Consider the following 57,033-nt stretch of genomic DNA (forward strand, 5'->3'; position numbering starts at 1 on the left):
AAAACATTATAACGACTTGCGAAGGCCCGCTAATCAGTTACAATGTTTTCGCGGAAACATTATAACTGGACAACATCATGCTCAAAGAGATCGATCTGGTCTATCGGACGATGTTTGCAGAACTTGGTCAGCGAACACTCGATGCGAACTTCAAGGCAGACTTTGCGATCACGGGACGGTTTGTAACCGTAACCGTCAAGGGCAATGAGTACTGGTATTTTGACACGCCAACGGACAGTGGCGACAAGCGGACTTATGTTGGCCCCAAGAGCGACGCGGAAATCTCAAAGCGCGTTGCTGCGTTCAAGGAAATCAAAGACGATTTGCGGGCGCGGCGGAAGCTGGTTTCGACGCTGACACGCGACGCCGGTATGACGTCACCGGAACGGTTCACCGGAGACATTGTGGAAATCTTGGCCAATGCCGGACTTTTCAGGCTGAGGTCAGTCCTTGTAGGAACCGTCGCTTTCCAGACCTACTCTGGCGTACTTGGCATCAAACTGCCTTCAGCAGCCATGCAGACGGGCGATGCGGATTTTGCCCAGTTTCATTCGATTTCCACGGCTGTCGGTGACACTATTCCGCCAGTTCTCGACGTCTTGCGTCAGATCGATCCGTCATTTCGCAAAGTCCCGCATCAAAGCGGCAATCTCACGACGCAATTTGAGAACGCAAAAAAGTACAAAGTGGAGTTTCTCACGCCAAACACCGGAAGCGATGACTTTGCCAGCAAACCCGCCAGTATGCCGGCACTCGGCGGAGCGGCAGCAGAACCCCTGCGCTTTCTCGACTATCTGATCCATGAACCCGTGCGCACCGTATTGTTGCACAAGAGCGGCGTATCGGTGAATGTACCTGCGCCGGAACGCTATGCGGTTCACAAGCTTATCGTCGCGTCGCGCCGCCGGAGCGATGACAACGGCATCAGCAAGCGCGATAAGGATGCGCAACAGGCCGCCCTGTTGTGTGAAGCATTGATAAACACCCGTCGCCAGTCTGATCTGGCCATTGCCTATGCGGAAGCTTGGGAAAGAGGCCAAGCATGGCAGGAAGGCATCACACGCGGCTGGAGCTTTATCGCAGAACGGCAAAGGACAAGCTTGATCACCGGACTGGCGAAAGGCATGGGCGATATAGGATTGGTCCCTGCCAGCTATGGGCTCAATATCAATTAGACCACATGCTATGATAAAGAATGATCAATATTCAACGCCCGGGAGTACCGGTCATGCTGTTGTCGAACTATCTTTTCTTTACAACGTCTTGCGAACAGGCCCTCGCCTTCTACACTCACTGTGGACTGGGCCGGATCACCGAAGAACTACGGTATGGGGCAAACGGCATGCCTGTGCGCACCGAAGCCATGCGTGGTAAGATTATGCATTCACGCTTCGAAGGTCCCGGTGTTCTCTTCTACGCCTCGGACAATGACGATGCCGAACCCATGCGCGGCTCCGCCCATATGCTTGTCATAGAAGACCGCGATGAAGCGGAAAGACTGTTCACACGTCTCGCCGCTGGCGGAACGATCAGCACGCCATTCGGGTTTCAGGTATGGGGCGACTTCTTTGGCAAGCTGACAGACCAGTTTGGCGTGCAATGGATGATCAACGTCCCGACACAGGCCAAAGCGGGCTAACCAGCCTCAAATGCCCTCGCCGTGCGTATGCTGTCCCTCATGGGTCAATGTCGCAATAAAACGCTTTGTGCGCTCCTGCTTCGGCTGCGTGAAGATGTCGTGCGACGTGCCGGTTTCAACGATAACGCCGCCATCGAGCACGATCGCCTGATTGGCAATGCGCGATGCCAGACGCAAATCATGCGTTGCCATAACCATGGTGGTGCCCTCCCGTGCCAGTTGCGCCAACACGTCAACAACCTCGCCTGATAGTTCCGGATCAAGTGCTGATGTCGGCTCATCACAAAGCAGGATTTTCGGCGATGGTGCCAATGCGCGGGCAATCGCCACACGCTGTTGCTGCCCACCCGATAGCGTTGATGGCCAGACGTCAGCCTTATGCGCAAGACCGACTTTCTCAAGCAGCATCAGAGCCCGCTCGCGCGCTTTCTCCTTTGGCCATTTCAAAACGGTCGTCAGGCCTTCCGTGACATTCTCGATAACAGTGCGATGCGGAAAAAGCTGGAAGTTCTGGAACACCATGCCCGAATGCCGACGCACCGACTGAACAGCCTTGGTCGTGACTTTGACACCCGGCTGAAATTCCAGCCTGTCACCGTCGATTTCCACGGAACCGGATGTTGGAATTTCCAGAAGGTTCATGCAGCGCAGCAGCGTGCTCTTGCCGCCGCCTGAAGGCCCGACGAGCGCCATAACAGAGCCCTCAGCAATGCTGAGTGAAACGTTCTTGAGGACCGTGAGATCACCAAAGCGTTTCTCGATATTCTTCAGTTCAATCATCATGACCGTGCCTCCAGAAATCCGCCATAACGATTGAGACGGGTTTCAAGCCGTGCCTGCAACGACGACAGGACCGAACTCAGGATGAGATAGATAATCGCCGCCTCCACATAGAGGATCAGCGGCTCATAGGTGGTGGCAACAATGCGTTGTGCCGCCTGAAACATCTCTGGAACCGTGATGGCCGCCGCCAGCGACGTATCCTTGACGAGCGAAATAAACGTGTTCGACAATGGCGGCACAGCAACGCGCGCCGCCTGTGGCAGGATCGTGCGGCGCATGGCCTGTGACCACGTCATGCCGATGGAATAGGCGGCTTCCCACTGTCCACGCGGTACGGACGAAATCACAGCACGCAGGATTTCCGACGTATAGGCACCGATGTTGAGGGTGAAACCGATCAATGCGGCGGTAAAGGCATCAAGCACAATGCCGACACTGGGCAGTCCGTAGAAAATCAGAAACAGCTGCACCAGCAGCGGCGTGCCACGGATGATCCAAACGTAAAACTTGACGATGGCGGCAAAGGGCCAGGCAGCAAACAGCCGGATAAGTGCTGCAATCAAACCCACAGCCAATCCCAGTACAAACGACAGAAGTGTCAGCGGAATGGTGAAAATCAACCCGGCCCATAGCAACGGTCCAAGCGATTCAAGCATCAGTGTCAGCCAATGGGACAAGGCCGCGTCTCCCTCAAAAGGCAAAGGCAGGGAGTATCATCCCCCTGCCCTCTTAGAGCGTACTTTTTTCGAAGCGTAAACAGTCTTACTTCGAAACGTCCGCGCCGAAATACTTGTCGGCGATCTGCTTGTACGTGCCGTCAGCCTTGATGGTTTCAAGCGCTTTGTTGATGGCTGCCAGCAGGTCCGGCTCACCCTTGCGGATGATGATGCCGGAGAAATCAGCATTCTCCTGCGTTGCCGCGATCTTCACGTTGGCGTCGGGCTTGTGCTTCTTGAAATCGAGGAAGGACAGGCTGTCATTAATCGTGGCATCGGCGCGGCCACTGAGCAGCAGCTGGATCGACTGGTCAAAACCATCAGTGCCAACAAGGTCTGCGCCATTGGCCTGCGCGATCTTGCCGAAATTGCTCGACAGAGACTGGGCAGATTTTTTGCCCTTGAGGTCGGCAAAGGTCTTGATATCGGTATTGTCGCCCTTGGTAATCAACACGGCCTTGGAGGCAATATAGGGCTCGGAGAAATCATACTTCGCCTTGCGTGCGTCCGTGATACCAACCTGATTGATCACGGTGTCATAACGCTTGGCATCGAGGCCAGCGATCAGACCATCCCACTTGCCTTCGAGGAACTCTGCTTTCACGCCAAGGTTCTTGGCAACGGCCTCACCGATTTCCACATCGAAGCCGACAAGCTTGCCCGCAGCATCGTGATAGGTGAACGGCGCATAGGTGCCTTCCGTGCCGATCTTCAGCACGCCGGCTGTCTTGATCTGCTCAAGGTTCGATTGCGCCTGCGCCTGAGTCTGCATCGGCACGATGGCCAGAGCCTGCATTGCACCAACAACGAGTAGGGATTTGAGCCAATTCATTTTTTGTTTCCATCCAGAGTTTTCGAGCCTTTCGGCGATGATTGGAAAATGTCACTTTGCCTTGAGGATGCATAGGCACTATTCGCTGTCACAAGACGCGAATTTGTGAATTTAATACCACAAACAGCCAATACAAGGAAAAATAATTCCTCGCATAGAATGAGGTGAGAACAGTGATTCAACCTCAGGCGGCAGGATCAATCCTCTGCCCGGTAGCGGGATTGAAAACATGCACATCCCCGGCCTTGATCCCGATGTTCATTGTGTCACCCGGCTTCCGGTCGGYGCGGCCCATGGCATAGATACAAACCTGCAAATCAGCCAGAGTTGTGTAGAACTGGGTTGAGAGGCCCAGAGGCTCGATAACCTGGATTTTGGCCTTCAAAGCATCCGCGCTTCCGACTTCAATATTCTCCGGGCGGATGCCGATTGTTACCCGTTCGCCGTCTTCGACAGGCAATCGCGGATCAATGGCAATTGTCTGGCCATCGCTAAGCTGCGCTTCGACTTCAGTATTGGTGCGACTGACGACGGCGGGCAGAAAATTCATGCCCGGAGACCCGATAAAGCCCGCCACAAAAAGATTGGCGGGATGATCGTAAAGATCAAGCGGTGTGCCCACCTGCTGGATCACACCATCATGCATTACCACAATGCGGTCGGCCATGGTCATGGCTTCAACCTGATCATGGGTGACATAGACGGAGGTGGTTTTCAGCTGCTGGTGTAGCGCCTTGATCTCGGTACGCATGTGAACACGCAGTTTCGCGTCGAGATTGGACAGCGGTTCATCAAAGAGAAACACTTGCGGATCACGCACAATGGCGCGGCCCATGGCAACGCGCTGACGTTGACCGCCTGAAAGCTGGCGTGGCAGACGCTGCAGGAAGACATCCAGCCCCAGCCGTTTGGCTGCGGCGCCAACCCGGTTGAACACCAGCTCCTTGGCGGTTTTGCGCAACATCAGGCTGAAGCCCATATTGGATGCCACATCCATATGCGGATAAAGCGCATAGGACTGGAACACCATGGCGATATCGCGATCCTTTGGAGCCACATCATTAACGACGCGCTCGCCGATACGGATTTCACCGGCCGAAATTTCTTCAAGCCCCGCAATCATGCGCAGCAGTGTAGACTTGCCGCATCCGGACGGCCCGACAAGCACCACAAACTCGCCATCGGCAATGGAAAGGTCCACTGCCGACAGCACGTTCATCGCGCCATAATTTTTCTGAACATTGGTAATGGTGACGGAAGCCATGAGCTTATCTCTTTCGATTATCCCTTGACGGCACCGGCGGTGAGGCCAGTCACGAGGTAGCGTTGCAAGAAGCCGAAGAACAGGCAGGCCGGGATCAGCGCAAGCACTGAAGCCGCCATCATCTGTCCCCAGTCGACAGCGAATTTTCCAATGAAAGTCAGAAGGCCGACGGCGAATGTCTTCTGGCTGTCACTGCTGATCAGCATCAGCGCGAACAGCAGCTCGCTCCAAGCGGCGGTGAAGACGAACCCAAGCGTTGCGCCCATACCCGGTAGGGTGAGCGGAATGATGACGCGGCGTAGCGCCTGACTGCGGCTGCATCCATCAATCATCGCCGCCTCTTCCAGATCTTTCGGAATGCCATCAAAGAATGACTGCATCAGGAAGGTGGCAAAGGCGATATTGAACGCCGTATAGATGATGATCAGGCCCGTCAGGCTGTTGGTAAGGCCAAGCTCGCCCATGATGCGGTAGATCGGTGGAATGACCATCACAAGCGGGAACGTCTGGGTCAGCAGTAAAATCACCGCTACGGTGGTTTTCCCGCGAAACGAAAACCGCGACAGGGCATATCCGGCAGCTGAAGCAATAATGGTGACGAGCACTGCAGTCACCACAGAAACAATCACGCTGTTGAGGAAATAGCGCGGAAAGTCTGTTGCCCTCAGAACGGTCTTGTAATTCTCCCATGTGGCGGATGAAGGCCACATCGTAATGCCCTCCGAATAGAGCAGCGATTGCGGTGTCACCGAAATCTTCAGCGTCCAGAACAGCGGAAACAGCGCGAAGATGACATAGGCGGCAACGGCGCTGTAAAGGCCGATGCCTCCAAGAATACGGGCTTTGCGGGAACGACCAGCAATCATCACGAATACCTCACGAGCGAGCGGCGGATACGGATCAGCACGACCGCATAAAGGATGAGAAGCGCCAGAAGCAGGACGGCAACTGCCGAAGCATAGCCCTTGTCCAGGGTCTTGAAGGCGCTGACATAGATGTAGGTCGCAACCGTATTGGTTGAACCAGCCGGACCACCCTCGGTCATGACATAGATGAGGTCGGCAAAGGTGGCGATCCAGATCGTCCGCAGCATCACTGTGATCGCGATGGTTGGCGCAAGGAAAGGCAGTGTCACCTTGATGAAACGCTGCCATGGATTGGCACCATCAATGGCGGCGGCTTCATGCAGTTCGGAAGGAATGGATTTCAGCGCAGCCAGCAATGTGATCGCAAAGAACGGCACACCGAACCAGACATTGGCGACAATTGGACCCCACATCGCCGTGGCCGGATCGGAAAGAATATTGGTGGGTTCGGACTTCAGGCCAAGCGCGAAAAGCCAATGCGGCAACGGCCCAACAATTGGGTTGAACAACCATGCCCATGTAAGACCCGAAAGGAACGACGGCACGGCCCACGGCAGAAACACAATGGCCTGCACCACCTTCTTGCCGAAGAATGGACGGTCCAGCAGCAAAGCAAGGCCCAAACCCAGAAAGAACTGGAGAAACAGGCTCGCGACGGTCCACCACAAGGTGTTCATCAGCGCCTGACCGAGAACCGGATCAGACAGCAAAGCCTTATATTGGGCCAGCCCAACATATTCAGACTTGAAGGCAGAGAATTTACGGAAGGAATAGCTGACACCGAAGATCAGCGGAACCACCAGAACCACGAGCAGCAGGACAAGCGCAGGGCTGAGATAAAGCCACGGCTCGAAAGCAGCGCTGAAGCGACGCTTGCTGCTGGCCTTTCTCTCTTGTTGCGGCGTCATTGCCGCTGTTGATTGCATTGCCATGTGTACGGCCCTTCTTTTGCCAATGGTCCCCCACCCCTCGCCTCCGATTTCACGGATTGGCGAAAGTCATGGGAAAATGCCCCGGCATTTGAGCGCCGGGGCATCGCATTTCACTACTTCTTGTTCTTGGCCATCCAGGCCTGCTGCTGTTCCGTGAGGAACGCAGACCATTCGTCAGCAACCTGCTTGGCGGTTTTCTGGCCGAGCAATACTTCCTGGAAGTTCTTCACCGATACGGAGTCGTAGAAGTTACCGAGATTTTCCAGATGGGTCGGCGGCGTCACGAACTCGAACGTCTTTGGATCGCTCAATTCCTGGAACCAGCCCTTGAAGCTTTCTGAACCGAAATACGGGTCCTTGTCCGCACCGTTGTGAATGGGCAGAACGCCAACATTCTTGGCAAATTCGAGATTATCAGCTGGGGCCAGCAAAGTGCCCATCAGCTTCCACGCATCATCCTTGACCTTGGAATTGGCAAACATGGCCCAGCCCGCATAGCCAAGCGTGGGATAGGACTTGCCATTTGGTCCTGTTGGCATCGGCGCAACGCCAAAATCTTCAGGCTTCATCTTCTCGGCAATACCAATCAGCGCATCGGGGTCCTGATCGAGCATCGCGCAGGTGCCGGAATAGAAACCGGTGACGATTTCGTTGAAGCCCCAGCTGACACTGTCCTTCGGCGCGTAGCCCTTTTTGTAGATATCGGCGAGCATTTCGAGGCCCTTGACCGAACCCGGTTCGTTCAGGGTGGCCGTACCGTCGGCGTTGAAATAAGCACCCTTGCCATTGGCGATGTTCATGAACATCTGGACGCCATTGAAGCCGCCGGGACCGCCGCGCAGGCAATAGCCATACTTGCCCTTGATCGCGGAAATCTTCTTGTTGGCTTCCATGAACTCGTCAAGCGTCTTTGGTGCTTCCTTGAGCCCTGCTTCGGCAAACAGTTTCTTGTTCCAGAACATCGCCCGGACATAGTAGCCATAGGGGATCATGTACTGCTTATTGTCGACGACGGAGCCGAACTGCTTGGCGCGCTCACCGAGCGTGCCACCATCTTTCCATTTGGCAACATAAGGCCCGAGATCTTCAAGCTGGCCATTATTCGCATAAAGCCCCATCCAACGCTCAGGCATTTCGACCACATCAGGCGTGTCGCCGGCCTGAACCATCGTCAGGAATTTTTCAAAAGCCTGCCCCCAAGGCAGCGAGACCAGCTCGACCTTGATACCGGGATTGGCCTGCTCAAAGCCCGCAATCTGCTTCTTCAAAAGCTCGGTACGCGGCGGGCTTGTAATCACCTCAACCATCTTGATGGTCGTATCAGCAAAGGCTGACGATACGGTCATCGCCAGTGCGGCCATCGCACCGGCAAGAAATGTTCCCATTCTTTTTTGCATTTTATGCTCCCACTTCAGTTTTCTGTTTAGCGTTTGGCTTTATCAAGGGCATTCACAAGGTCGGCCCAGAGCTCCTCTACATTTTCAAGTCCCACATGCAGACGGATGGTTCGCGGGCTCACACCGAAGCGCCCGATTGAGTTGGCATCCGGCGTCTGCTGCAACGAGGCCATTGCCGGAACGACGAGGCTTTCATGCCCGCCCCAGCTCACACCGATGCGGAACAGCTTGAGCGCATCGACGAATGTCGGCACGTCGATCTCATCAGTGACTTCGAAGGAGAAAAGCCCGGTATAACCGGTAAGTGTCGCCTTACCCGGATGATTGGAATAGGCAGGGTGAATGACACGCTCCACATCGCCGCGCCCTTTCAGACGTTCAGCAATCGTCAGACCACTCTTCATATGGTGCGGCAGGCGCAGGGTCAGCGTGCGCAGGCCGCGCAGCAAAAGCCATGCTTCAAAGGGTGAAAGCTTTGCGCCGAGATAGGAATAGGTGCGGCCGTTGATCCGGTCGATCATTTCGCGCGATCCCGCGACCACACCGGCTACGGTATCACTGTGCCCGCCAAGATATTTCGAGGCGGAATGCAGAACCAGATCAATGCCATGGCTGATCGGCTTCTGGAACAGCGGTGTCGCATAGGAATTATCAATGGTTGTGATAACGCCATGCTGCTTGGCCAGTTGTGCGCAATGCGCAATGTCCTGCAGCTCGAACATCATCGAGCTTGGACTTTCCAGATAAAGCAGCTTGGCACCGGGAAGCGCCTCAGCAACAGCGTCAGGATCAGAACCGTCGACATAATCGACCTTGATACCGAGATGCGGCAGAAGCCGTTCGAACAGACGATACGCATCGCCATAGCAATTGCGCACGGCGACGATCCGGTCCCCTGCCCCGACAAAGGCGAGCACCGTGGCGCTGATCGCGCCCATGCCACTGGAGAAAGCGCGGGCAGCTTCAGCTCCCTCAAGTGCTGCGATTTTGCCTTCAAATTCCATCACCGTCGGATTGTCACCGCGCGAATAGATCGGCTGGCGTTTGCGACCGGCAAAAGTGTCGGCCATGTCAGCATAATTTTCGAAGGTGAAGAGCGATGTCTGATAGATCGGCGGAACGACCGATCCGCCGGGAAACGGGTCATCATGAGCGAGCAAAGTTGCGGCCTGCGCCATCATATCCTGATCATAGAAAAAGGGATTGTCGTTCATGTCTTGCTCTGCTTTTTGAGATTTGCGGCGCCGCGCCGAAGGTCATTTTCAACGGTGGCAATAAGTTTCAATGCCTCGGCGCGTGCTCCAACAGGATCACGCGCTGCAATGCAATTGAACAGGGTACGGTGATAGGGAAAGCTGGCGTGGCCAAAGTCACGCACACCAAGCGGATGCTCCCAGAACCGGTGAAACATTTCATACATGGCGGCGATGATCTGCTCGAACAGCGGATTTCCTGATGTGCGGAAGACGGCTAGGTGGAAATCCCAGTCCTCCTCGGCTGACATGCCTTCGCGGGCGTGAAACGCCTCTTCCATAACAATCAGCTTCTGCTCGATAAAGGCGATGTCTTCATCACTCGCCCGTTCCGCACACAGAACCGCTGCTTCCGCCTCAAGCCCGCGTCGAATTTCCAATGTGTGCATCAAGCTCTTGAAATCATTGCCCGATGGCAATGTCAGCGGCATATGCAACATGTTCCGCGTCACCGCTGAACGCAGATAGGTACCACTACCCTGCCGCCGCTCGACAAGTCCGAGTTCCTGCCAGCGTGTGAGCGCTTCCCGTACTGTGGTCCGGCTGACTTTCAAATATTCCGCAAGTACCCGTTCGGTCGGCAAACGGTCGCCGGGTTTCAGCCCTTCGCTGGCAACGAAATCCACCAATGCATTCAACACCGCGTCATCGCGCGATGATGTGTGAACGGGTGAAAGGATCGGATTGATCACGAAACGCCTTGCATAATTGGTTGGACCATTGTGCCAATTCAGCATGGAAGTTCTGTCATGTCAAATGGCCCGCTGCGATTTTTTGCACGGGGACATCAAGGCACCGCTCGTTGAAAGGTGATCGCAGCCCCGCTATTTGGAGCTGCGATCATTCTCTTGGCCATTAAAGCAGGCCGCGACTGTCGATATCGACCGGTTCCCGGAAGGAAGCGTCTGTCACTTCATCCGGCAGGAACATCTCATTATGTCCCCGGCCGGGCCGGATCATCGGGAAACAATTGGCGAGTTTGGCCACCCTGCAATCAAACAGCACAGGCCGCTTCACCTCGATCATTTCGCCAATAGCATCGTCAAGTTCATCAGGCCTGTCACACCTGATGCCCACCGCTCCAAAAGCCTCGGCGATCCTGACAAAGTCGGGCATGGCCTCCGAATAGGAGTGAGCAAGACGGTTTCCGTGCAGCATCTGCTGCGATTGCCGAACCAATCCCATGTGCTCATTGTTCAATATGAACACCTTGATGGGTGCATCATATTGGATTGCCGTCGATAATTCTTTCATGGTCATCTGTACGGAAGCATCACCGGCAATATCGATCACGAGGCTCGTCGGATGGGCGATCTGCACCCCGATTGCAGCGGGCAAGCCATATCCCATGGTGCCAAGACCGCCCGATGTCATCCAACGATTGGGGCTTTCAATGCCATAATACTGGGCAGCCCACATCTGGTGTTGCCCTACCTCCGTGGTCACATAGGTATCGCGATCCTTGGTCAGTTCATAAAGGCGCTCAAGTGCGTATTGCGGCATGATAATCGCGCTGCTCTTCTCATAAGAGAATGAGTTGCGCGCCCGCCACTGGTTGATCTTTTCCCACCACTTCTGCAACCGCCCGCGATCTGGCTTTATGGGCAGAGCTCGCCAAAGACTGACCATCTTCCCCAAAACCTGTGCCACATCGCCTTGAATGGAAATATCGGCGGCAATAATCTTGTTCAGGGAGGAAGGATCAATATCGATATGGATTTTCTTGGAATTCGGCGAGAACCCATCAATGCGTGCCGTCACCCGATCATCGAACCGCGCGCCGATACACACCATGACATCGCATTCATGCATCGCCATATTCGCTTCATATGATCCATGCAGACCGAGCATTTTCAACCAGTTTGCCCCAGACGCCGGATATGCGCCCAGTCCCATAAGAGTCGAGGTGATGGGAAACCCTGTCAGTTCGACAAACTCACGCAATAATCTTGACGCATCGGGTCCAGAGCCGATCACGCCGCCACCCGTGTAGATGATGGGTTTGCGCGCACCCGACAGAAGGCCCAACGCTGCTTCTATCTGGTTGTCATTGCCAATGACATTCGGCTGATAACTCTTTCTTTCGTCAATATTGGAAGGAGCAGCATAATAGCCGTGCGCGAGCAAAATATCCTTTGGCATGTCAACCAGAACGGGCCCGGGACGTCCTGACCGTGCAATGCGAAAAGCTTCATGTATCGTTGCGGCAAGATCGTTCACATCAGCGACGAGCCAGTTGTGCTTTGTGCATGGCCGCGTGATGCCAACCGTATCGCACTCCTGAAAAGCATCCGTGCCTATAAGCGATGTGGCCACCTGACCCGACAGGCACACGATGGGTATTGAATCCATCAAGGCATCCTGCAGCGGTGTCACAGAATTGGTAACGCCCGGCCCTGACGTTACGAGCATAACGCCAACCTTGCCCGTGGACCGGGCATAGCCTTCAGCGGCGTGGCCTGCGCCCTGTTCATGACGAACCAGAATGTGCCTGATATCGCTCTGTTGGAAAATCTCGTCGTAGATCGGCAGCACCGCCGCCCCCGGATAGCCAAAGATGTGCTCAACGCCGTTGTCGCGCAATGCCTGAAGCACAATCTCTGCCCCGGTCATGGGAATGCGTAGTGATGTAGTCGTGTCATTGCCTCTCATGGCAGTTCCTTATTGCAATGGTTGAAGAGGGAAGGTTTTGACGGGCCAGCACCAAAATCTGGGCGTAAAAAAAGGCCCCGTCAGGAGCCTGTTTGCCGCGCATGGGTGCTAACGCCGGATGGTTAAACCATCCTGCCCATGCGCGTTCCCACTACGATCAAAACCATTGCAATTTTCATGGCTATTTTTGTAACCGCGAACGCGCGGGGCGTCAATGCCGCCTAACGCGAGGTCGGCGCTACGCCAATCAAATGAAACCCCTGACCGCCGAGAGACCTGTTTGCAACCGAACATGCGAACAGACCTTCTGCCCGGCCTTCCTTGCTGAGCCTGCGCTAAATACAGGCTTCGGCGCGCGTCTTTACTGAATATCCCTTCTCTCCTGCCAATGTTTTCCGGGTGCCGCGCCTCTCCTGTGCAAAACCAAATCGAAGTCGCTTGTCAAAACTGAAATATTAGAATATTTATATTTCACTCGCTATCGTGACTTGCGAAAAGCTGTGAGAAACCGCTCAATACGGGTGGAACAGAATTGCCAGAATGCGGTGCACAACCACCGCAGAACCAAAGGACGACCGGCATGCTCACCGATGACGAGAAAACCAATGATACCGACAGGAAGCGCGACCGGACGCATCCCCTTTCCTCATCTCAAACAGCCTATGTGCAGCAACGCGCCGCGACACCGCGCGCAGCGACGCATATTTATAAAGAACTGCTGGAAGAGATTATCTCGCTGCGGCGCAAGCCGATGGAGCCCATATCGGAGAAAGAGATTGCGGCACATTTTGGTGTCAGTCGCACGCCCGTTCATCAGGCAGTGTTGCGTCTTGCCGATGATGGACTGATCGACATTTTTCCGCAGTCTGGCACCTTCGTCTCCCGCATCCCGCGGCGCGCGCTTTACGAAGCCATCCTCATCCGCAAATCGCTTGAAGAAACAACTGTGAAGCTGGCGGCCGAACAGGCAAATGCTGCTGATATCAAGCGCCTTGAAGCCAGCATCACCGATCTGGCTCTGGCCGAGGCTGTAACTGATAATGAATTGTTTCATCAGGCCGATACAAGTTTTCATCTTCAAATCAATGCGATAGCGGGATTTCCTGGCATCTGGAATGTCATTCAGCAGGTAAAGATGCAGATCGACCGCTATCGGCGATTGACTCTGCCGCAGCGCGGACGCTTGACCCGCGTGATTGACGAACATGAGGCCATTCTCGACGGCATCCGCCGGCACGACACCGCCCACGCTATTGAGGCGATGGGCTTCCATCTCGGCCAAATGCTCAACGAAGTGAAGGAAATGCGGAACATCAATCCGAGCTACTTCATCGACGATGTATAGCCCGTTCACGGGCGCAATCTACAGAACAGAACAAGGGTAAGACATGAAAATCGAAGTCAGACAGGTTTCCCACCCCGACGCGGTCCGCGCCTATGGCACAGACGATTTGCGCCGCCACTTTCTGATTGAAAGCATTTTCGAAGCGGATGAAATCGTCCTTACCTATAGCCATATCGATCGCCTTGTCATCGGCGGCGCGCTGCCCGCAACCAAGCCTTTGACTTTGAGCGCGCCAACGCCAATCGGACAGGAGTTCTTTCTTGCGCAGCGCGAACTAGGCGTTATTAACATCGGTGGCGCAGGTCGCATTTCCTTGGACGGCACTGTGCATGAACTCGCATCCAGAGATTGTCTCTATATCGGCAAGGGTGTGGTCGACGTCATATTCGAGAGCATCGATACAGCAAACCCGGCAAAGTTCTATCTTCTGTCGACACCTGCCCACGCTGCCCATCCAAGCACGCTCATCAAGCCTGATCGAGCCAAGCAGGTGAAGCTGGGCGACCAGCTAACGTCCAACAAGCGCACCATATTCCAGTATATTCACCCTGACGTATGCGACAGCTGCCAGCTTGTCATGGGCCTGACCCAGCTTGACCCTGGCAACATGTGGAACACCATGCCTTCCCACACGCATGACCGGCGTTCCGAAGCCTATCTTTATTTCGACGTGCCAAGCGATCAGCGCATTTTCCACATGATGGGCGATCCTTCCGAGACGCGCCATCTGGTCGTTGCCAATGAACAGGCGATCATTTCCCCCGGCTGGTCCATTCATTCGGGCGTCGGCACCGCGAACTATGCCTTCATTTGGGCCATGGGCGGCGACAACAAAAGCTTTACGGATATGGACCATATCCCGATCAGTTCCCTACGGTGAACAAAGTGCCACAACTATTTGATTTAACAGATAAAATTGCTATCGTCACCGGTGCTAATACGGGCATCGGACAGGGCATTGCGCTGGCACTTGCGCAAGCCGGCGCGTCCATTGCCGCCGTCGGCCGGTCCTCAATGGATGAGACCCGCGCTCTAGTGGAAGCGACAGGTGCGCAATTCCACGAAATAAGAGCTGATCTCGCAACCATTGTCCCCACCGCATCCATCGTTGAGGAAACGCTGAAAACCTTTGGCGGCCTCGACATCCTTGTCAATAATGCCGGTATTATCAGGCGCAATGATGCGGTTGATTTCACCGAGGAAGATTGGGACGCGGTTATCGACACCAATCTCAAATCGGCGTTCTTTCTGTCTCAGGCAGCCGGAAAACATATGATTGCATCGGGACAGGGCAAGATCATCAACATTGCCTCGCTGCTGTCCTTTCAGGGCGGCATCCGCATCCCTTCCTATACGGCTTCAAAGAGCGGGCTTGCCGGAATTACCAGACTTCTGGCATGCGAATGGGCTGCGAAAGGCGTCAACGTCAATGCCATAGCCCCCGGCTATTTCGTCACCAACAATACGACCGCTCTGAGGGAAGATCAGGACCGAAGCGCCCAGATTCTGGCTCGCATTCCAGCTGGTCGCTGGGGTGATCCCTCGGATATTGGTGGCGCCGCGGTTTTTCTGGCATCCCGAGCCTCCGACTATGTGCATGGGACAGTTCTGCCCGTCGATGGCGGCTGGCTGGCACGATAGAGTGGGAAAAGCGCCATGAATTACCAGTTTGATTTTGAGGCGCTCCTGCCCTACTGGCAAAGCTTTCTTCAGGGCGCGATTACAACAATCCAGATGACCATCGTCGCGGTGGCCATCGGGCTCGTCATCGGCGTTCTTTGTGCAATTGCCCGGCGCAGCGCCTATCCATGGCTGCGCTTCCTTGTCGGCATTTACATCGAAACCGTGCGTAATACGCCGTTTATCGTGCAGATATTCTTCATATTCTTCGGATTGTCCTCCATGGGTCTGACCATGCCGGTGTTTTTCGCCTCGGTCTTCGCCATGGTCATCAATGTGGGGGCCTATACGGCAGAAATCGTCCGCGCGGGCATGGAAGCAGTCCATCCAAGCCAGATTGAAGCGGCGGAAGCACTCGGCCTCTCCCGTTTTCAGATTTACCGCGACATCATCCTCATGCCATCAATCGAGCGGGTCTATCCGGCTTTGACCAGCCAATTCATCCTGATGATGCTGTCAACATCGATCACATCGCAGATTTCTGCGGAGGAGCTGACCGGCGTCGCCAATAATATCCAGTCTTACACCTTCCGCTCGTTTGAAACCTATATCGTCATCGCCGTGATCTATCTGATGATCACCTATCTCCTCCGCTTCGGGTTTTACGCGATAGCGCTCGCCATTTTCCCACGCCGCCGCAAGCTCGGTACACCATTGTGAGGAGCCAGCCATGACCGACGGTTTCACCACAAATCACCTCATTTATCTGCTGAACGGGCTTGTCTGGACGGTCGTCCTTTCCGCCCTCGCCTTCGCGTTGGGTGGCATTGCGGGATTCTTTGTCATGCTCGCCCGCACCTCGACTATGCGCTGGCTGCGGCGCTTATCGCTTGTTTATGTTCAGATTATTCAGGGAACACCTCTCTTGATCCTGATGTTTGTCATCTACTTCGGCCTCGGCGTCATCGGCATCGAACTGCCGCCACTGATGGCTGCTGGTGTTGGCATGATGATCTATTCCAGCGCTTATCTTGGTGAAATTTGGCGCGGTTGCGTTGAATCCGTGCCGCGAACCCAGTTTGAAGCTGCCGAATGCCTCGCCCTGACGCGCTGGCAGGTACTGACAGACGTGATTTTGCCGCAAGCCCTGCGCATCGCCACCCCGCCAACGGTCGGGTTCATGGTGCAGCTGGTTAAAAACACTTCACTTGCGTCAGTTGTCGGCTTTGTTGAGCTTACCCGCGCCGCGCAGGTCATCAATAATTCGCTGTTCCAGCCATTTCTGATCTTTGGCATCGCTGCCGCTTTCTATTTTTGCGTCTGCTATCCGCTTTCGGTCTGGAGCCGTTCTCTTGAGAGGAAACTGAATGTCGGCCGCCGTTAAACTCCACGAAGTCATCAAGCGTTTCGGCACCGTCGAGGTCCTCAAAGGTGTGTCCTTTGACGTCGCGCCGGGGGAAGTGGTGGCGCTGATCGGCCAATCCGGTTCCGGCAAGAGCACTGCGCTACGCTGTATCAACCGGCTTGAGACAATTCAGGGCGGGTCGATTGAAGTCTGCGGTCATCGCGTGGAGTCGCCTGATCTGAGCATTCGTGCCCTGCGTCAGGATGTTGGGATGGTATTTCAGAGCTACAATCTGTTTCCGCATATGAATGTGGCTGAGAACATCATGCTGGCGCTGCGCCGCGTCAAGAATATCGGCCGCGCCGGGGCCATGGAAACGGCAAAGTCGGTTCTCGCAAAAGTCGGCCTGCTCCAGAAAATCGACGCCTACCCCGAACAGCTGTCCGGCGGCCAGCAGCAGCGCGTCGCCATTGCCCGTTCGCTCGCCATGCAACCAAAGGTGATGTTGTTCGACGAGGTGACTTCGGCGCTGGACCCGCAACTAACCGGCGAAGTTCTGCGCGTGATGGAAGATCTCGCCAAGGGCGGAATGACCATGATCGTCGTGACCCACGAAATGGCTTTCGCGCGCAAGGTTGCAAACCGCGTCATCTACATGAACACCGGCCGGGTCTGGGAGACCGGGACCGGTGACATGCTCGTACGGCCAGAAACCCAGGAACTGAAGGACTTTCTGGCGAACGGCCTCTGACATCAATCCGGCCTCGCCGGTGAGACTGAAATCAACTGGGAGAGAGAGAACATGAAAACCATAATGAAAGTTGCCGTCGCTGCTACAGCGGCACTGATGATAGTCGCAACCGCGGCGCAGGCGGATATCCTTGAAAACATTAAGAAATCCGGCAAAGTCCGCATTGCTGTCGCCATGGGCAGCCCTGAATATTCCTATGTCGACGGCGATCTGAAGGCTACGGGCTCCGATGTCGAGACCGCGCGCCTCATTGCCAAAGACCTTGGCGTGAAACTGGAACTGATCGAGATCACCAATGCCGCCCGTGTTCCAACTGTTCAGACCGGAAAAGCAGATCTGCTCGTCTCCGCCCTCGGTATTACGGACGAGCGCAAGAAAGCCATCGATTACTCCGTGCCCTATGCAACACTCAGCCTCATTGTTGCGGCGCCCAAAACCGTCGAGATCAAAAACTATGCCGATCTTGCCGGTAAGCGCATTGGCGTTACCCGCGCAACCACCAACGACATGGACATCACCCAGAACGCGCCCGGCGCGCAAATCGTGCGCTTCGAAGACGACGCAACGCTTATCACTGCCGCCGTATCCGGCCAGGTCGACATTATCTCCAGCCAGTCGGCTGTTCTTGGCGGCCTCAACAAAAAACGCACCAGCAACCCGCTTGAACTGAAGTTCACCCAGAAGGAAACCAATCTCGGCATCGCCCTCCCGAAGGGTGAAAAGCCTCTACAGGATTGGCTGAACAATTGGGTAAAGACCAACTTTGCCAATGGCACACTGCGGACTGTGTTCAAAGAGTTCCACAATCGCGACCTGCCGGATGATCTGACTTCGCGCTGATGTGAAAGCAGCAAAAACAATGGATTAGGGGTGATCACGCGCCCCTAATCCTATGTAGTTCTACGCTTACGAAACGTTACTCGCCACTTTTTAGCGTGCGGGTGAAAGCCTCAACGATGACCCGACCCAACTCAGCGTGAATATCAGCCCGCGACCTGCCACCGCCATCGTCGCAAAGAGCATCCGTCTCGCCGATCGACTTCAGCAATTCGGTTCCGCCGTTCCTGCATTCAGCGAGAAAACTGAAATGCACCGCGTCATTGATATGAACCAAATTACCTTTGGGTGTTAGTTCGGACAGCTTTTGCGCAGTAACAGCAACCGGGACGCTCTCAATCCTGCCCAAATTGATGAAATACATAGGTATGGCGATTTTCTTCAAGCTTTCTGCATCATAGGCCTGCGCCATCGCAGGATCGACGAGCACGGCTGATTTGATGCGCGGGTCAAGGTTGGATTGCTCAAAGCGCGCTCTATCGATTTCTCGCAGATTGACAGTATCGGAATGAACTTCCTCACCATCAACATAGCCCTTGCCTCCTACATACCAGGCACAATCCGACATTGTTTTATTAACGTCACAATACTGCGCGTAAGTTTCAAGATTGGCCCGCGCACCCGAAAGTTCCATAGCCGCCGCACCACCAAGCGAAAAACCAAGCACTCCGATGCGCTCCTTAACTATAGAACCGCTCCATTGTCCTGTTGATGTTAATGTGTTGACAACATTGGATAGATCATTTGTACGTTCCCAAAGTTTGGGAGTATCGGCCGGTGTCGAATCCCGGCTCGTGGTACCCGGATGATTTGGCCCCGCCACAATAAATCCGGCATCGACAAGACGGGACGCGATCCATCCCATATCCTGAATACGTCCACCCGATCCATGGGAGACGATAATAAGGGGGTATCGCCCAGCTGCGGTTGGCGCGTCGCGAAAAGCTTTGGTTCCTTCAAACAATTTGCTTTCAGCCAATAATATTTCTTGGCCACCTTCAGCCGCAGGATACCAGATTGTGACGGAAAGATTCCTTCCACGCTCCGGTGATGCAACGGTTATCTCCGTCACACCAATATGGTCGCCTGCTAAAACTGTTGTGGTAACGCTTACGCCCCAAAACAGACCAAGTATAAGAGAAAAAAGCTTCATCAATATCTCCAAAGTTGAACAGTGTTCGAAACACGGTCACTTTGGCGCTATATTCTTCCCCCTGCGTCCTCGATCATGTTCAAGGTCATAATTAAACGCTGAGAACCATCCTCTTTGAACTACTCGGTACTGGTTTCGCAGCCTTCAAACACGCCCCTCGCCATTCAATGCCTTGATCACAGGGACAACTGAATACTGGCCAATTTCGGCCCTGTCGGTCAGCGCCCGCAAATACCCGCCCGGCGAGCGGATTTCCCCTGCGCGCTCCAGTATGGCGGCGATGGTGATCGAGGCGTTTATGTCGCCCATGGTGTCACGCGCCCTTTCCCATGCATCCGGCGAAATACCCAGCATCGAGCGGACCAAAGCCGCCGTTTGCATCAGATCGCGCCAATCTGCGATGTCATTGCGAGCATAATCGCGAATTTGCGGGCAGGCTTCCAGCACCGCGCCCAAAGGCAATGAGGCCGTTTTTATCTGTCCCGCCGACAACTCACCCGGCGTTGCATCCCGGTGCTGTCCGCGTTTCAGTTTGGCATCCAGCAATCTCTGGCGCATTTTCAACATTGCCTGGCTGCGCCCGGCTTCCGTCTTGTTCTTTCCGGGTTCGGCATTCCCCATATCTTCAGTTTCAGGCGCTGCCGTTCGTTTCTGGCTTTTTTCGGAAGCCCTTTCAAAATGGGAGTCTATATTTGAATTCTGTATATGGTGCTCAAAAGAAGAGTCAGTGCCGCTCATTTCTTCGTTTGAAAGAGTGTCGAGATAGGCTTTTTCAACCTTGCTGCGCAGGATGGCAAGCGCGTCACGCCTTACCTTCATCGTCTCAAGTGGCAGGTGCCTGCTCACACGCCCCGAAAGGTGCGCCAGTTCATCAGCATAGGCTTCCCAATCACCGGAGCGTTCTTCGCTGAGACCTGCATCAATGGTCTTGGAAACGTCGCGCAAATGAATGGTGATTTCGCTGCGAACACGATGAATAGCCCGCTCCATATCGCGCGCCGCGGCTGCATGTTCACTGATTTCATCAACGCGCAGCGCCAACGGTGACAGATCAAAACCGAATGCATGTTCGATTTCTCCACCCTCGCCGCGCCTGGCATAGCGTTTGCCATTCGGGCTATCGCGCCGGATGATTAATCCCGCTTCCACAAGCGCCGCAAGATGCCTGCGAATAGTCGCAGACGACATGCCGCGCGTGCGCATGGACAGTTCCGCATTGGATGGGAACACCACCACAGGCGTACTTCCGTCCAGCAGGGTCTCGGGATAGAAGCTCAGAAGGGCTTCCAGCACGGCAATCGTGCGATCCGAAAGGAAGAAAGCCGCGCGCGCCTGCGTTAATTCACGCAAAAGCGCCCATTTTTCCGGGTGATTGGCGTCAGTACCCGCCAGTTTTTCACGGGCACGCGCTGTCTTTTCCTGCACTGCGAACATGGCATGCGACAGCGATCGCCCGCCAAATGGCGTCGTTGCAAAACGATCAGTCATTTTCTCTACCTCAAATTGAGGCAAGGGAAAGGTGTTGCCGGAACGCGTCCGACTCTTGACAAGTCAGGTAGGAAGTGATTCTCTAAAATTGCTACATTGAAGAGGGCTTCCGGGGCGGTAACGTTCTGGGGGCCTTTTTTCTTGCCGTTGTTCCTTCTCTCTGTTCTTTCCGTTCAACGCTTACACAAAACCAGATTACGCGTAGTTCAGGCTTTTCGCTCGCTTCTGTAGCGCTGCAAAAGCCCGTTTAACTCGCCAGCCACGAAGTCCACGAAGCCTTCGGGAACGGTGTCTGCAAAATCGATTGATCGCTCCTTTTTATTGTTCAGAAGCTGCGCAATGACATCACCATTGCCGTCGCGTATGTCCCTTGCGGCCACAGGATCAGTCTTTCCTGCCTTTATTGCAGCCGGCTTGTTGAGATCCAGCAACCGCTCGAACACCGCATCGAAGCGACCATCACTGCCATGCAGTTTGAAATGATCCTGCTGAACCACTTTTTGAGCGGCATCGCGCCCTTCGGGTTTTCTCAGCATATCAGCCAATTTAACCCAGCGCGGCCGGCCAACCTTGGGTGCGGGCCCGATTGCCTGCAGGATCGGCTTCGGAATGGCGTCCACAACCTGCAGATAACGGGTCATCTCTGCCTTGTGCAGAGCCAGGGCATCCTGCACGACCGAACGGCTAAAGCCCCGGTCAATCAGATTGCGGGCAAAGAACGCACGCTCAATGAACGAGAGATCGCGGCGCTCGGCGTTCTCCTTGCCCTGCGCAACCACAAGTTGGGCGTCGCTCAGTTCACGGATAATCGCCTGCACGGGCAGCTTAAGCTCGGCTGCAGCCCGCAAACGGCGATGGCCATAGGCGGTCTGATAGTAGCCGCGCCGCTCGGGATGCGGACGGACAAGGATCGGCACCTGCTGACCGTTCAGCTTGATGCTTTCGACCAGCTCCCGGAAGGTCTCATCGAGGCCGAAATTGTGGCTCAGCCGATCTTCGACAAAAGAATACTCAATAAGCTGGGGATCAATCTCAATGACCCGTTCCGAACCTTCAAGACTTTCTCTAATCTTACGGGCATCCTCAAGCTCACGCGAGATACCCCCGAGCGAAAGGCCCATAGCTTTGATAGCGCCAGAAGCAGTTCGCTGCTTTGGTTGCTCTGATAAATTGTCTTCTACCGGAGCCGGATTAACCGGTTTGGGCTCCGGCTGGGGAGCCGTGTCCACCGTTCCAAAAAGTGCCTTGAGTTGATCCCTGCGGTTCTTGTCAGTCATCGCTCACCTCACACAGGCCGGTTCCAGGCCTTGAAGATCAGGCTCTGGATTTCAGCGTTGACGGAGGACAGCGATTCAATCGCCCGGTCATAGGTTGCCCGGGTGAAACTGTCGCGCGAGACTTCGTAAAGAGTCTGCTTGGTCAGGCCCGCATCAGAAAAGGCGGTAGATTTGACAACGGCCGATGTGAGGACCCGATCACCGAACAGCGAGCGCAGGAAGCCGGCAATCTGCTGCTGTGGCGCATCATTCGGCTCGAAGCGGGTAATCAGATAGCGCATAAAGTCGAAATTGAGTTCACCGCCAGCTTCCCGCACCACAGCCAGAAGATCGGCTGTCATGAAGAGGAACTGGCTCATGGACGCCACATCCAGCATCTGCGGATGCACGGTGACGAGAACCGATGTCGCGGCGCAAAGTGCAGAAAGCGTCAAAAAGCCCAACTGCGGCGGGCAATCAATGACCACCACATCATAATCATCCGATATTGTATCGAGCGCTGCCTGAACGCGGGCAAAGAAAAGCTGCTGTTCAATGCTCTGCTGCGCGCCATGCTGGCGGTCAGCAAGCATTTGCGGCGTGGTATGCTCGAATTCCTGCAATTCCAGATTGCCCGGAATAAGATCAAGCCCATCAAAATAGGTCTTGCGGATGATATCGCGCATCAACCGCCGTTCACCATCATAGCGAATGGCACCGTAGAGCGTGTCATTGCCGGTCAGATCGAGTTCCGGCTGATAGCCAAATAAGGCTGACATGGAAGCCTGTGGATCAAGATCAACCGCAAGCACGCGAAAACCTGCCATGGCCAGATGCTGGGCGAGGTGCGCACTCGTGGTGGTCTTGCCGGAGCCGCCTTTAAAGTTGGTGACGGCAATCACCTGCATATGTTCATTGGCAGAGGGATCGCGATGCGGCAGATAGGTTTTCGCCTTTGGTCCGCCAGCATCAGCAAGATGATGGCGCAGCGCATTGATTTCCGCTAGCGAATAGAGTCGGCGGCCATTTGCCCCGGTTTCAGGCTGCGGTCCCTCTCCTGCAATGGAAAGCTGGCGCAAATAACCGTCTGAAACACCAATGAGCTTGGCAGCCTCGCCACTAGTGAACTTGCGCAGTGTCTTTTGCGCGGTCGGTGGAAACAACCGGTTACGCATTGCCTGCAGCTGTGCCGACAGCATCTCTGCGTCAGCAGCAATAGCCCGATCAGCGGTCAAGGCAGCGGATGGCTGTGGTACAGCCGCAATTTGCGCACCATCCGTTTGTGTTGTCTGTACCGCGTTCATCATAGTCACGTATTGATCCTGTGCGCCTGTTCAAAAGAATCGCATCAGCGCAAGGTAAGATGCGCCGATTCGATAGAAAAACCAAAAGGGTAACGCTGGTTGGTAGTTTAACGCCGTAAAAGGGCACTAACATTCAGATTTACGTGTAACGCTTATATCGCAGGATACCCCTTAAAACCGTAAGTAAACTGCGCAAAGAACCGAGTCGCGTCAAGCACTTTATAGTTAACGCAAATTAACCATTAAGGCAGGTCGTAGCCGTTCCAGCAGGCGACAGCGTCATTGCATGAGTATGATCGAGTTAATATGAATGCAGGTCATTTTTTGGCGAATTGCCGAACAGCTTGCGATATTCCCGGCTGAATTGGGATTGGTTCTCATATCCCACAGCGTATGCGACCGTCCCGATTTTTACGCCACCAAGTTGGAGTTGGCGCCGTGCCTCATGCAGCCTCAGGCGCGTTCGAAATTGCAGCGGACTCATCGCTGTCGCAGACTTGAAGGCACGATAATATGATGTCTGGCTCATACCTGCCATCTCGGCCAAAGTGGCAATAGAGAGCGCTTTGTCAAAATTGGATTTGATCCAGACAGTGGTGCGTGCAATGCGCGCAAGGCCAGAGGTGGCAATCGTGCTTTGAATGATCATATGACCAAGACCGCCTCGAACAAGCCGGTAAATAAGCTCACGGTAGATGAGAGGTGCCATTGTTTTTATATCCTCGGGCCGATCCAGAAGCCGCGTCAACCGCTCGAGCGGCTCGAGAATATCGCGGGTCACGGCAGACGTCGCAGCACCTGCCGTTTTCGCGATCGGCGATGATTGACCGCTGTCACCGGCGGCAATCTCAGCAATGATTTGCGGATCAAGATCAAGGGTCACCGCATAGTGCAATGATCCCGGGCCTGCCTGCGACACCCGGGCACTCACCGGAAGATCGAGAACGACTACGAGATATTCCTCCGGGCTGATCTCAATAAGGTTACGATCGATTATGATTTCTTTTTTGCCCTGCAAAACAACGCAGAGGCGAGGATTGTAAAGGCTGCGGACCGGCGCGGTTGGGCGTTCACTGCGAAACAGCGTCAGACCAGGGACCACGGTCGTCTGCTTGTCCGAGTTACAATGAAAACTCACCAACTCGATCAATTGCCGCCGCACTGCATCCATCTTTCCGAACCCCTGTTCCCGAACAGGCAAAGTAACAAGAATGGTAGGATTGTGCAAAACTCTGGAATGATAGGTCTAAGCGGATCGGTGCTTCTACCTTATCTCCCTGTCAGTGGGATCGTCGATATCCCGGAAGACGCAAAGGAGAAAACCATGTCAGCAGAAACGTCAGTTTGGCTTATCACGGGAGCATCATCAGGTTTGGGACGCGCACTTGCCGAGGCAGTCCTTGAAACGGGAAACACTGTCGTGGTCACGGCAAGAAATATCGGGGCACTCGACGATCTTGTTGCGAAATTTCCTAAAAATGCCGTTGCAGCAAGGCTTGATGTGACCGACCCGGAAACGATCAAGCAGGTCGTTGATCAAACCGAAGAGCGCTTTGGTCGAATAGATGTACTGGTGAACGCGGCGGGATACGGTTATCTCGCTGCGATCGAGGAAGGCGAGGACGATGGAGTACGAGCCCAGTTCGAGACAAATGTCTTTGGATTGCTCGCTGTTACCAAGTCGGTGCTTCCTGGCATGCGCGCTCGGCGGAGCGGATGTATCGTCAACTTCTCGTCGCTCGGTGGATTGGTCGCATTTCCGGCAACGGGATATTATCACGCCACCAAATTCGCCGTGGAAGCCCTCTCGGAATCATTGTTCAAGGAAGTTTCGCCGCTTGGCATCAAGGTGCTTATCGTAGAGCCGGGTGCTTTCCGGACCGATTGGGCAGGCCGATCTATGCTTGAATCAACGACCGTCATTGAAGACTACGCGGAAACGGCAGGCAAAAGGCGGGCCGCAACGCGTGCCGTCTCCGGTTTGCAGCCCGGAGATCCAAGAAAGGCTGCAGAAGCCATCATCAAAACTGTCAACGCTGAGCAAACGCCGCTTCGGCTGCTCCTTGGAGCCTCTGCTCTCAAAATCGCCATCGAACGGCTGGACGCGCTCAAGGCACAGTTCGAGGCTTGGGCCGAAGTGACGACGAGCGTCGACTTTGAAAGCTGACGGGTTTCCATAGGCAGATTTCACCACCGCCATGTGTGTTGGTGCGCGCATTGTGACGCGCGCGCCACTACACCGAACGAATTGACAAATGTCCCTTCGCTGATCCAATCAAGCATCGAAACGCTCTTTAAGCCCCCATACAACTTCATCAACGATTTCGTGAAGTTCCTCCACAGTCGCACCATCGCGGGCTTGTATGGAAATCCCCTGCATGACAGACAGGACATGCCGGGCAATGCGCCTCGTCTTCTCGCCGCATGCAAAACGGGCCAGCACATCGGCGAGCTGCTGCAATGATTTCTCACGTCGCATGGCGAGGTCACGCGCCAGTTCGTCATTATCGGGATGACAGGTAATGAGGCCCGTGGAAACCATGCATCCACGTTCATTTTCACGTCTTGTTGCGATCGCTACAGCTGCCTCCAACAGTAGTTTCACCGCGTCGGGCAAGCCGCCTGCCGAATTGGTAATCTCGACATCAAGATAGCCTGCCCCTGCCTCATATCTGTCCAGTACAGACTTGTAGAGACCAGCCTTGCTTCCGAACGCGGCATAAAGGCTTGGCGGCGCAACACCAATCGCCTTTGTCAAATCGGCAAGAGAAACGCCTTCATAGCCATGACGCCAGAAGAGAGTCATCGCCATATGCAGCGCTTTGTCGCGATCAAAACTCCAGGGCCTGCCGCCGCGCGGCTTATCGTCAAGTGTATGTTTCATATCGATCACTAAACAACATATTGACAGCATCGGTCAAGGTATGTTGTTTAGTGATCAATAATCAACATAGGAAGTGCTATGAAAAGTTCTCTCAGATCAGCGCTCGTCGCTGCCGCTATCCTGATCTCACCGATTCTGACCTCGCCACATGTCGTGGCAGCGGAAGCAGTGAACCCAACCAATGTTTCCGCGGGACAGGTCAGCACTGTGGAAAGATTCTCGGTAAGATCATCCGATGGCACCATGCTTGCGGTGGAAGCGAAAGGGAATCCAGCCGCGCCGGAAATTCTCTTCATTCATGGCCTGAGACAAAGTGGGCTCAGCTGGGACAAACAATTTGACGATCCGACGTTGTCAGGTTTTCGGCTCGTGCGTTTTGATCTTCGGGGACACGGGGATTCGGGGAAACCGGAAGATCCCGAAAGCTACTCGGACCCCAAGCTTTGGGCCGATGATATCAAGGCTGTGATTGATGGCGCGAAATTACACCGTCCGGTTCTGGTCGGCTGGTCCCTCGGTGGTTACGTCGCCGGCGCATATCTTAATAGATATGGCGGTTCGCATATTGCGGGCATCAACCTTGTCGATGCGGTGGTGAAGCTGTCCCCGGACCTTCTAACACCTCTGGCGGGTCAGTTCTCCGAAACGGCGACGTCGCGTGACCTTGCTGTTCGCAGCAAAGCGACCGCCGAATTTCTGGCAAGCTGCTTTAACATACAGCCTACGCCAGAAGAGTTTGATAGGATGCTTGTCATCAATGGCATGACGGCACGAGCCGTCAATGAAGGTTTTATTCAAACATCACTCACCGATCTTCTGCCGGTCTTTCAGACTTATAGCGGTCCCATTCTTCTTACTCACGGCGTGCATGACAGGCTCGTTCGCGTTGCCACCTCGGAACGTGTTCGCGATCTTCACGCTGACAGTAAATTGCAACTCTATGAGAATAGCGGTCATAGCCCCTTTTTCGAAGAGCCGGAGCGTTACGGACGTGATCTGAAAGCGTTCGTTCTGAGTGCGAACAACTAGATATTTGGCGCAAGCCACAGGTCTGGCATCAGTGGGTTGCTTACGATTGGTCCACCGTACCGTGCGGGCTGGAGATATTTTTGTCAGGATTTTCAGTTGAAAACAAAATCTCGGCAATCCAGGCAATCGCAGCTCCGACTGCATAGGCCAGAACATCCCACCAATCGGGCGTGGCTCCAAAAACAATCCTCAATAATCGATTGGAAATAGAGATGTTAAAATAAACGGTGAGGTATTGTGCCAGTTCGACGCCCAACCCAAATCCAAGCGCCAGAAGAACAAGATAGGCTGGCCGCGCTTCGATCACGGATTTGAAGACAAAATACAGCCAGATGGTCGCCAGAACGTCCCCTGCCCAGCTCCTTATCCATCCTAACTGTGCTCCGAATGTTGCCAGAAGTACCAGCACAAAAAGCAGGAAGACGGCCACAGTAAATGAGGTGCGATCAAAGCGAAGTATCATGAGAGGTGTCTAACGGGTGATAGTCCCCCTGTCCATCTGCCAGACAGGGCACGACATCCAAATGTTATCGACTGCGCCAATGACCAACAGTTTCTTTTGCTTTCTGGTTATTGTCATCGGGCGCCATAGCGGAGTTTCATCGCGATTTATGGTTAAGATTGGGATTCAGCTTTTCCTAGTAATTTACTGATAGCAATTGAGATTGCTGAATCCAACCGGGTTCATTTGGGTCATTGATCATTATTTCGAGTACGGGTGCTTATGCGTGTTCCATGTGTGCTAACAGTCATGCTTACGTGCCTGGTCCTGGCGAGTTGCGGATCAAGCTCCAGCCTTGATGACCTTGCGATACAACGCCCCTCGCGGGAAACAACCAGTTCGGTTGTCAGGCCACGCGATCCTGTGCCTCAAGTCGACGTGAGAACCGTCACCTCCCCGCCTGTGCATCGGCAGGAGATGCTGGCATGGGCAGGACCCGTTCCGGAACAAACGGCATTTATACCGCCCGCGAAGATAATCGCTGTCCCGGCTCCACCGGAAAAAACAGTCGCACAGCTTATCCCGGCAGACCCCACAATGCGCCCGGCCCGGGAAGGCCGTATGCAGATTTACAGCCGCCGCTTCCGCGACGCAAAACCCATCAATTTCGGCCGGGCATCGCCCAGGAAACTCGCCGTGCATGGTGTTGATGTTTCACGCTGGCAGGGCGACGTTGATTGGGTAAACCTGCGCTCGCAGGGCGCGAACTTCGCTTACATCAAGGCCACTGATGGCGGGGATCATATGGATCCCATGTTCCGGACGAACTGGCGCAATACCAAAGAGGCTGGCCTGAAACGGGGTGCCTATCACTTCTTCTATTGGTGCCGTACAGCTGGCGAACAGGCCGACTGGTTTATCCGCAATGTGCCGCGCGAGGCCGGGGCTCTTCCACCGGCAATCGATGTGGAATGGAATGGCGAGTCGAGCTGCAAACGGCGTCCTTCACGCGAGGTCGTGCTGGAAAAAATGCAGGTATTCATGGACAAGCTGGAGAAGCATTACGGCCAGCGACCAATCATTTATACCGCTCCGGATTTCTATCGGGATAATCTGAAAGATGCGTTTCCCAACTATCACTTCTGGCTGCGCGCTGTAGCTGAGCATCCATCCAAAGTTTATCCCGGTCGGCGCTGGCTCTTCTGGCAATATTCGGGCTCGGGTCTGTCTCATGGTGTCGACGGCAGGATCGACCTCAATGTATTCCATGGCAGCGAGGACGAATGGCATGATTGGGTGACTGCGCGGTAGCGATTAATTCCGGGATCTATCGAAGCCTCAGGTTTTCACGGCTGAGCTGATCCACCGTGGTGCAGCCCATAAGCTTCATCCCGCGCTCGATCTCCACCTTTAATTGACCGAGTGCGCGCTCGACACCCGCCTGACCGGCGGCGGCAAGTGGATAGAGGTAATAGCGCCCTACTCCGACGGCTTTGGCGCCCATGGAGAGTGCTTTGATCACGTGCGTTCCACGCTGGATGCCGCCATCCATGATCACATCGATTTTATCACCAACAGCGTCAACAATTTCGGCAAGCTGATCAAAACCTGCGCGCGATCCATCCAGCTGCCGACCGCCATGGTTTGACAAAATGATACCCGTGCATCCAATCTCAACGGCCTTCCTGGCGTCGGCTACCGACATGATACCTTTTAGACAGAACTGTCCTGACCAGTACTGAACCATTTCGGCCACATCATCCCAGGTCATCGAGGGGTCGAGCATTTCGGTAAAATACCGGCTGATCGACATGGCGCCGCCGCCCATGTCCACATGCTCGTCAAGCTGAGGCAAACTGAAGCGTTCATGCGTAAGGTAATTCAAAGCCCATTGCGGCTTGATGGCGAATTGCAACATGCCTGCCAGATTAAGCTTGAAAGGGATCGAAAATCCGGTGCGCAAATCACGCTCGCGATTGCCCCCGGTGATGCTGTCCACAGTCAGCATCATTACCTCGACACCGGCATCTTTGGCGCGTTGCATCATCGCCCTGTTCAGGCCGCGATCCTTATGAAAGTAGAATTGATAAACCTGCGGCCCGCTGTGAGATTTACGCAATTCTTCAAGACTGACTGTGCCAAGCGAGGACACTCCGAACATTGTCCCATGCTTGGCCGCCGCTGCGGCAACCGCACGCTCGCCCTGATAATGAAACAATCTCTGCAACGCTGTTGGCGAACAATAGAACGGCACCGCAAGCTTCTGCCCCATCACAGTGACGGATGTATCGATATCTTTGACCCCGCGCAAAACATTCGGAATCAGATCGCAATGTTCAAAACTCTCCGTATTGCGGCGATAGGTGACTTCATCATCGGCGGCGCCGTCAATATAATTAAAGATCGGTCCCGGTAGCCGGCGCTTGGCCAAACGTCTGAAATCATGGAAATTGTGGCAATCGCGCAGACGCATAATTCGCTTCAATCCTTATTTGATTCAAATCCATAGATATGTCTGAATAGTTGCTGACGCATAAATGTACAGAAATGACGAGGCTTGTTCGTAAATTTAAGGTCGGTTCTCGACCGCGTCGGTCAGCGTGAGGCAGCCTATCTGCAAATGGCATGTCAGTCGCTCGATCGCGAGTGTCTCATTTCCCTCACGACAGGCTGCAATAATATCACGGTGCTCCGCACCGGAACGGCCGCGAAAATCTCTGATGGTAGAGAGAAACCGGATGTAACGCTCGGCAGCGTTGTTCTGCGCTTCGATCACTCCAAGCAATCGCTTGTTCTTGCATGGCCGGTAAAGGATCATGTGAAATTCGAGGTTGAGCATACCCCATTGGCTGAAATCAGCATTCTCCTCGATAAGATCAAGGATATGGTCCGCATCATCCAGAATTTTTGCAGTGAGATGCGGGAAAGCATCCCGCAGGGCAGCACATTCCAATAGTTGCCGCAGGATGAAAATTTCACGAATCTCACCCGTATCAATCAGCGAGACAAAAGTTCCGCGCGTCGGATGGATCGAAACAAAGCCTTCTGCCTCCAAAAGGCGCAGCGCATCCCGGATAGGCATTCTGCTGATACCAAATTTAGTTGCCAGATCGTCCTGCCGCAAAGCGGTGCCGGCTTCGATGAGACCTTTAACGATCGCTTCGCGAAGTCTATCTGCGACATGGTCAGCCGCCGTCCGCGGCTTGACCATCCGACGGCCAGCAATTTCATCAAGCGAATTCATTCTCACCTACCCACGTCTTTGGTTTCACATGACAAAACTCGATCTTAAATGTCAACTCAAGAACCGGGGACGTATTTGGGTATTATCGAATTCAGCATTCAATCGCTGTCCACGCAACGCCATTCAATAAATGGCAGACACAGCCATTTAGACGGATGGCGGGTCAACATTGAGGCGAGAAACCCTAAAGGATGAGCATGGTGTTCTACTAACATCCTGCCGTATCAACTTGGATCTGCATCAGGTAGCATCGGAATTCAGGCAATACAGGATATCGCATGGGACAGACCGCGACAGTACCCACCAGCGCTTTGGACACCAATCGATTGCGTGGCACCACCTTGCGCCTTGCCCTTGTCTATGCCGCTGCAGAGTACCTGATCAGCAGCCCGACATGGTTTTTCATTGGCGATAATCCAATCAAGCCTGCACTTGGAAAACTTGTTCTCGACGTTGTCTTTGTGCTCGTGGCTATGTTCATCGCCCATCTGCTTATTCGCATGAAAGAGATGGGCTATGTCACACAAATCACCGTCTGCTTCCTGCTGTCGCTCGTTGCGTCATTGTGCACGTCGATGTTGGATTACTATCTCTATTATCTGATCATGCTACCCGCTGTCGCGCCATTCACTCTGACAGAATATGGCTACGCAGTTTGCTACCGCATGTCGATTTTCTTTGGCTGGTCATTTCTGTTCGTCGCGCTGCTTAACCATCTGGACGTTCGTGATCGCGACCTCAAATTGATTGCCTCGCGTGAAGAGGCATTATCAGCTCAAATGCGCGCGTTGCAGTATCAGGTAAATCCGCATTTCCTTTTCAATACGCTCAACTCGGTTACCGGCCTGATTGAGGAAGGCGCGTCGGAAAGAGCGGAGCGTATGATCATGTCCCTCTCTTCGTTCCTGCGGTCGACCCTGGAACTCGACCCCATGAGGGAGTTGCGATTGGCCGACGAACTGGCTTTGCAGAATGAATATCTCAAAATCGAGAAGGAAAGATTTTCAGATCGGATGGTCATTCGTTTTGACGTCCCGTCTGAACTTAATGGCGCGATGGTCCCCAGCCTGATTTTGCAACCCCTCATCGAAAACGCTGTAAAACACGGCGTGGGCCGCTCACCGGGCAAAGTTGAAATTGTCATCAGCGCAGCCAGGAACGGACAGACGCTGCATCTGTCAGTCGAAAACGATGTTGCTGCCAATGTCATCAACAGAGGCGCTCAAAGTCTTGGCATTGGATTGGCGAATGTTGCTCATCGCGTTAAGGCGCATTTTCCCGGAGAGGCATCACTGGTAGCAGAACACGTTGCGGCGGGACGGTTTCGAGCATCATTGCAGATGCCGTTGCGAATGGAGGACGGCTAAACGCGCCGAGAATTCCTCTACTCGTCGAAATAATCAGCATGCTTTTTGGCAAGACTGGACAGAGCATTGAGGATCGACCCCAGATGAATGCGGGTGGCTTCAATAGCCGCTGGTTTGTCGCGCCTGATAACCGTGTCCAGCATGCGCTTATGCTCTTCGATCAAAACGAGCTGATGGTCCGCGTTCCTCAACGAGAGCACACGCAGGCGATCAAGTGGCATCTTCTCCCGTTCCAGAAGTCCGGCGACCCGCTCAAAACCGGTTGCGCGCGCCAGCGTCAAGTGAAACTGGTCGTCAAGCGCCTGAAATGCCAGATCGCTATCCTCATCGACCGTCGACTGCTGCTTGACGATAAGCTCGGCGAGTTCCCGCTCAAACTCAGGCGATAGGCCGACATCACACAATTTTGTGACGTTGGCGATTTCGATGGCCTCGCGGATAAAGTGCGCTTCAAGGAAGCGCTTTAGATTGAGCTTGGTAACGAAAGTACCGCGGCTGGGCCGCGTCGTTATCAGATCGGCTTCACGAAGTTGGGCAAATGCCTCGCGCACAGGTGTGCGGCTGGCACCAAACCGCGCACCGACTTCCATCTCGGAAATCAGGCGTCCCGGCTCCAGATCCATTTTGAGAATGGCATTCTTCAGAACAGGATAAATCTGGGATGCTGTCGGCCGGTCATATTCCAGCTGACCAAAGGATATATTGGCCAATCCGCCAACCGGAACATCATTGTCTGAAGATTTGGTGCCGTCTGACACGTTTGATCGATCCTTGGAAAGCCGCGTTATTTAGCCAGTATACCGGTATTCTCAGGATTTACAACCGGTATACCGGTGTGCTATCGAAGGCATATCGGTGGGCTTGGCATCACCGGCATTGGCGCAGGGAGGCCCGATGAAAATTGCCCTGATCGGATTGGGTATGGTCGCAAGCACGCACGTCAGGGCGATTGCCGCGCTAACACCTGACATCGAGCTCAAAGCTGTTTGTGGCCGCGACAGAGAGCGGAGCACCCAATTTGCCGATGAGGCTGCAACCATCCTCGGCTACCGCCCGGAACCGGTGTTTTCCTTTGAAGCAATTGCCAGCGATCCGGCCATAGATTTTGTGATTGTCGCAACGCCGCCTAATGCGCGTTTGGAGATGACAAAAGCGCTTGCAGCTGCGGGCAAATCCATTCTCATGGAAAAGCCTATCGAACGAACGCTGGAAAGCGCGAAGGCAATCGTTGGTCTTTGCGAAGATCATAATGTCAAGCTTGGCATTATCTTTCAGCACCGCGTTCGTCAGGCATCCATTCAGCTTCGTGACATGCTCAAAACCGGAGCACTCGGGTCAATCCGTATTGCGGAAATTATAGTGCCGTGGTGGCGGGAACAATCCTATTATGACGCGCCGGGACGTGGAACTTACGCCCGGGACGGCGGCGGCGTTCTTATCTCGCAGGCGATCCATTCGCTTGATCTCGCGCTCTCGCTTGCGGGCCCCGTGCGCAAAGTGCAGGCAATGGCAAAAACCAGCCAGTTCCACCAGATGGAGGCTGAGGACTACGTCACTGCAGGGCTGGAATTCGACAGTGGTGCCATCGGCTCACTCGTTGCGAGCACGGCCAGCTTTCCCGGCACCGGCGAAACCATCACCCTTCATTGTGACAAGGCGTCCGCGCGTCTGGACGCAGGACAATTGATTATCACGTGGCGCACCGGCAAGACGGATGTTTTCGGCGAAGAGGCAGGCACTGGCGGTGGCGCCAATCCGATGGCCTTCACCCATGAATGGCATCAGGAGATTATCCGCGATTTTGCCAGCGCAGTCGTCAACAACACCGAGCCCCTCATTTCAGGCAGAGAGGGTCTCGCCGTCCACGCCTTGATTGATGCGCTTGTCACATCAGCAAACACCGAACGTTCCGTAACCCTCGCTCCGTGGAATATATGAATGTCAAAACCTCTCAAATTCGCCGCCATCGGCATCGATCACCGGCACATTTTCGGCCAATCGGAAAACATGATGAATGTTGGAGCCGAATTTGTCGGCTGGTGGACGGAAGGCACGCCCGAAACCCTCGACAGTTTCGTCAAGCGGTTTCCCGATATCCCGCGCGCGGCAACGCGCGAAGAACTGTTGAACAATCCCGAGATTGATCTCGTGCTGATTGCCGATGTGCCGTCGCGGCGCGCTATCAGAGCGATTGAAGCCATGGAGCACGGCAAAGATGTCATGGTCGACAAGCCGGGTTGCATCACGTTGGAACAGCTCGAAGCAATCAGGAAAACCGTCAACCAAACCGGACGTATCTGGTCAATCGATTTTTCAGAACGCTTCGAAGTTCCCTGCGTGACAAAAGCCGCCGAACTCGTGCAGGCCGGTGCAATCGGTAAGGTCGTACAGACAGTTGGTCTCGGGCCGCATCGTCTCAACCGGCATCTGCGGCCACAATGGTTTTTTGAACGCGACAAATATGGCGGCATCCTCTGCGATATCGCTTCGCATCAGATCGACCAGTTCCTGTTTTTCACTGGCTCTGATGACGCGGAAATCCTCTTTGCCGAAGTCGCCAACCATGCCAACCCGGATGATCCGGGCTTGCAGGATTTTGGCTGTCTGGCTCTGCGTAGCGACAAGGGCCACTGCTATATCCGCGTTGACTGGTACACGCCTGACGCTCTGCCAACCTGGGGTGACGGACGTCTGACCATTCTTGGAACAGAAGGCTATATTGAGCTGCGCAAATATGTCGATGTCGCACGCGACAATGGCACCGATCATCTCTACCTCGTCAACGGTACACGCTGCGAGAGGATCGATGCATCCGGTGCTGGCCTTCCCTATTTTGCCACGCTCGCGGATGATATCCGCAACCGTACGAGCAATGCGATGCCGCAGGCGCATGCGTTCAAAGTCATGGAACTCGCCATCAAGGCACAGTTGCTGGCCGAAGCCACTGCAGGTGCGCGCCATGGCTAATCCCATTCGCGTCGCCATCATCGGCGCCGGTATCGGCGCAAGCCATCTCAAGGGCTATCGTGCCCTCCCTGATCGCTTCACCGTTTCCGTTCTGTGCGATCTTGATCAGGAGCGTGCAGCAAAAGTTACGGACGGCGACCCTTCAATCCGAATTGAACCGGATCTCGACCGGGTATTGGCTGATCCGGATATCGATATCATCGATATTTGCCTGCCGCCGCACCTGCATTTCAAAGTGTCCATGGCAGCGCTTGCAGCGGGGAAACATGTCGTTTGCGAGAAGCCTTTTGTTAGCTCGCTGCATGAAGCAGACCTGCTCGCCGAGGCCGTCCAGAAATCCGGGCGCATCCTTTCGCCTGTTTTCCAATATCGTTTTGGCCGAGGATTTGCCCAACTGCGCGCGCTTATCGACAAGGGTCTCGCGGGCAAAGCCTATACATCAAGCATTGAAACGCATTGGTGCCGACGTGCCGAGTATTACGATATTCCATGGCGCGGCACATGGAAGGGTGAACAGGGTGGTGCTGTTCTCAGCCATGCAATCCACAATCACGACCTGCTCTGCTATGTCATGGGCAATGTCAGGCGCCTGACGGCGTTCACCGCAACGCGCGTCAATCCCATCGAGACGGAGGATTGCGCGTCAATCGTGTTTGAAATGGAGAGCGGAGCATTGGCTACCAGCTCTATAACACTTGGCGCTGCTGACGATACCAGCCACTTCCGTTTCTGCTTTGAGGGGTTCACCGCGGAAAGCGGAAAAGCCCCCTATACACCGGCCGAAGATACGTGGCATTTTCTTGCCCGGGACCCCGCACGGCAAGCGGAAATCGATGCGGTGGTCAATGCTGTTCCAGAGGTGCATTCCGGTTTTGCCGGTTTCTTTGATGCTCTTGCCGATGCCATCGAAGGCCAAGGCGGAAATGAAGTAACAGTTGCGGACGGGCGACGTTCGCTTGAAATGGTCACGGCCATTTATCATACGGCGCGTACGGGAGGAACTGCCGAACTGCCGCTCAACCACGAACACCCGCTCTATAAGGGATGGACACCGAAATAGCCTAAAAAATCAGATCAATGTTCACAACGATATGGGAGGATATCAGATGGACAAGCGCAATCTCAAATGGACCGGTGCGGCTCTGGCGTCGGTCATTGCTTTGTGGGCTGGCTCAGCGGCGGCGGATGATATCCGTTTCATGTGCGCCGCCGATGGCAATGAATGTGCCACGCTGGAAGCCCTGTTTGCACGCTACGAAAAGGACAATCCCGGCACCCATGTTGTCATCGACGTGGTCGGTTATAAGGCCATTCTGGAAAACCTGCCTGTCCAGCTTGCCGGGGGCACTGGCCCGGATATGGCGCTCGTTACTGACTTTGGCGGCCTCGCCAAGTACTTTCTCGACCTGACGCCCTATGTCGACGCCAACTACTGGAACACCAATTTTGGCAATACGCTAAGGTGGTCACGCACCGGCCCTGACGACAAGGGCATCTATGGTATGAACATCCAGCTGACCATCACAGGCGCCTATATCAACAAGACCCTGTTCGAGCAGGCTGGTGTCGCAGTGCCGGGTGAAAAGGCAACCTGGGATGAATGGGCCGAAGCATCGCGTCAGGTTGCCAAGGCGACAGGGGTGCCGTTCCCGATGGCGATGGATCGTTCGGGACACCGCATAGCGGGCCCGGCCATTTCCAACGGCGCCAAAATCTTTGACGATGCGGGAAACCCAATTCTTGTTGATGCACCATTTGCGGACTTTATGGGCAAGTTCGTCAATTGGAACAAAGATGGCACCATGGCAAAGGATGTCTGGGCCGGTATCGGTGGCACAAGCTATCAGGACGCGGCACAGGAATTCATTAATGCGCAATTGGTCTTTTACTACTCAGGCAGCTGGCAGGTGCAGCGTCTCGACAAGGCAATCGGTGACAGTTTCGATTGGGAAGTTGTCGGTTCACCCTGCGGGCCTGCTGCGTGTTCCGGCATGCCGGGGGGCTCTGGCCTTGTTGGCTTCAAGCAGACCAAAAACCCCGAGGCTGTAGCCAAACTCATCAACTACATCGCCCAGAAAGACAATTATGCCGAGTTCATCGGCAAGACCCGCAACGTCCCTGCTCATGAAGGCGTGGCAAAGGAGGGCGTGACCTATACGGATGCTTCGCAGAACGTGGCAAAGGCCCTCAAGGGCTGGAATGCCCAGATCGCCAAACTGTCACCCATCGCCTATTCCTATCAGGGCTACAAGAACAGCCGCACCATGTACAACATAACGGTGCAGCGCGTGACGCAGGCCATCGTCGGGGAAATGTCTATTGATGAAGCAATGGAAAAGGCCAAGCAGGATGTGGCGGCGGCTATTCAATCGGCAGGCAAATAATGCCGATAAACTGTTCGCCGCCTGACCTGACACGATAACCATGAAGGGATGTGCAACATGACCGCTGTTCTGAATGCGATCATGAACATTATCGAAATACCCATGCGCTTTGCTCAAAGGCGGCTTGGCCTGCGGCGCATCGCGTGGGTATTTCTTCTGCCCAATCTCATTCTCTTCGGGATATTCGCTTTTCTGCCCGTCATTTTGAACGTCATCTATGCCCTGACCGGAACCGATCAGGTTATGCTGAACGACAGGACATTTGTCGGGTTCGACAATTTCATAACACTGGCCACCTGCACCAACCATCTTGACCCGAACACCTGCACGCAGGATCTGTTCTGGCGTGCCATCTACAATTCACTCTGGTTTGTCACCCTGCAGGTCGGGTTTATGGTCGGTCTGTCTCTCGTCACAGCGATTGTTCTGAACGGCAAAATACGGGCACGCGGCTTTTTCCGCAGCGTGTTCTTCTTTCCTGTACTTCTGTCGCCGGTGGTGGTTGCGCTGATCTGGAAATGGATTTTGCAGCGCGAGGGACTTCTCAACGCCGGGATGGATGCATTCGGCCTCACCCCGTATAATTGGCTGCTTGACCGCAACTGGTCGTTCATCTGGTCGATTTTTCTATCCGTCTGGGCCCATATGGGTTTCTACACATTGATCCTGCTTGCAGGATTGCAGGCCATACCGCGCGATGTTTACGACGCCGCGCTGATGGATGCAGCCTCGCCCTTCCGGACATTCAGGCGCATCACGCTGCCGCTGCTTATGCCAACCATGATTGTTGTCCTGCTGCTTGCCTTGATCAAGGGCGTTCAAACCTTTGACGAAGTTTACGCTTTTACCGGTGGCGGACCGGGTTCGGCGACGACGTTCATTATCCAATATATTTACGAAACGGGTTTTGCCGGAACGCCGCGGCTGTTCGGTCTGGCGGCCGCCGCTTCCATCCTGCTGGCGATCGTCCTTATTGGCCTCACTCTTATCCAGCTTTCTGTTACCAGGAGCAAAGCCGATGGGTAGACTTCTCACCTTCCTCACCCGCACGCGTGGCATAGGCCGGCTTCATTGGACGGATTGGGCGTCATATGCTTATCTCCTGTTCGGTATTGTCATCATGTTCGGGCCGGTGCTTTGGCTGGTGCTTTCATCCTTCAAGAGTGAGGCTGAGTTACAACGGTTTCCACCCACGTTTTTGCCCTATGCTCAGGAAATGATCAGCATTGAAGGGTATGACAAACCGCTCCCGCTGTTCGAAATTACCAATGGCGAATTTGCGGGAAAGCAAGCCGGTCAGGTACGCCGCATTGGCCTTGTCTCACAACTGGTAAGACCCGAAGCGCCCAAGGACCTTATCAAGGTGCCGCTGGCCGATCGCAAACCAGTTGAACGCATTGATTTTGCTTTCGAAAACTATGGTGATCTGTTCAAACGTTTTGATTTTCTGCGCTATCTCTGGAACAGCGTGTTTATCACAACCATGGCAACGCTCATCATGTTGCTGGTCAATTCTATGGCCGCCTTTGCCTTGTCGAAATATCATTTCCGTGGACGCAGCACCGTGCTCGCCATGATTGTCGGCACTTTGATGGTTCCGCAAACGGTGGTGCTGGTCCCGCTCTTTTTGATCACCCGCGAACTTGGCATGCTGAACAGTCTCTGGGGTGTCATCATTCCCGGCGCGGCGACGCCCACGGGCGTGTTCCTGCTGCGCCAGTATATGCTCACCATTCCCGATGAAATTCTTGATGCAGCCCGCATGGACAAGGCCAGCGAGTGGAAAATCTTCTGGCGTATTGTCCTGCCACTCAGTGCCCCGGCAATCGCAGTTCTTGCTATCCTAGCAATCATGTGGCGCTGGAACGACTTTCTCTGGCCGCTCATCGTCCTTTCCCAGAACGACAAGTTCACCCTGCAACTGGCGCTCAATTCATTCCAGGGACAGCTGACCACCCAGTGGAGCAATCTGCTCGCCATGACGGTGCTCGTACTCGTTCCAATCGCCATTGTCTTCGCATTTCTGCAAAAATACATCGCGACCGGCATCGCCTCTACAGGTGGCAAATGATGCGTGACGTCAACCTGGCCACGGGGAGTTAGCCGCCAATGTCGAGACTTGTGCTTCGCAACGTCAGGAAAAACTATGGTGGTCTTGAGGTCATCAAGGGTGTCGATCTCGATATTGCCTTTGGTGAGTTTTGTGTCTTTGTCGGCCCGTCAGGTTGCGGCAAGTCCACATTGCTCAAGATGATTTCCGGTCTTGAACCAATCAGTGAAGGCGAGATTGCCATTGACGATGAAGTGGTCAACGACGTTCCGCCCGCTGACCGTGGCCTTGCCATGGTGTTCCAGTCCTACGCACTCTATCCGCATATGTCCGTCCGCCAGAACCTTTCCTTTGGTCTTGAAAATCTCAACACACCAAAGGCAGCGATTGCTCAGAAGATCGCAGAGGTTGCTAAGATGCTGCAGATCGAGCCTTTGCTGAACAGACGCCCCGGACAGCTATCAGGCGGGCAGCGTCAGCGTGTCGCCATTGGCCGCGCCGTGGTGCGTGAGCCCAAGATATTTCTGTTTGACGAACCGCTGTCCAATCTCGATGCGGAGTTGCGCGTGGAAATGCGCGGCGAGATCGCCCGCTTGCACAGACGTCTCGGCAATACGATGATTTACGTTACCCATGATCAGGTCGAAGCCATGACCATGGCTGACAAGATTGCAGTGTTGCGCAGCGGAAAAGTTGAACAGTTCGGCGCACCGCTGGAACTTTACAACAACCCCGCCAATGTCTTCGTCGCGGGTTTTATCGGCTCGCCCAAAATGAACTTCTTCCAAGGTACAATCCACGCCGCTGATGGCCAAGAGGCCTTTGTTCAGTTCAACTCGGGCGAGCGCATTCCCGTGAGCCGTGAGACCTTCCTTGTGTCCCATGGTCTGCCCGTGACATTGGGAATTCGCCCAGGTCATGTCGCGCTCGGCCCAGTTGATGCGACGGACATTAAGGGGGTGGTTCAAAACATTGAACAACTGGGCGGAGAGTCTCATCTCTATATCAATGCAGCCGATGGCACCCCAACGGCCGTGCATGTCGATGGCCAAACCGAGATTGCTCTTGGCGACACAATTGGCCTCAAACTCGATACGGGCAAAATTCAGCTCTTTTCACGTGATACCGGCGGGACGCTTCGTCGTTGAGTCATGTCGTCGTTATAGCGGCTAGAACAGCCGCCATAACTGGAGAAGCGAACGATCTTCCTAGAAGCTAACATTCAGCTTCGCATCGACGGCATTTTGGGTAAGACCCGAGCCATACTGGCCSGTATAGGTGAGACCCAGTGTTGCCCGGCGGCTGAGCTTGACGTCAACGCCAGCTTCAACCATCGCCGTATCCTCGGCAATCGGCACACCCGCCACCGAGAAGCCATTGCCGGTGGCAAAGGCAAGCGTYGAGCTTGGTGTAATRTCACCATAGGCATGYTGCCAGCCGATTGTTCCGCGGGCCTCGATATCCATCGTTCCCAGTGCAAAGGGTGCCGATGCCCGCAGACCCAGCGTGGTGAAGGTCGTATCGGTGGTATCGCTTCTGGCTGTCAGTGCTGCTGCACCGCCCTTTTCGCTGAACCCGTCGGTCTTCACCCGGACATGTGCCAGATTGGCAAAGGGCTCAAAGGCAACCCKGTTKGTATCRATCCGGTAGCCCACCTCGCCAAAGGCCTGGAAGGTTGCCGCATCGTAATCGGCATTCAGATGTTCGGCAAAGCCGGGGAAGGCAACCGTGCGGGCCGTCTCGATYGAATGCCAGCTATAGGCAAGRCCGGAGCGCAGGGACAGACCACCCCAATGACCACCGCCATAGACACCGACATGATAATTGTCGCTGTTGCCGGAAGAGCCCTTGCCATCGACATCAAAGGTCGAGCGGCTATAGCCTGCCATTACACCCAGACGCCAGCTTTCGGCAATCGCCGTATCAAAACCGGTGACAAAGCCGCCTGATGACTGGTCGAGCTTGGAGGCATTGCCATTGGACTTTGTCTCGCTCCACACACCGAAGGCCTGACCCCAGGCGGCCATGACAGGTGCGTCAGACGGAACCAGCGCCTTGGCATCCGGGCCATAACCCATGACGGGCACATCGACGGCCGCCACATCGCCGAAGGCTGCTCTGATCCGGTCATTGGCCGCATTGCGCAACAGGCGGCTGTCATTGACCAGTGCTGTCTTGGTCGAGGCATGTGCCTCACCGGACAGGCGGTCAAAGGCAACACGGGCTTCATCGGCGCTCAATATTGCCAACCGATTATACAACGCCAGCGACGGACCACTTTGTGCGAGGCTGTTGAGTGCTATTGCTGTATTGAATTGATTGTCAGTGTTGGCGACCGACGCAAATCCGGGTCCTGGCTTACCAGGGGTGCCGGGATTACCAGGGGTGCCGGGGGTGCCGGGATTACCAGGGGTGCCGGGGGTGCCGGGATTACCGGGGGTGCCGGGGTTACCAGGAGTGCCGGGGTTGCCAGTATCCTTGACTTTAATGTTTAGATCGACCTGCTTCTCCTTCTGGTCCAAGGTGACATCCAGAAATGCCGATTTCGATATGGCTTGGGCAAATTGGCCCTCAATTCCGCCTTGTGCAGTCAGAATCGTATAGGTCTGGCCATTCTGATAGCTTGTCGCAGAATCAAGCGCTGTAACTTGCACATTGACGCCGTTTTCGATGATCGCGTTACCTACAGCATCTTGAACGATCGGCTTACCGTCACCGTCAAACCCGGCATATTTCTTCAAGGTTTCGACGACAATCTTGTCGCTTGCCCCGTTTCCGGCAATATCCGCCTCGTAAATGGAACCACTGGCGAAACCTAGCGTCCCCTTGACGGTCATTGTCCCAATCGACCCTGACGTATCGCCGGGAGCAATAATACCGTCCCTGAGAATTGTTGTATTACCAAATGTTCCAGAGCCTTCTAGGCGACCAAAAGCGCCGGGAACGCCTCTTGGATCATTCATATCCCTGCCCCACACCTCCACGGAGCTCGTATACATTTCGCTGCCAAGGAAATCCGTGCTTATCTGGCCACTTTCGCCTTCTACGACCAGCGTGCCACTTTTCACTTTGATACGCGTGGGATCAGGCGAAATCGTATCGGTATCTTTGGCTTGCGTGCCGAAATCGCTCTTGAACACAAGCTTGCTGCCGCCATCAACAACGATGCCGCCATAGGTGTTGGTGGCATAGAATTTGGAGAGATCGCCGGTAAGAACTGTCTCGCCGGAAAAGCTCGTGATCACACCATTGCCTATAAGTGTATTTGCAAAGAGGTAACCCGTATTGGTGTGATTGAAATTGAGGTGACCCTCTGTGGAAGAGTCGAACGTGATGACGGCATCCGAGTTTATGTGGCCAGCAGCCTGTGCCTGCAGTGCCTTGGGCTCGTCAAATGCACTTGACATATCGATCTTGCCGCCGATGGTCAGGTTGCCAGCTTTGCCATCACTATTGCCTTCCAAGGCAATCCCACCCCTGACGATAAGGTTTGCATCGTTGGCCACCGAGACATTACCATCTCCGGTGTCACCAATCCGCAATTTACCGGTTACTGTGGCCGACGAGTTCGCTCCACTCACGAAGAGAGTGGCGTCATTGATCGAAGAATTTCCAATTTCGGCGGTGGATGTGGTGAGCGAGCCGCCGTCTTCGACGGTCATATTACCGGCAAGCTTGAACTCACCGGCATTGACCCATTTCGAGTTTTCGCCAGTAACAAGAACTTCAGTACCCAACCACGGTAGAGTTGAACTTGAACCAGATTGACCTGCTATGTCGACTTTTCCAGTCGTGATCAAACCACCGTTCTTGACGGTAACGGTACTGACATTGGGATTGTCCAGTCCCGTTCCCGCATAGAAATCGTCGGTGTTAAGGATGGAGCCAGTGCCCGTCACGATTAACGTGCCGCGTGACAGCTGACCTGCACCCACTATGGTTTCCTTGGCATCCGCCTTGCCACCATTTTCGATAATCAGTGTGCCGTCGCCACCGTAAATGTACAGGGCTGCTTCACCATCGCCGCCGCCGCCAACGTAAAGTGTATTGCCATCATTGCCGAGTCGGCTGACGTTCAATTCAGAGCCAGCTCCGCTAACTGTCACGGTTCCCTGAGAGCCCTTATTGCCGGCAATGATCATCCTGTGGTCGACGACGATTTTGGCACCATTTTGGACGGTGGCCGTGGCACCTTTGTTGTTAAGGCCGACAATCAGATCCCCAGCAATATCCAAATTCAGATTTACACTTCCAGCGTCAATAACAGTGTCCTGTTCGGCAGCCAGAACCGGAGTGACACTTGTACCTGCGGCAAGTGCTACGGCTGAGAATGCCAATCCCGAGACAAATCTCGTCCGTACACGTCCCAAAGCCGTCGTATTCAGAAGCGCATGCTTCACTCGTTTTGATCTGATTGTCCCGTTCAAAATACTGCCCCTTGAAGTCTGTAGAATCTGCATATGTCAGGCCGGGCTGCGATATTCAGAGTAAAAGGACTCTCTGACACCGCCTCCCGGCTCACTGATTCAATGTATAGGGAAGAGGCTAGGTGTTGAGCCATTAGTGAAGGTTCACTACAGGCCGCGCCTTGGCTTATCTTTACTGTGACTATAGAAGCTTGCGGATGAATTCTGCGGAGAGAGAGCGTATTATTGTTGCAGACGATCATCCCGTATTCCGGGATGGCTTGCGTTTTGTGCTGCAACGAGTTTTCCCCATGGCAGACATAACAGGCGTCGGCACGATGAGCGAAGTCCTTGAACTTGCTCGAAAAGGAAAGGCGCCGGATACTTTCGTACTTGATCTGCTGTTCCCGGGGATGGCCCCGGACAGATCAATCGGTGCATTGCGGCAAGAATTCATGAGATCATCCATCATTATTGTTTCGATGGTTGATGATCCTGCGACGATCGACATGATCATGGCACAGGGCGCTGATGGTTTCATCGGCAAAACCGTTCCGCCGGAAGAGTTCAGCGCTGTCGTTACTGAAATAAGGAACGGAACCTTTGTTATCAGGCCTCATCCCATCAGCATAAAGGAGCCGCCGCGCAGTTCCGGTGGTCTTTCGACATTAACCCCGCGTCAGCTCGAAGTCCTGCGATTGATTGTTGAGGGAAAATCAAACAAGGAAATCGGCCGTGCGCTCGATATCTCGCCCTATACGGTCAGCATTCATGTCTCAGCATTGTTGCGAACACTCAATGTCGGATCGCGGGCTGCAGCCGCGGTCAAGGCAGCCAGTGTCGGTATTGGCTCGGGCAACTGATTGATACTCATGCGTGGACGGGTTGTTGTTCCGCCTGAAGTTTCAGCGCCAGAATGGTTGAGCGCAGTTCGGCCGGGCGGATGGGTTTTGACAGGATCGGTATCTGCGGATCGCCCACATCATCGCGCACACGGTTTTCATCATGACCGGTYACAACAATYGCCGGGATCTTGCGGCCATTGGCCCGGCGGATATAGGCAATGCAATCCGTCCCYGTGGTCTTGGCACCAAGGTCGAAGTCCGTGATGATGAAGTCGCAGGTCACATCCTTGCCTTCGGGAAGCGCATCCTCCTGTTGAACAATGCAGCCCCACTTTTCCAGAAGTATGCCGGTTGCCATGAGAATATTGACGTCRTCCTCCACCAAGAGCACGCGCAGGCCGTCCAGCAGGGAAGCAGGCTTGGCCCTGASGGCTTCAAGCGAGCGAACCGGCTCTGCGACCATGKCAAAGCCATCGATGACAACGGTSGTGCCCTGGTTCTCCACCGATCGCAGCGATACTTCSAGKCCCAGGAGCGTGGCAAGACGCTGGACAATCGACAGTCCAAGGCCAACCCCTTCCGTGTCCTTGTCGCCGCGTTCGCGCACCTGATAGAATTCCTCGAAAAGCCGTGGCAGATGTTGTGCGGCAATACCGGGRCCGCGATCATGCACCTCGATCGACAGCTTGCCATCGCGCACCCGGCATCCCAGCAGAACCGGGCCGCCCGGTGCATATTTCAATGCATTGGAAACAATGTTCTGGATCATGGTGGTCAGCAGGCTGGGATCGGTGCGCACGAACCTATGCGTTGCCACGACRGTCAAGGTCACACCTGCCCATTGGGCCGCTTGGGAATTCTGYTGTGCGATATCCTGCAGGATCTCACCAATGGCMACAGCTTCGGGCTGCGCCGATATCTTGCCRCTGTCGAGGGTCGAGATGTCGAGGAGGGACTGGAACAGGCGTGAAACGCTTTGCAGTGACCGGTCGATATTGTTGACCATCTGCTGCTCTTCAACGCCCAGYCTGGCATCGCGCAGGCAGGCGATGAACAGACTGATGGCGTGGATGGGCTGGCGCAGATCATGGCTTGCCTGTGCCAGAAACCGCGACTTGGCAAGGTTGGCTTCCAGCGCTGCATTGTAGGCCTTGTGGACGCGCGTGAGCAGAATATARACATAGGCYGGAACCAGAATGGCGGTCATCACAAGGGTGACGACAACATAGGGTTCACTGCGCCAGAAACTGTTGAAATAGGTGGTGGCTGCCAAGGCAACCAGCGCAACCGCCGTCGCCGCTATCAGATAGCGCGGCCCATACCGCAACCCGTTGCCAACAGTAACCCATAATACCATCGCAAACACCGGTGCAGTGATTGCTCCGCCGACAGCCATTGCAAACGTCATCGCCAGATAGTCGTTGGACATGGCAAAGATGCGGCGTTTTAGGTTGTAACCGGGCCGTTTTACGATGTTGTGAAGCAGGAGCCAGGAAACGGGAATGTAAAAGACGGAGTAGATGAGCAGCGCTATGGTAACCGTATTCAACTCGCGCTCGCTCGCGGAAAGTGCGATTATGATATAGGTTGCAATGAACGGGACTGTAACGATGCGCGATATTGCCTGGCCGCGTTCCGCATCATATTGGCTTCCTCTGTTATCAGCATAAGACGCTATTTTCCCGAAAAGGCTGTTCACCCAGCTCATATTTGTGCCCCTTGCCGATAGTTCCCCGATTGAATGTATCATTTCAACCAATCGACAGACAGTCCTCGCTGAGGTGGTGCGGCGGTAAACACAATTGCGACTGCCTTCCGCCATCTGTCGCTTTATCTGATGATTTTTCCCAGGAGGAGGGCTATGGCCAGAAGAAGAACATGGCTTGCAAAACTCTGAATAGAGTAGGCAGCAAGTCACAACCGGAATCACCGAAAAGTCTGTTGGAGCGGGTGAAGAGGAACCCCATGCAAGAGACAACCACTTGTTTTAATTATAGTATTTTTGTTGCTGGCTTTGTCGATACCGTCACTGATACCGACAAACTTGTGAGATTTTGAGAGCCTTTGAGAGCCTTCCTGAGACACTTCGGAGCTTCTTGACTTCTCCGAAAGTTTATTCAAATCGGTTGTCTTGGTCTCGCAGGTGTTGCATCACGCGGACCACTGTCATAGCTAGGAGTGTGACAGCCCCAATGTAGACCGCGAATAGAGAAACCCACGTGACATATATCTGGTTTCTCGGCCAGATATTATCCGTACGTCCTATGAAATCGCCAATAAGAAAGCTGCAGCTTAGTCCGGGATGCTTTGCGATATAATCTGTAGCATTGGGCAGATATGTCCAGCCGATGGCCATCCGGCTACCCATAAATGGGCAACTAAATTGTGCACATCCAACAAAATAAGCGAAGGTGAATATAAGCCCAAGTGGTACAATCCAAGCGAAGGTTACATGTCGTTTGGGATTTCGGCCCGCCACTATGCTGCACAAAAATGCCGCAACAATGACCGTCACCAGGAAAGTAATGATGACAGGCTGATCTCCAGCTTCGGGCCAAAGTGTGGGAGGAGATGCGATCAATTCACCGATGATTGAGATCACCAAGGCTGCAAGGCCAGAGATGGTCCATGTCGACTTTAACTCCGATGCCAGATGACCGGGTTTCATCTCACGGGACCATAAAGGTTATCAGTTGGCCTTGGCCGAGTATGGTTCCAACGCTCACTTCTTGACGCTGGACAATCTGATCGTTTCGGAGCGCAATCATTTCGTAACGGCCAGCTGGGAGTTTACCACTGCTCGGACTGGTCGGATTATTGAATCGAAACATCGGATCGTCACTAGGCAAAGCCTTTGGGTTGAAGCCAATAAAATAGCCATCAACTTCCTGACCATTCCTCATTGTCTTAACTTCTACTTCAACCTCGCTATAACTGAGGGCATTTACAGTTGTCACCTGGCCAATATACTTAACCTTAATCGCCAGATCCTCTTTAACGTCGCTCAGCAGAACTGCCGATACTGGGTCATTAGGCTTGGCAGCTGCGGTCAATAAAAGCTGTTTATTGTGATCCATCGCACGCTGGAAGTTCGGCGTGGGGGTACCTACCTTATCGAAACTATCTGCAATAATTTTCCAATTTTGGGAAATATTATCAACGTCAACTGCCACCATTGGCACTTGTGTTTCTTTTAATTGCGAAAGGCTCTCGGCAGGATATTCCAGCGACATCACATTTTGTGAGCTAGCCGTTCCTCCAAGAAATGCACAAGCCGCAAGTCCAAGACAAATTGATCGCAAATACTGCATTCGAATTATTCCCCCAAAGGCAGAATATCTCAGATGAAATATAATGACTATAAAAATAAGTAGATCAAAATCACGACCATGATTTTTATTAATCGTGGTCACTAGATTTGTCTTTAAACGTCAGTTCGATTTCTTAAAAAGGAATCTAATTGCTTCGCCATCTAGAAAACAGGCATTCTTTCAAATCACTGATATCACAAGCCTTTGATTGAACTCGATACTCCTAATTCTGACGGTATCGACGCTTTTGCCATTTTCGATACCGTCAATGATACCGACAATTCATATCTCCACTCAAACCAGATGCCATAAATTAGCGATTTAACGCAAAATTTCAGTATAATTTTCTATCTTCACAAAAAAAATTCTAAAAATTACGAAAAATTAAGAATAAATTTCTACTGGAGCGGGTGAAGGGAATCGAACCCTCGTATGCAGCTTGGGAAGCTGCCGTTCTACCATTGAACTACACCCGCCTATCTCGCTCGAGACGTGCCAGACAGACAATCGAAATCAAAAGCAGACGAGACCGATAGTCAACCCGATTCGCTGATCATGCTGCAAACTATCTGTATATCAGCCCCTGCGCATCCGACCAGTCACGACAGCCACACCAAGTCCTATCCAACCCAGCACTGCAATCAGCAGGACAGGTGCGGCAGGGATCATCAACCAGCCCATCACACCCATCGTATAGAGCGTGTCGCCGATATCCATACCGCCCAAAAGGCAGGGATGAACACTGCCCTCATCCACTGTGCAGCCAAGCGTTGTGGCGATCGCGTAGGTAGCCAATACTGAAAACAATGGCAGCAGAGCAATGATAGTGATGACCGTCAGAAGGATGACAAGGAGGCGTCGTTTGGACTGGGGCTGCTGGGGCATTGCGAATATCCAGTTCTTTCAGGGAAATCCGTTATGCATATCAGCCTCTGCCAAACCAAAGTTTTGTCAATCAGTGACTGCTCACGACCGGAAATGTTTGGAGAGTTTCAGGCCCTGCGCCTGATAGTTCGAGCCGAGATCAGTGCCGTAGAGGGCTTTCGGCCGCTCCAGCATGTGTTCATAGATGAGGCGGCCAACAATCTGGCCGTGCTCCAGAATGAACGGCACCTCATGGCTGCGCACTTCAAGCACGGCACGGCTGCCCGTGCCTCCTGCGGCGGTGTGGCCAAAACCGGGATCAAAGAACCCGGCATAGTGAACACGGAACTCACCCACCAGCGGATCGAACGGCGTCATCTCGGCTGCGTAGAGCGGCGGCACATGCACAGCCTCACGCGATACGAGAATATAAAATTCATCCGGATCGAGCACCAGTTCGCGCGCGCCGCGATCATGGATCGGCTCCCAGAAATCGAAGAGGTCGTGGGCACCACGCTTGTCGACATCCACCACGCCGGTGTGATGCTTGCCGCGATAGCCAACAAGGCCGTTCTTGTCGCCGGTCAGATCAATGGACAAAGCAATGCCGCCACCGGAGATATTGGGCGTATCTGAAGCAACCAGCGTTTCATTTTTATGCAGCGCAGTCAGCTCCGTCTCATCAAGCTGCGCCCGGCCCGTGCGAAAACGTATCTGGGACAGGCGCGAGCCGACACGCGCAACAATCGGAAAAGTTCGAGGGCTCACTTCAAGATAGATAGGGCCGTGATATCCCGCGGGCACCTTGTCGAATTCCTGAGCGCCATCGACGATAACGCGGGTAAAAATATCAAGACGGCCAGTGGAACTCTTAGGGTTGGCCGATGCAGAAACGCCCGCAGGCAGAGCAAGGCTTTCCAGCAGCGGGACAATATAGACACAGCCGGTTTCAAGCACTGCACCTTGGCTAAGGTCAATCTCATGCAGCTTCAGCTTTTCCAGCTTGTTGATAACCGGGGTTCCCGGTCCTGGCATGAAGCTGGCGCGCACACGATAGGCTTTCGTGCCAAGCCGCAAATCGAGACTGGCTGGCTGAATTTGATCGGCATCGAAATCCCGTTCGGTTTTCAGCGCACCGGCCTGATGCAATGCCCTGATGCCACTATCCGCCAGAATGCCCGCTTCATGTATACTCATATCAACCGCCGCGACCTCACTAAATTTCACAAAAGCTTTAGCGCCTCACCCGATTGACGCAAGCCGCCAAGAGGATTAAAGCACTTTTATCCCGTGGTGATTTGGCCGGCCGGCTTGCAGCCACGTTAAATAATTTGCTAAAAGAGGCCCGGTCTCGTCCGGCCTTTTTGCGATTCCCGCAAGGCCGGTTTTTTATTGGCCAGATTCTGGCAGATTGAGAAGACGATGACCACAACCCGCAAGCTGCGCCCCGCGACACAACTCGTTCATGCCGGAACCCTGCGCTCCGGTTTCGGTGAAACATCAGAAGCGCTTTTCCTCACTCAGGGCTTTGTCTATGACAGCGCCGAAGCCGCCGAAGCCCGTTTCAAAGGCGAAGAACCCGGTTTCATCTATTCACGCTATGCCAACCCGACCACCGACATGTTCGAAAAGCGCATGTGTGCCCTTGAGGGCGCGGAAGATGCCCGCGCCACTGCTTCCGGCATGGCCGCCGTTGCCGCTTCAATCCTGTGTCAGGTCAAGGCCGGTGATCATGTTCTGGCAGCGCGCGCCCTCTTCGGCTCCTGCCGTTACATTATCGAAACGCTCCTGCCGAAATATGGCGTCGATTTCACCTTGATTGACGGTTCGAAGACCGAGAATTGGGAAAACGCTATCCGCTCGAATACCAAGGCGCTGTTTCTGGAAAGCCCGACCAATCCAACGCTCGAGATTGTCGATATCGCTGCCGTGGCAAAGATCGCCAATTCTGTCGGCGCCAAGCTGATCGTCGACAATGTGTTCGCGACGCCGCTGTTCCAGAAGCCGCTCGAACTTGGGGCGCATATCGTTGTTTACTCGGCAACCAAGCACATTGAGGGTCAGGGACGTTGCCTTGGCGGCGTTATCCTTTCCGACAAGAAATGGATCGACGAAAATCTGCACGAATATTTCCGCCACACGGGTCCGGGCCTCAGCCCGTTCAACTCATGGATCATGCTGAAAGGTCTTGAGACCTTGCCGGTGCGCGTGCGTCAGCAAACGGAAAGCGCGGCAAAGATTGCCGATTTCCTCGCCGATCATCCGGCAATTGCCAAGGTGATTTACCCCGGCCGTGCCGACCATCCGCAGGCCGATATCATTGCAAAGCAGATGACAGGCGGTTCAACTCTTGTTGCGTTTGAACTGAAGGGCGGGAAGAAAGCGGCTTTCGATTTCGAAAATGGCCTGGAAGTGGTGCGAATTTCCAACAATCTCGGGGATTCGAAAAGTCTCATCACTCATCCCGCGACAACCACCCATAAAAACCTTACAGATGAAGCGCGCGCAGAACTGGGCATTTCGGATGGGCTGTTGCGTCTGTCCGTCGGCCTTGAAGACGCCGATGATCTGATCGAGGATTTTGACACCGCCCTCAAGGCAGCCAAATAAGCCACTGCCGATGCCGCACTGAAACCAATTTCAGTGCGGTTTTGGTATATTTAAGTATAAATTTTGAGATAATATTGAATATTCACATTAATTTTAACCAACTTTATGTATTGTAATGGTTGACGTAATGGCTGCGACCCGCAATATCAGTGGTGAAACAAGGTTTATTATGTATCGCGCCGTTACCCGTGACATTGAAGTTGTCGTAGAACCATTCTATCTGGAGGAGCAGTCCAATCCGGAAGAGAACAGATATGTCTGGGGATATCGGATTACGATTGCCAATGAATCCGATGGGACTGTTCAATTGCGGGCCCGCTATTGGAAAATTACGGATGGAAACGGTCAGATCGAGGAAATTCGTGGACCGGGTGTGATTGGCGAACAACCGGTGCTCAATCCCGGCGACTCATTTCAATATTCATCGGGCTGCCCTCTGACGACGACATCAGGCGTTATGGTCGGGCGCTACTCCATGGAAACCGAGGCCGGAAAATTGTTCGATATCGAGATTCCGGCTTTTTCGCTTGATTTGCCAGACCAATTGCGGACATTGAATTAACTATCGACCAAGCGGTTTGATTTATAGCGCAGTCGTTTTAAGCGCCATTTTTGACAAGCAAGAGTGCATGAGCTGATGACCACCCAAACTGAAATACCCTATGTGAAGGCGCTTGCCTGTTCCATTGTCACTTTTGCGGTCGGTTTTGGTGCGCTGCTTATGGGGTATGCTCTGCCAAGCATTCAAGCCGGAAAAGCCGGCATACCGGAACTGCTGGCGCTGGCGCTTGTTCCGGGCCTTGTTGTCGGGCTGTTCGCCAAGCGGTCGGTCAAGCCATGGCCATTATGGTTGATCATCAGCGCATTTATCGTGCTGCTTATCGTCGTCACCGTTGCTCACGAGGCACTGGTTTCCTGGCGGATGACCAACGGAATGCAGCAATAGCGAATATCGGAATGGGCGATGCGTGACAGCGCCAGTTCGCTAGGCTTTCCTGACGAATTCTGTTCTGAGGACCAAGCCCTTGACCTGCTTGGTGTTGCATTCGACTTCGCCTTCACGGCCATTCAGACGAATGTTCTTGACCAGCGTGCCACGCTTGATTGTTTCAGATGTCCCCTTGACCTTGAGATCCTTGATCAAAGTGACTGAATCGCCATCCTGAAGCTCGTTTCCGTTGCTGTCACGCACGTCCATAATGGCGATCCTTATTGCCGGGCGCGCTCGCGCGCCTGAGGAAAAATCAGTTCTTTGGCAGGAATTCTGCTGGGTCGAACTCATATTGAGTGGAGCAGAATTCGCAAGTTACGCTGATCTTGCCATCTTCAATGCTGTCAGTGATCTCTTCAGCGGTGAAACCGGAAAGAACACCCGCAATCTTGTCACGCGAGCACGAGCAATCGTCATTGACCGGGACCGCGTCAAATACACGGACACCGCGCTCGTGAAACAGACGATAGAGCAGCCTCTCGGCTCCTACTTGCGGGTCGGTCAGTTCCGAACTCTCAATGGTGGCGACCAAAGCCTTTACTTCGGTCCAGTCATCATCCTCGTCGAACTCTTCATCATCCTGATCAGCGTTGGGGGCATCACCAGCCGGAAGATCGCGCTGGCGAATACGCAGCTCGGATTGCGGCAAAAACTGCACGATCAAGCCACCAGCACGCCATTGTTCAACGGGCTTACCGTCCTCGCCGCGCTCGATAAGCTTGGCGACCGATAGACGGATATCCGTCGGGATCTGTTCCGACTGGCGGAAATATGTCTTGGCGATCTCCTCAAGATTGGAGCCGTCAAGCGCAACAATGCCCTGGTAGCGCTGGGTGTATTCGCCCTGATCAACTGTCAGCGCGAGTGTTCCGGTGCCCATCAACTGTTCGGGAGACAGCTCATTTGCAGCAATTGCCTCGGCCAAACGGTCCTCGTCGTAACGGGCGTAGGCACGCACTGAATTGGGCGTACGAAAGTCGACAACAAGCATGTCGACAGGTCCATCGGACTGCGACTGAAAAATGAACTTGCCATCAAACTTCAACGACGTTCCCAAAAGAACGGTCAGGACAATGGCTTCCGCCAGCAACTTTGCCACCGGCTCGGGATAGTTGTGACGGCTGAGAATATCATCCAGCGTTGCACCCAGTTGCACGGCGCGGCCACGGGCGTCGAGCGCCTCGACCTGAAACGGAACAACGGCGTCGTCCCCGGCGAAAACATACTCGTCAGGGCGATTGGCAATGTCAGACATATCAGACACTCGGGCGACCTCCTTCGAGACACCAGGCTAGAATTGCTTTTTGCGCATGCAATCGATTTTCAGCCTCATCAAAAACAACGGAATGGGGTCCGTCAATGACTGAATCCGTCACCTCTTCACCGCGATGCGCTGGCAGGCAGTGCATAAACAGCGCATCGGGATGCGCATGCTTCAACAAAGCATCATTGACCTGATAGGGCATGAATACATTGTGACCGCGCGCACGGCCTTCCTGACCCATCGAAACCCATGTATCAGTGACGATGCAGTCGACGCCCTCGACCGCGGCAATCGGATCGGTCGTCAGCCTGACATTGCCACCGGCACTCTTGGCCCAGGCAAGATATTTGCTTTCCGGCTCGCTGCCATCAGGCGTGGCAATGTTCAGATTGAAATCAAAACGCGCAGCAGCTTCCACAAGCGAGTGCAACACGTTGTTGCCGTCACCTGTCCAGGCAAACGTCTTGCCCTTGACCGGGCCGCGATGTTCTTCAAACGTCATGATATCAGCCATGATCTGACAAGGATGTGTGTCATCCGTCAGAGCATTGATCACTGGCACGGTGGCGTTCTCGGCCATTTCCGTCAACCGGTCATGGGTCGTTGTGCGCATCATGATGATATCGACATAGCGCGAGAGCACCTTTGCCGTATCGGCGATGGTCTCGCTACGGCCGAGCTGCATTTCCGACCCCGTGAGCATGATGGTTTCGCCACCGAGCTGGCGCATACCAACATCAAAGGAAACGCGGGTACGTGTCGAAGGCTTGTCGAAAATCATCGCAAGGACCTTGCCTGCGAAGGGTTTTTCGATGTTGCCTGCCTTGAGCCGGTTCTTGCGTGCACGTGCGTCATCCAAGATCGTACGCAACACACCAGAAGAAAGCGCCGAAATATCCGTGAAGTGACGGAGGTCCTGCTTGATTGTCATGACAGTTCCCTACGCACTCATCTGCCGGGCTGTGACCGACAGACGTTCGGCAGCCGCTTCAATCCGCGAAAGAGCCTCGCGTGCTTCTTCTTCCGTTACGACCAGTGGCGGCAGCAAGCGAACAACGTTGTCACCCGCACCAACAGTCAACAGATGCTCATCGCGCAGGGCCTGCACAAGCGCTGTGTTTGGAACAACACTCTTGATGCCCATCAACAGACCACGGCCACGCACTTCCGCAACAACTTCCGGATAGCGATCGGAAATCGAGGCAAGACCCTGCTTCATGAACAGTGCGATCTGCTGAACATGCTCAAAGAAGCCATCGGCAAGAATGACATCAAGCACCGCGTTGCCTACAGCCATAGCGAGCGGATTGCCGCCATAGGTCGTGCCATGCACACCTGCCGTCATGCCCTTGGCCGCTTCAGCGGTTGCAAGACAGGCGCCGAGCGGGAAACCGCCGCCAATACCCTTGGCAACAGCCATGATGTCAGGCGTGATGCCCGACCATTCATAGGCAAAAAATTTGCCCGTACGTCCGACACCAGACTGAACCTCATCGAGGATCAACAGCAGGCCATTCTCGTCACAAATCTTGCGCAGGCGGCGCAAATCTTCATCGGGAACCGGGCGCACACCGCCCTCACCCTGAATCGGCTCGATCAGGATCGCAGCAGTCTGCGGACCAATAGCCGCCTTCAGCGCTTTCTCATCGCCAAACGGCACCTGATCGAAACCTGATACTTTTGGGCCGAAACCTTCGAGATATTTTTCCTGACCGCCAGCCGCAATTGTAGCCAAGGTACGGCCGTGGAAAGCGCCTTCGAACGTAATGATATGGAACCGCTCCGGGTGGCCATTCACATAATGATAGCGACGCGCGGTCTTGATCGCACATTCCAGAGCTTCCGCGCCGGAATTGGTGAAAAAGACTTTGTCGGCAAAGGTGCTGTCAACAAGGCGCTGACCAAGGCGCTTCTGTCCAGGAATTTCGTAGATATTGGAAAGATGCCACAGCTTGTCAGCCTGGGTCTTCAGGGTCTCGACAAGATGCGGATGCGAATAGCCGAGCGAATTGACAGCGATGCCAGCGGCGAAATCGAGATAGCGGTCACCGCCCTCGGTTATCAGCCAGACACCCTCTCCTCGCTCAAAGCGCAGATCCGCACGAGCAAAAGTGTCGTATAGCGGTTGCGCGTTTGCGTCCGTCATGTCGTTTCGGGCCTCCAATACCCTATTTGGATCTGCTGTTTGCTAAGATGAAACCGGCAGCGATGAAATCAAAAAGCCGCCCACAAGGGCGGCCTGACGCAGGTAATATCATCATTCAAATTGCAATTGTCAAATAAACACTTCAGAAACCGGGGAGATATTACCCTTTGCAAAGAACGGTCTTTCCTCAAGTTTTTCAAAACTATAACCATACCGTCATACGGAAAGCGACATGTTCTCAAAGAAATGTCATTTATGCCGCGTTTCCACGCGCAAGTTGGGGAAAACCCAAAAAAGCATAGCTGCTTCCCACGCCCGACTCTTGTCACAGAGTCATCGCATATTGTAGCTTGAGAAACGGAATAGCTAGATTTCGTGCGGCGGACCTCGTCACCTGGATAGATATAGTATCTGCAATCTGGAGCAATCCAGATGTGAAGGAAGGATTCAGCCTAGAGTCCGCACAATACGGAGCCAAGGAAGATGAACTGGACAGATGAGCGCGTAGAACAGCTGAAAAAGCTTTGGGCCGAAGGTCTGAGTGCAAGTCAGATCGCAGCACAGCTGGGTGGTGTCAGCCGCAATGCGGTCATCGGTAAGGTGCACCGCMTGAAACTGTCAGGACGCGGCAAGACCACATCGACACAAACGCGCAGCAAAAAAGTCAATACAACAGCCACAAGCGGCCATCGCAGCGGTGTTACAACATCTGCACAGATGACAAGCCGGGTGGTTACCAAGAGTATTGGCGCAACGGCACTGCAGCAGGAATATTTTGCTGACACCGTGACGCAGA

Annotated in this window: 55 protein-coding genes, 1 tRNA gene and 1 riboswitch (1 of these 57 cut by a window edge); of the genes, 25 read left to right on the plus strand and 31 right to left on the minus strand. The window is 54.0% G+C overall.

Annotated elements, in window-relative coordinates; translation table 11 throughout:
• The first annotated feature begins 77 nt into the window (after positions 1-77).
• Both AB4Y96_RS04545 and AB4Y96_RS04550 read left to right on the plus strand, forming a co-directional pair.
• Positions 78-1,175, plus strand: a complete 1,098-nt coding sequence (locus AB4Y96_RS04545; protein WP_441915963.1) for a nucleotidyltransferase family protein — start codon at positions 78-80, stop codon at positions 1,173-1,175.
• Between the two features lie 53 nt (positions 1,176-1,228).
• Complete coding sequence (locus tag AB4Y96_RS04550; RefSeq protein WP_441916039.1) at positions 1,229-1,639, plus strand: VOC family protein; 411 nt, start codon at positions 1,229-1,231, stop codon at positions 1,637-1,639.
• Between the two features lie 6 nt (positions 1,640-1,645).
• Here the strand turns inward: AB4Y96_RS04550 and AB4Y96_RS04555 are convergent, their stop codons facing one another.
• The 10 genes from AB4Y96_RS04555 to AB4Y96_RS04600 all read right to left on the minus strand — a co-directional run bounded on the left by AB4Y96_RS04555 (position 1,646) and on the right by AB4Y96_RS04600 (position 12,295).
• A complete protein-coding gene (locus AB4Y96_RS04555; RefSeq protein ID WP_441916041.1) occupies positions 1,646-2,419 on the minus strand; it encodes an amino acid ABC transporter ATP-binding protein in 774 nt (257 codons plus the stop codon).
• Positions 2,419-3,099, minus strand: a complete 681-nt coding sequence (locus AB4Y96_RS04560; RefSeq protein ID WP_441915964.1) for an amino acid ABC transporter permease — start codon at positions 3,097-3,099, stop codon at positions 2,419-2,421. The genes AB4Y96_RS04555 and AB4Y96_RS04560 overlap by 1 nt, the downstream gene beginning before the upstream one ends.
• Positions 3,100-3,184: 85 nt before the next feature.
• Positions 3,185-3,970: an amino acid ABC transporter substrate-binding protein gene (locus AB4Y96_RS04565; RefSeq protein WP_091886590.1), complete on the minus strand. Its 786-nt coding sequence runs from the start codon at positions 3,968-3,970 to the stop codon at positions 3,185-3,187.
• Positions 3,971-4,154: 184 nt separating this feature from the next.
• Positions 4,155-5,234 carry an ABC transporter ATP-binding protein gene (locus AB4Y96_RS04570; RefSeq protein ID WP_441915966.1) on the minus strand — a complete coding sequence of 360 codons (1,080 nt, stop codon included), beginning with the start codon at positions 5,232-5,234 and terminating at the stop codon, positions 4,155-4,157.
• Positions 5,235-5,251: 17 nt separating this feature from the next.
• Positions 5,252-6,100, minus strand: coding sequence for a carbohydrate ABC transporter permease (locus tag AB4Y96_RS04575; protein WP_441915968.1), 849 nt, complete (start codon positions 6,098-6,100; stop codon positions 5,252-5,254).
• Complete coding sequence (locus AB4Y96_RS04580) at positions 6,100-7,026, minus strand: carbohydrate ABC transporter permease (RefSeq protein WP_370648040.1); 927 nt, start codon at positions 7,024-7,026, stop codon at positions 6,100-6,102. The genes AB4Y96_RS04575 and AB4Y96_RS04580 overlap by 1 nt, the downstream gene beginning before the upstream one ends.
• A gap of 119 nt (positions 7,027-7,145) precedes the next feature.
• Entirely contained in the window at positions 7,146-8,429 is a 1,284-nt protein-coding gene (locus tag AB4Y96_RS04585) for an ABC transporter substrate-binding protein (RefSeq protein WP_441915970.1), read from the minus strand.
• A gap of 26 nt (positions 8,430-8,455) precedes the next feature.
• A complete protein-coding gene (locus AB4Y96_RS04590; protein ID WP_441915972.1) occupies positions 8,456-9,643 on the minus strand; it encodes a PLP-dependent transferase in 1,188 nt (395 codons plus the stop codon).
• Positions 9,640-10,419 (minus strand): FadR/GntR family transcriptional regulator, encoded by a 780-nt coding sequence (locus AB4Y96_RS04595; RefSeq protein ID WP_091886605.1) that lies wholly within the window; start codon positions 10,417-10,419, stop codon positions 9,640-9,642. Before AB4Y96_RS04595 ends, AB4Y96_RS04590 begins: the two co-directional genes overlap by 4 nt.
• A gap of 118 nt (positions 10,420-10,537) precedes the next feature.
• Complete coding sequence (locus tag AB4Y96_RS04600) at positions 10,538-12,295, minus strand: acetolactate synthase 3 large subunit (RefSeq protein ID WP_441916043.1); 1,758 nt, start codon at positions 12,293-12,295, stop codon at positions 10,538-10,540.
• Positions 12,296-12,914: 619 nt separating this feature from the next.
• On the opposite strand from AB4Y96_RS04600, the gene AB4Y96_RS04605 reads away from it, so the two are divergent.
• Genes AB4Y96_RS04605 through AB4Y96_RS04635 form a run of 7 tightly spaced genes read left to right on the plus strand, consistent with a single transcriptional unit; the run spans position 12,915 to position 18,235 of the window.
• The gene (locus tag AB4Y96_RS04605; protein ID WP_091886608.1) at positions 12,915-13,679 is read left to right on the plus strand and encodes a GntR family transcriptional regulator; all 765 of its coding nucleotides are present in this window, start codon (positions 12,915-12,917) and stop codon (positions 13,677-13,679) included.
• Positions 13,680-13,722: 43 nt separating this feature from the next.
• Positions 13,723-14,559, plus strand: coding sequence for a 5-dehydro-4-deoxy-D-glucuronate isomerase (kduI, locus tag AB4Y96_RS04610; RefSeq protein ID WP_441915974.1), 837 nt, complete (start codon positions 13,723-13,725; stop codon positions 14,557-14,559).
• 5 nt (positions 14,560-14,564) lie between these two features.
• Positions 14,565-15,320, plus strand: coding sequence for a 2-dehydro-3-deoxy-D-gluconate 5-dehydrogenase KduD (kduD, locus tag AB4Y96_RS04615; RefSeq protein ID WP_441915976.1), 756 nt, complete (start codon positions 14,565-14,567; stop codon positions 15,318-15,320).
• A gap of 15 nt (positions 15,321-15,335) precedes the next feature.
• Entirely contained in the window at positions 15,336-16,019 is a 684-nt protein-coding gene (locus AB4Y96_RS04620) for an amino acid ABC transporter permease (RefSeq protein WP_091886614.1), read from the plus strand.
• Positions 16,020-16,029: 10 nt separating this feature from the next.
• Complete coding sequence (locus AB4Y96_RS04625; RefSeq protein ID WP_091886617.1) at positions 16,030-16,683, plus strand: amino acid ABC transporter permease; 654 nt, start codon at positions 16,030-16,032, stop codon at positions 16,681-16,683.
• Entirely contained in the window at positions 16,667-17,395 is a 729-nt protein-coding gene (locus AB4Y96_RS04630) for an amino acid ABC transporter ATP-binding protein (RefSeq protein ID WP_441915978.1), read from the plus strand. The genes AB4Y96_RS04625 and AB4Y96_RS04630 overlap by 17 nt, the downstream gene beginning before the upstream one ends.
• 51 nt (positions 17,396-17,446) lie before the next feature.
• Positions 17,447-18,235 carry a transporter substrate-binding domain-containing protein gene (locus AB4Y96_RS04635; protein ID WP_227988956.1) on the plus strand — a complete coding sequence of 263 codons (789 nt, stop codon included), beginning with the start codon at positions 17,447-17,449 and terminating at the stop codon, positions 18,233-18,235.
• A gap of 76 nt (positions 18,236-18,311) precedes the next feature.
• On the opposite strand, the gene AB4Y96_RS04640 is transcribed toward AB4Y96_RS04635, so the two are convergent.
• The 5 genes from AB4Y96_RS04640 to AB4Y96_RS04660 form a co-directional block, all read right to left on the minus strand.
• On the minus strand, positions 18,312-19,385 hold the full coding sequence (locus AB4Y96_RS04640; protein ID WP_441915980.1) for an alpha/beta hydrolase family protein: 1,074 nt from the start codon (positions 19,383-19,385) through the stop codon (positions 18,312-18,314).
• Between the two features lie 144 nt (positions 19,386-19,529).
• On the minus strand, positions 19,530-20,873 hold the full coding sequence (repC, locus tag AB4Y96_RS04645; protein ID WP_441915982.1) for a plasmid replication protein RepC: 1,344 nt from the start codon (positions 20,871-20,873) through the stop codon (positions 19,530-19,532).
• A 206-nt stretch (positions 20,874-21,079) separates the two neighbouring features.
• Positions 21,080-22,150, minus strand: a complete 1,071-nt coding sequence (repB, locus tag AB4Y96_RS04650) for a plasmid partitioning protein RepB (protein WP_091886629.1) — start codon at positions 22,148-22,150, stop codon at positions 21,080-21,082.
• A gap of 8 nt (positions 22,151-22,158) precedes the next feature.
• Positions 22,159-23,442: a plasmid partitioning protein RepA gene (gene repA, locus AB4Y96_RS04655; protein WP_370648033.1), complete on the minus strand. Its 1,284-nt coding sequence runs from the start codon at positions 23,440-23,442 to the stop codon at positions 22,159-22,161.
• Between the two features lie 292 nt (positions 23,443-23,734).
• Positions 23,735-24,535, minus strand: a complete 801-nt coding sequence (locus tag AB4Y96_RS04660) for an AraC family transcriptional regulator (RefSeq protein ID WP_441915983.1) — start codon at positions 24,533-24,535, stop codon at positions 23,735-23,737.
• A gap of 222 nt (positions 24,536-24,757) precedes the next feature.
• On the opposite strand from AB4Y96_RS04660, the gene AB4Y96_RS04665 reads away from it, so the two are divergent.
• The gene (locus AB4Y96_RS04665; RefSeq protein WP_441915985.1) at positions 24,758-25,600 is read left to right on the plus strand and encodes an oxidoreductase; all 843 of its coding nucleotides are present in this window, start codon (positions 24,758-24,760) and stop codon (positions 25,598-25,600) included.
• Between the two features lie 108 nt (positions 25,601-25,708).
• On the opposite strand, the gene AB4Y96_RS04670 is transcribed toward AB4Y96_RS04665, so the two are convergent.
• The gene (locus AB4Y96_RS04670; RefSeq protein WP_112528003.1) at positions 25,709-26,317 is read right to left on the minus strand and encodes a TetR/AcrR family transcriptional regulator; all 609 of its coding nucleotides are present in this window, start codon (positions 26,315-26,317) and stop codon (positions 25,709-25,711) included.
• Between the two features lie 78 nt (positions 26,318-26,395).
• Here AB4Y96_RS04670 and AB4Y96_RS04675 point away from each other — a divergent pair, with 78 nt between their 5' ends.
• Positions 26,396-27,346 carry an alpha/beta fold hydrolase gene (locus tag AB4Y96_RS04675; RefSeq protein WP_441915987.1) on the plus strand — a complete coding sequence of 317 codons (951 nt, stop codon included), beginning with the start codon at positions 26,396-26,398 and terminating at the stop codon, positions 27,344-27,346.
• A 40-nt stretch (positions 27,347-27,386) separates the two neighbouring features.
• On the opposite strand, the gene AB4Y96_RS04680 is transcribed toward AB4Y96_RS04675, so the two are convergent.
• The gene (locus AB4Y96_RS04680; RefSeq protein WP_441915989.1) at positions 27,387-27,776 is read right to left on the minus strand and encodes a DUF2809 domain-containing protein; all 390 of its coding nucleotides are present in this window, start codon (positions 27,774-27,776) and stop codon (positions 27,387-27,389) included.
• Between the two features lie 294 nt (positions 27,777-28,070).
• Between AB4Y96_RS04680 and AB4Y96_RS04685 the strand changes: the two genes are divergently transcribed.
• Positions 28,071-29,099, plus strand: coding sequence for a glycoside hydrolase family 25 protein (locus tag AB4Y96_RS04685; RefSeq protein WP_441915990.1), 1,029 nt, complete (start codon positions 28,071-28,073; stop codon positions 29,097-29,099).
• A gap of 16 nt (positions 29,100-29,115) precedes the next feature.
• Here AB4Y96_RS04685 and AB4Y96_RS04690 read toward each other — a convergent pair whose 3' ends face one another.
• Positions 29,116-30,261, minus strand: a complete 1,146-nt coding sequence (locus tag AB4Y96_RS04690; RefSeq protein ID WP_441915991.1) for an alpha-hydroxy acid oxidase — start codon at positions 30,259-30,261, stop codon at positions 29,116-29,118.
• Positions 30,262-30,357: 96 nt separating this feature from the next.
• Positions 30,358-31,032 (minus strand): GntR family transcriptional regulator, encoded by a 675-nt coding sequence (locus tag AB4Y96_RS04695; RefSeq protein WP_441915992.1) that lies wholly within the window; start codon positions 31,030-31,032, stop codon positions 30,358-30,360.
• A 278-nt stretch (positions 31,033-31,310) separates the two neighbouring features.
• Between AB4Y96_RS04695 and AB4Y96_RS04700 the strand changes: the two genes are divergently transcribed.
• Complete coding sequence (locus AB4Y96_RS04700) at positions 31,311-32,399, plus strand: sensor histidine kinase (RefSeq protein ID WP_441915993.1); 1,089 nt, start codon at positions 31,311-31,313, stop codon at positions 32,397-32,399.
• Positions 32,400-32,416: 17 nt separating this feature from the next.
• On the opposite strand, the gene AB4Y96_RS04705 is transcribed toward AB4Y96_RS04700, so the two are convergent.
• The gene (locus tag AB4Y96_RS04705) at positions 32,417-33,157 is read right to left on the minus strand and encodes a GntR family transcriptional regulator (protein WP_441915994.1); all 741 of its coding nucleotides are present in this window, start codon (positions 33,155-33,157) and stop codon (positions 32,417-32,419) included.
• Positions 33,158-33,293: 136 nt separating this feature from the next.
• Between AB4Y96_RS04705 and AB4Y96_RS04710 the strand changes: the two genes are divergently transcribed.
• Genes AB4Y96_RS04710 through AB4Y96_RS04740 form a run of 7 tightly spaced genes read left to right on the plus strand, consistent with a single transcriptional unit; the run spans position 33,294 to position 40,948 of the window.
• A complete protein-coding gene (locus AB4Y96_RS04710; RefSeq protein WP_441915995.1) occupies positions 33,294-34,337 on the plus strand; it encodes a Gfo/Idh/MocA family protein in 1,044 nt (347 codons plus the stop codon).
• Positions 34,338-35,366, plus strand: a complete 1,029-nt coding sequence (locus AB4Y96_RS04715) for a Gfo/Idh/MocA family protein (protein WP_441915997.1) — start codon at positions 34,338-34,340, stop codon at positions 35,364-35,366.
• A complete protein-coding gene (locus AB4Y96_RS04720) occupies positions 35,359-36,426 on the plus strand; it encodes a Gfo/Idh/MocA family protein (protein ID WP_441915999.1) in 1,068 nt (355 codons plus the stop codon). Before AB4Y96_RS04715 ends, AB4Y96_RS04720 begins: the two co-directional genes overlap by 8 nt.
• Before the next feature lie 46 nt (positions 36,427-36,472).
• Positions 36,473-37,750, plus strand: a complete 1,278-nt coding sequence (locus tag AB4Y96_RS04725) for an ABC transporter substrate-binding protein (protein WP_441916001.1) — start codon at positions 36,473-36,475, stop codon at positions 37,748-37,750.
• A 57-nt stretch (positions 37,751-37,807) separates the two neighbouring features.
• The gene (locus tag AB4Y96_RS04730; protein WP_441916002.1) at positions 37,808-38,776 is read left to right on the plus strand and encodes a carbohydrate ABC transporter permease; all 969 of its coding nucleotides are present in this window, start codon (positions 37,808-37,810) and stop codon (positions 38,774-38,776) included.
• The gene (locus AB4Y96_RS04735; protein WP_441916004.1) at positions 38,769-39,821 is read left to right on the plus strand and encodes a carbohydrate ABC transporter permease; all 1,053 of its coding nucleotides are present in this window, start codon (positions 38,769-38,771) and stop codon (positions 39,819-39,821) included. Before AB4Y96_RS04730 ends, AB4Y96_RS04735 begins: the two co-directional genes overlap by 8 nt.
• 38 nt (positions 39,822-39,859) lie before the next feature.
• Entirely contained in the window at positions 39,860-40,948 is a 1,089-nt protein-coding gene (locus tag AB4Y96_RS04740) for an ABC transporter ATP-binding protein (RefSeq protein WP_441916005.1), read from the plus strand.
• Between the two features lie 60 nt (positions 40,949-41,008).
• Here AB4Y96_RS04740 and AB4Y96_RS04745 read toward each other — a convergent pair whose 3' ends face one another.
• Positions 41,009-44,227, minus strand: a complete 3,219-nt coding sequence (locus tag AB4Y96_RS04745; protein WP_441916007.1) for an autotransporter domain-containing protein — start codon at positions 44,225-44,227, stop codon at positions 41,009-41,011.
• Between the two features lie 197 nt (positions 44,228-44,424).
• On the opposite strand from AB4Y96_RS04745, the gene AB4Y96_RS04750 reads away from it, so the two are divergent.
• Positions 44,425-45,069 carry a LuxR C-terminal-related transcriptional regulator gene (locus AB4Y96_RS04750; RefSeq protein ID WP_091886916.1) on the plus strand — a complete coding sequence of 215 codons (645 nt, stop codon included), beginning with the start codon at positions 44,425-44,427 and terminating at the stop codon, positions 45,067-45,069.
• A 7-nt stretch (positions 45,070-45,076) separates the two neighbouring features.
• On the opposite strand, the gene AB4Y96_RS04755 is transcribed toward AB4Y96_RS04750, so the two are convergent.
• From AB4Y96_RS04755 to AB4Y96_RS04780, 6 genes are all read right to left on the minus strand, one after another.
• The gene (locus tag AB4Y96_RS04755) at positions 45,077-46,759 is read right to left on the minus strand and encodes an ATP-binding protein (protein WP_441916009.1); all 1,683 of its coding nucleotides are present in this window, start codon (positions 46,757-46,759) and stop codon (positions 45,077-45,079) included.
• A 405-nt stretch (positions 46,760-47,164) separates the two neighbouring features.
• Positions 47,165-47,719, minus strand: a complete 555-nt coding sequence (locus AB4Y96_RS04760; RefSeq protein ID WP_441916011.1) for a hypothetical protein — start codon at positions 47,717-47,719, stop codon at positions 47,165-47,167.
• A gap of 1 nt (position 47,720) precedes the next feature.
• Positions 47,721-48,464: a hypothetical protein gene (locus AB4Y96_RS04765; protein ID WP_441916013.1), complete on the minus strand. Its 744-nt coding sequence runs from the start codon at positions 48,462-48,464 to the stop codon at positions 47,721-47,723.
• 300 nt (positions 48,465-48,764) lie between these two features.
• A tRNA-Gly gene (locus AB4Y96_RS04770) sits at positions 48,765-48,838 on the minus strand.
• A 100-nt stretch (positions 48,839-48,938) separates the two neighbouring features.
• Positions 48,939-49,247 carry a hypothetical protein gene (locus tag AB4Y96_RS04775; protein WP_091886321.1) on the minus strand — a complete coding sequence of 103 codons (309 nt, stop codon included), beginning with the start codon at positions 49,245-49,247 and terminating at the stop codon, positions 48,939-48,941.
• 81 nt (positions 49,248-49,328) lie between these two features.
• Positions 49,329-50,423: a 2'-deoxycytidine 5'-triphosphate deaminase gene (locus AB4Y96_RS04780; protein ID WP_091886324.1), complete on the minus strand. Its 1,095-nt coding sequence runs from the start codon at positions 50,421-50,423 to the stop codon at positions 49,329-49,331.
• Between the two features lie 83 nt (positions 50,424-50,506).
• A riboswitch (SAM riboswitch) is annotated at positions 50,507-50,586 on the plus strand.
• 62 nt (positions 50,587-50,648) lie between these two features.
• On the opposite strand from AB4Y96_RS04780, the gene AB4Y96_RS04785 reads away from it, so the two are divergent.
• The 3 genes from AB4Y96_RS04785 (at position 50,649) to AB4Y96_RS04795 (ending at position 52,782) form a co-directional block, all read left to right on the plus strand.
• Positions 50,649-51,836, plus strand: a complete 1,188-nt coding sequence (locus tag AB4Y96_RS04785) for an O-succinylhomoserine sulfhydrylase (RefSeq protein ID WP_441916016.1) — start codon at positions 50,649-50,651, stop codon at positions 51,834-51,836.
• Between the two features lie 169 nt (positions 51,837-52,005).
• Positions 52,006-52,398, plus strand: a complete 393-nt coding sequence (apaG, locus tag AB4Y96_RS04790) for a Co2+/Mg2+ efflux protein ApaG (RefSeq protein WP_091886440.1) — start codon at positions 52,006-52,008, stop codon at positions 52,396-52,398.
• 75 nt (positions 52,399-52,473) lie between these two features.
• On the plus strand, positions 52,474-52,782 hold the full coding sequence (locus AB4Y96_RS04795) for a hypothetical protein (RefSeq protein WP_091886327.1): 309 nt from the start codon (positions 52,474-52,476) through the stop codon (positions 52,780-52,782).
• Between the two features lie 39 nt (positions 52,783-52,821).
• Here AB4Y96_RS04795 and AB4Y96_RS04800 read toward each other — a convergent pair whose 3' ends face one another.
• From AB4Y96_RS04800 to AB4Y96_RS04815, 4 genes are read right to left on the minus strand one after another with little or no spacing between them, the layout of a single operon-like run.
• On the minus strand, positions 52,822-53,034 hold the full coding sequence (locus AB4Y96_RS04800) for an alkylphosphonate utilization protein (protein ID WP_441916018.1): 213 nt from the start codon (positions 53,032-53,034) through the stop codon (positions 52,822-52,824).
• Positions 53,035-53,080: 46 nt separating this feature from the next.
• Positions 53,081-54,082: an Hsp33 family molecular chaperone gene (locus AB4Y96_RS04805; protein ID WP_441916045.1), complete on the minus strand. Its 1,002-nt coding sequence runs from the start codon at positions 54,080-54,082 to the stop codon at positions 53,081-53,083.
• A 1-nt stretch (position 54,083) separates the two neighbouring features.
• On the minus strand, positions 54,084-55,022 hold the full coding sequence (argF, locus tag AB4Y96_RS04810; protein ID WP_091886335.1) for an ornithine carbamoyltransferase: 939 nt from the start codon (positions 55,020-55,022) through the stop codon (positions 54,084-54,086).
• A gap of 9 nt (positions 55,023-55,031) precedes the next feature.
• A complete protein-coding gene (locus AB4Y96_RS04815; RefSeq protein ID WP_441916020.1) occupies positions 55,032-56,237 on the minus strand; it encodes an aspartate aminotransferase family protein in 1,206 nt (401 codons plus the stop codon).
• A gap of 483 nt (positions 56,238-56,720) precedes the next feature.
• Here AB4Y96_RS04815 and AB4Y96_RS04820 point away from each other — a divergent pair, with 483 nt between their 5' ends.
• Positions 56,721-57,033 carry the 5' portion of a GcrA family cell cycle regulator gene (locus tag AB4Y96_RS04820; protein WP_441916022.1) on the plus strand. 218 nt of this gene lie beyond the right edge of the window, so only the first 313 of its 531 coding nucleotides appear in the window; the start codon lies at positions 56,721-56,723; its stop codon lies beyond the right edge, outside the window.

Source organism: Phyllobacterium sp. TAF24 (assembly GCF_052113785.1).
Classification (GTDB): Bacteria; Pseudomonadota; Alphaproteobacteria; order Rhizobiales; family Rhizobiaceae; genus Phyllobacterium.

What these genes read in the sequence shown, in the direction of transcription:
- AB4Y96_RS04545 (WP_441915963.1), top strand. Translation starts at nt 78, where the DNA reads ATGCTCAAAGAGATCGATCTGGTCTATCGGACGATGTTTGCAGAACTT.
- AB4Y96_RS04550 (WP_441916039.1), top strand. Translation starts at nt 1,229, where the DNA reads ATGCTGTTGTCGAACTATCTTTTCTTTACAACGTCTTGCGAACAGGCC.
- AB4Y96_RS04555 (WP_441916041.1), bottom strand. Translation starts at nt 2,419, where the DNA reads ATGATTGAACTGAAGAATATCGAGAAACGCTTTGGTGATCTCACGGTC.
- AB4Y96_RS04565 (WP_091886590.1), bottom strand. Translation starts at nt 3,970, where the DNA reads ATGAATTGGCTCAAATCCCTACTCGTTGTTGGTGCAATGCAGGCTCTG.
- AB4Y96_RS04575 (WP_441915968.1), bottom strand. Translation starts at nt 6,100, where the DNA reads ATGATTGCTGGTCGTTCCCGCAAAGCCCGTATTCTTGGAGGCATCGGC.
- AB4Y96_RS04580 (WP_370648040.1), bottom strand. Translation starts at nt 7,026, where the DNA reads ATGCAATCAACAGCGGCAATGACGCCGCAACAAGAGAGAAAGGCCAGC.
- AB4Y96_RS04585 (WP_441915970.1), bottom strand. Translation starts at nt 8,429, where the DNA reads ATGCAAAAAAGAATGGGAACATTTCTTGCCGGTGCGATGGCCGCACTG.
- AB4Y96_RS04590 (WP_441915972.1), bottom strand. Translation starts at nt 9,643, where the DNA reads ATGAACGACAATCCCTTTTTCTATGATCAGGATATGATGGCGCAGGCC.
- AB4Y96_RS04595 (WP_091886605.1), bottom strand. Translation starts at nt 10,419, where the DNA reads ATGCTGAATTGGCACAATGGTCCAACCAATTATGCAAGGCGTTTCGTG.
- AB4Y96_RS04600 (WP_441916043.1), bottom strand. Translation starts at nt 12,295, where the DNA reads ATGACCGGGGCAGAGATTGTGCTTCAGGCATTGCGCGACAACGGCGTT.
- AB4Y96_RS04605 (WP_091886608.1), top strand. Translation starts at nt 12,915, where the DNA reads ATGCTCACCGATGACGAGAAAACCAATGATACCGACAGGAAGCGCGAC.
- kduI (WP_441915974.1), top strand. Translation starts at nt 13,723, where the DNA reads ATGAAAATCGAAGTCAGACAGGTTTCCCACCCCGACGCGGTCCGCGCC.
- AB4Y96_RS04620 (WP_091886614.1), top strand. Translation starts at nt 15,336, where the DNA reads ATGAATTACCAGTTTGATTTTGAGGCGCTCCTGCCCTACTGGCAAAGC.
- AB4Y96_RS04625 (WP_091886617.1), top strand. Translation starts at nt 16,030, where the DNA reads ATGACCGACGGTTTCACCACAAATCACCTCATTTATCTGCTGAACGGG.
- AB4Y96_RS04630 (WP_441915978.1), top strand. Translation starts at nt 16,667, where the DNA reads ATGTCGGCCGCCGTTAAACTCCACGAAGTCATCAAGCGTTTCGGCACC.
- AB4Y96_RS04635 (WP_227988956.1), top strand. Translation starts at nt 17,447, where the DNA reads ATGAAAACCATAATGAAAGTTGCCGTCGCTGCTACAGCGGCACTGATG.
- AB4Y96_RS04640 (WP_441915980.1), bottom strand. Translation starts at nt 19,385, where the DNA reads ATGAAGCTTTTTTCTCTTATACTTGGTCTGTTTTGGGGCGTAAGCGTT.
- repC (WP_441915982.1), bottom strand. Translation starts at nt 20,873, where the DNA reads ATGACTGATCGTTTTGCAACGACGCCATTTGGCGGGCGATCGCTGTCG.
- repB (WP_091886629.1), bottom strand. Translation starts at nt 22,150, where the DNA reads ATGACTGACAAGAACCGCAGGGATCAACTCAAGGCACTTTTTGGAACG.
- AB4Y96_RS04665 (WP_441915985.1), top strand. Translation starts at nt 24,758, where the DNA reads ATGTCAGCAGAAACGTCAGTTTGGCTTATCACGGGAGCATCATCAGGT.
- AB4Y96_RS04670 (WP_112528003.1), bottom strand. Translation starts at nt 26,317, where the DNA reads ATGAAACATACACTTGACGATAAGCCGCGCGGCGGCAGGCCCTGGAGT.
- AB4Y96_RS04675 (WP_441915987.1), top strand. Translation starts at nt 26,396, where the DNA reads ATGAAAAGTTCTCTCAGATCAGCGCTCGTCGCTGCCGCTATCCTGATC.
- AB4Y96_RS04685 (WP_441915990.1), top strand. Translation starts at nt 28,071, where the DNA reads ATGCGTGTTCCATGTGTGCTAACAGTCATGCTTACGTGCCTGGTCCTG.
- AB4Y96_RS04690 (WP_441915991.1), bottom strand. Translation starts at nt 30,261, where the DNA reads ATGCGTCTGCGCGATTGCCACAATTTCCATGATTTCAGACGTTTGGCC.
- AB4Y96_RS04695 (WP_441915992.1), bottom strand. Translation starts at nt 31,032, where the DNA reads ATGAATTCGCTTGATGAAATTGCTGGCCGTCGGATGGTCAAGCCGCGG.
- AB4Y96_RS04700 (WP_441915993.1), top strand. Translation starts at nt 31,311, where the DNA reads ATGGGACAGACCGCGACAGTACCCACCAGCGCTTTGGACACCAATCGA.
- AB4Y96_RS04710 (WP_441915995.1), top strand. Translation starts at nt 33,294, where the DNA reads ATGAAAATTGCCCTGATCGGATTGGGTATGGTCGCAAGCACGCACGTC.
- AB4Y96_RS04715 (WP_441915997.1), top strand. Translation starts at nt 34,338, where the DNA reads ATGTCAAAACCTCTCAAATTCGCCGCCATCGGCATCGATCACCGGCAC.
- AB4Y96_RS04720 (WP_441915999.1), top strand. Translation starts at nt 35,359, where the DNA reads ATGGCTAATCCCATTCGCGTCGCCATCATCGGCGCCGGTATCGGCGCA.
- AB4Y96_RS04725 (WP_441916001.1), top strand. Translation starts at nt 36,473, where the DNA reads ATGGACAAGCGCAATCTCAAATGGACCGGTGCGGCTCTGGCGTCGGTC.
- AB4Y96_RS04730 (WP_441916002.1), top strand. Translation starts at nt 37,808, where the DNA reads ATGACCGCTGTTCTGAATGCGATCATGAACATTATCGAAATACCCATG.
- AB4Y96_RS04735 (WP_441916004.1), top strand. Translation starts at nt 38,769, where the DNA reads ATGGGTAGACTTCTCACCTTCCTCACCCGCACGCGTGGCATAGGCCGG.
- AB4Y96_RS04740 (WP_441916005.1), top strand. Translation starts at nt 39,860, where the DNA reads ATGTCGAGACTTGTGCTTCGCAACGTCAGGAAAAACTATGGTGGTCTT.
- AB4Y96_RS04750 (WP_091886916.1), top strand. Translation starts at nt 44,425, where the DNA reads ATGAATTCTGCGGAGAGAGAGCGTATTATTGTTGCAGACGATCATCCC.
- AB4Y96_RS04760 (WP_441916011.1), bottom strand. Translation starts at nt 47,719, where the DNA reads ATGAAACCCGGTCATCTGGCATCGGAGTTAAAGTCGACATGGACCATC.
- AB4Y96_RS04775 (WP_091886321.1), bottom strand. Translation starts at nt 49,247, where the DNA reads ATGCCCCAGCAGCCCCAGTCCAAACGACGCCTCCTTGTCATCCTTCTG.
- AB4Y96_RS04780 (WP_091886324.1), bottom strand. Translation starts at nt 50,423, where the DNA reads ATGAGTATACATGAAGCGGGCATTCTGGCGGATAGTGGCATCAGGGCA.
- AB4Y96_RS04785 (WP_441916016.1), top strand. Translation starts at nt 50,649, where the DNA reads ATGACCACAACCCGCAAGCTGCGCCCCGCGACACAACTCGTTCATGCC.
- apaG (WP_091886440.1), top strand. Translation starts at nt 52,006, where the DNA reads ATGTATCGCGCCGTTACCCGTGACATTGAAGTTGTCGTAGAACCATTC.
- AB4Y96_RS04795 (WP_091886327.1), top strand. Translation starts at nt 52,474, where the DNA reads ATGACCACCCAAACTGAAATACCCTATGTGAAGGCGCTTGCCTGTTCC.
- AB4Y96_RS04800 (WP_441916018.1), bottom strand. Translation starts at nt 53,034, where the DNA reads ATGGACGTGCGTGACAGCAACGGAAACGAGCTTCAGGATGGCGATTCA.
- AB4Y96_RS04805 (WP_441916045.1), bottom strand. Translation starts at nt 54,082, where the DNA reads ATGTCTGACATTGCCAATCGCCCTGACGAGTATGTTTTCGCCGGGGAC.
- argF (WP_091886335.1), bottom strand. Translation starts at nt 55,022, where the DNA reads ATGACAATCAAGCAGGACCTCCGTCACTTCACGGATATTTCGGCGCTT.
- AB4Y96_RS04815 (WP_441916020.1), bottom strand. Translation starts at nt 56,237, where the DNA reads ATGACGGACGCAAACGCGCAACCGCTATACGACACTTTTGCTCGTGCG.